Source organism: Ruminococcus sp. RTP21484sp1_RTP21277st1_D2_RTP21277_210401 (assembly GCF_040924225.1).
GTDB classification, from domain to species: domain Bacteria; phylum Bacillota; class Clostridia; order Lachnospirales; family Lachnospiraceae; genus Blautia_A; species Blautia_A faecis.
Genome location: NZ_JBCOMJ010000034.1, coordinates 1 through 57,671, shown reverse-complemented (window position 1 = coordinate 57,671; position 57,671 = coordinate 1). Strand labels below are relative to the sequence as shown.

At 46.1% G+C, this 57,671-nt stretch carries 48 protein-coding genes (1 of these 48 running past the window's edge); 10 read left to right on the top strand and 38 right to left on the bottom strand.

Translation table 11 applies throughout. The features are described 5' to 3' along the window. On the bottom strand, positions 1–123 hold the 5' portion of the coding sequence (locus tag AB5706_RS19005) for a cysteine-rich KTR domain-containing protein (protein WP_002588768.1). The gene continues 57 nt to the left of window position 1, outside the view; only the first 123 of its 180 coding nucleotides appear in the window; its start codon is at positions 121–123; its stop codon lies off the left edge, out of view. A 384-nt stretch (positions 124–507) separates the two neighbouring features. On the opposite strand from AB5706_RS19005, the gene AB5706_RS19000 reads away from it, so the two are divergent. The 4 genes from AB5706_RS19000 (at position 508) to AB5706_RS18985 (ending at position 3,080) form a co-directional block, all read left to right on the top strand. Continuing rightward, entirely contained in the window at positions 508–861 is a 354-nt protein-coding gene (locus tag AB5706_RS19000) for a helix-turn-helix transcriptional regulator (protein ID WP_002569186.1), read from the top strand. A gap of 267 nt (positions 862–1,128) precedes the next feature. Further along, positions 1,129–1,458 carry a plasmid mobilization protein gene (locus AB5706_RS18995; RefSeq protein ID WP_002585086.1) on the top strand — a complete coding sequence of 110 codons (330 nt, stop codon included), beginning with the start codon at positions 1,129–1,131 and terminating at the stop codon, positions 1,456–1,458. After that, positions 1,419–2,765: a relaxase/mobilization nuclease domain-containing protein gene (locus AB5706_RS18990; protein WP_002585087.1), complete on the top strand. Its 1,347-nt coding sequence runs from the start codon at positions 1,419–1,421 to the stop codon at positions 2,763–2,765. Before AB5706_RS18995 ends, AB5706_RS18990 begins: the two co-directional genes overlap by 40 nt. A gap of 63 nt (positions 2,766–2,828) precedes the next feature. Next, positions 2,829–3,080 (top strand): helix-turn-helix domain-containing protein, encoded by a 252-nt coding sequence (locus AB5706_RS18985; protein WP_002585088.1) that lies wholly within the window; start codon positions 2,829–2,831, stop codon positions 3,078–3,080. A gap of 177 nt (positions 3,081–3,257) precedes the next feature. On the opposite strand, the gene AB5706_RS18980 is transcribed toward AB5706_RS18985, so the two are convergent. The 7 genes from AB5706_RS18980 to AB5706_RS18950 form a co-directional block, all read right to left on the bottom strand. Continuing rightward, positions 3,258–3,623, bottom strand: coding sequence for a cysteine-rich VLP domain-containing protein (locus AB5706_RS18980; RefSeq protein WP_002585089.1), 366 nt, complete (start codon positions 3,621–3,623; stop codon positions 3,258–3,260). Further along, positions 3,620–3,832: a transposon-transfer assisting family protein gene (locus AB5706_RS18975; RefSeq protein WP_004607965.1), complete on the bottom strand. Its 213-nt coding sequence runs from the start codon at positions 3,830–3,832 to the stop codon at positions 3,620–3,622. The genes AB5706_RS18980 and AB5706_RS18975 overlap by 4 nt, the downstream gene beginning before the upstream one ends. Continuing rightward, the gene (locus AB5706_RS18970) at positions 3,829–4,782 is read right to left on the bottom strand and encodes a hypothetical protein (RefSeq protein ID WP_004607964.1); all 954 of its coding nucleotides are present in this window, start codon (positions 4,780–4,782) and stop codon (positions 3,829–3,831) included. The genes AB5706_RS18975 and AB5706_RS18970 overlap by 4 nt, the downstream gene beginning before the upstream one ends. Before the next feature lie 3 nt (positions 4,783–4,785). After that, complete coding sequence (locus AB5706_RS18965) at positions 4,786–8,112, bottom strand: antirestriction protein ArdA (RefSeq protein WP_002585091.1); 3,327 nt, start codon at positions 8,110–8,112, stop codon at positions 4,786–4,788. Between the two features lie 239 nt (positions 8,113–8,351). Then, entirely contained in the window at positions 8,352–10,442 is a 2,091-nt protein-coding gene (locus AB5706_RS18960; RefSeq protein WP_074033657.1) for a DNA topoisomerase 3, read from the bottom strand. Between the two features lie 15 nt (positions 10,443–10,457). Next, positions 10,458–10,646: a hypothetical protein gene (locus AB5706_RS18955; RefSeq protein ID WP_002585093.1), complete on the bottom strand. Its 189-nt coding sequence runs from the start codon at positions 10,644–10,646 to the stop codon at positions 10,458–10,460. Continuing rightward, positions 10,643–10,909 (bottom strand): CD1107 family mobile element protein, encoded by a 267-nt coding sequence (locus AB5706_RS18950; RefSeq protein WP_472515492.1) that lies wholly within the window; start codon positions 10,907–10,909, stop codon positions 10,643–10,645. The genes AB5706_RS18955 and AB5706_RS18950 overlap by 4 nt, the downstream gene beginning before the upstream one ends. Before the next feature lie 3 nt (positions 10,910–10,912). Here AB5706_RS18950 and AB5706_RS18945 point away from each other — a divergent pair, with 3 nt between their 5' ends. The 4 genes from AB5706_RS18945 to AB5706_RS18930 all read left to right on the top strand — a co-directional run bounded on the left by AB5706_RS18945 (position 10,913) and on the right by AB5706_RS18930 (position 15,711). Next, positions 10,913–11,518: an ABC transporter substrate-binding protein gene (locus AB5706_RS18945; RefSeq protein ID WP_173772137.1), complete on the top strand. Its 606-nt coding sequence runs from the start codon at positions 10,913–10,915 to the stop codon at positions 11,516–11,518. A gap of 94 nt (positions 11,519–11,612) precedes the next feature. Next, complete coding sequence (locus AB5706_RS18940) at positions 11,613–12,035, top strand: ABC transporter permease (RefSeq protein ID WP_173772135.1); 423 nt, start codon at positions 11,613–11,615, stop codon at positions 12,033–12,035. A 414-nt stretch (positions 12,036–12,449) separates the two neighbouring features. Continuing rightward, entirely contained in the window at positions 12,450–13,661 is a 1,212-nt protein-coding gene (locus AB5706_RS18935) for an ROK family transcriptional regulator (protein ID WP_173717216.1), read from the top strand. A gap of 247 nt (positions 13,662–13,908) precedes the next feature. Continuing rightward, positions 13,909–15,711, top strand: coding sequence for an alpha-amylase family glycosyl hydrolase (locus AB5706_RS18930; RefSeq protein ID WP_118583744.1), 1,803 nt, complete (start codon positions 13,909–13,911; stop codon positions 15,709–15,711). Positions 15,712–15,843: 132 nt separating this feature from the next. On the opposite strand, the gene AB5706_RS18925 is transcribed toward AB5706_RS18930, so the two are convergent. From AB5706_RS18925 to AB5706_RS18790, 28 genes are all read right to left on the bottom strand, one after another. Then, positions 15,844–16,527 carry a DNA alkylation repair protein gene (locus AB5706_RS18925; protein ID WP_173717215.1) on the bottom strand — a complete coding sequence of 228 codons (684 nt, stop codon included), beginning with the start codon at positions 16,525–16,527 and terminating at the stop codon, positions 15,844–15,846. Positions 16,528–16,683: 156 nt separating this feature from the next. Beyond that, on the bottom strand, positions 16,684–16,983 hold the full coding sequence (locus AB5706_RS18920) for a hypothetical protein (RefSeq protein WP_368366267.1): 300 nt from the start codon (positions 16,981–16,983) through the stop codon (positions 16,684–16,686). Positions 16,984–17,133: 150 nt separating this feature from the next. Further along, positions 17,134–20,469 carry an ATP-binding protein gene (locus AB5706_RS18915; RefSeq protein WP_173717213.1) on the bottom strand — a complete coding sequence of 1,112 codons (3,336 nt, stop codon included), beginning with the start codon at positions 20,467–20,469 and terminating at the stop codon, positions 17,134–17,136. Next, the gene (locus tag AB5706_RS18910) at positions 20,438–21,055 is read right to left on the bottom strand and encodes a DUF4194 domain-containing protein (protein WP_118583732.1); all 618 of its coding nucleotides are present in this window, start codon (positions 21,053–21,055) and stop codon (positions 20,438–20,440) included. Before AB5706_RS18910 ends, AB5706_RS18915 begins: the two co-directional genes overlap by 32 nt. After that, positions 21,015–22,433: a Wadjet anti-phage system protein JetA family protein gene (locus tag AB5706_RS18905; protein ID WP_173717212.1), complete on the bottom strand. Its 1,419-nt coding sequence runs from the start codon at positions 22,431–22,433 to the stop codon at positions 21,015–21,017. Before AB5706_RS18905 ends, AB5706_RS18910 begins: the two co-directional genes overlap by 41 nt. Before the next feature lie 240 nt (positions 22,434–22,673). Then, positions 22,674–23,474 (bottom strand): TraX family protein, encoded by an 801-nt coding sequence (locus tag AB5706_RS18900; RefSeq protein WP_173717211.1) that lies wholly within the window; start codon positions 23,472–23,474, stop codon positions 22,674–22,676. Then, on the bottom strand, positions 23,471–25,948 hold the full coding sequence (locus AB5706_RS18895) for a transglutaminase domain-containing protein (protein ID WP_173772133.1): 2,478 nt from the start codon (positions 25,946–25,948) through the stop codon (positions 23,471–23,473). Before AB5706_RS18895 ends, AB5706_RS18900 begins: the two co-directional genes overlap by 4 nt. A 183-nt stretch (positions 25,949–26,131) precedes the next feature. After that, positions 26,132–26,524: a DUF6483 family protein gene (locus tag AB5706_RS18890; RefSeq protein ID WP_368366266.1), complete on the bottom strand. Its 393-nt coding sequence runs from the start codon at positions 26,522–26,524 to the stop codon at positions 26,132–26,134. A 163-nt stretch (positions 26,525–26,687) separates the two neighbouring features. Beyond that, on the bottom strand, positions 26,688–27,296 hold the full coding sequence (locus AB5706_RS18885; RefSeq protein WP_148461578.1) for a cytidylate kinase-like family protein: 609 nt from the start codon (positions 27,294–27,296) through the stop codon (positions 26,688–26,690). A 168-nt stretch (positions 27,297–27,464) separates the two neighbouring features. Next, the gene (locus tag AB5706_RS18880; protein WP_148461577.1) at positions 27,465–28,817 is read right to left on the bottom strand and encodes an ArsB/NhaD family transporter; all 1,353 of its coding nucleotides are present in this window, start codon (positions 28,815–28,817) and stop codon (positions 27,465–27,467) included. Positions 28,818–29,034: 217 nt separating this feature from the next. Then, positions 29,035–29,436, bottom strand: coding sequence for a hypothetical protein (locus AB5706_RS18875; protein ID WP_173717209.1), 402 nt, complete (start codon positions 29,434–29,436; stop codon positions 29,035–29,037). A 236-nt stretch (positions 29,437–29,672) separates the two neighbouring features. Next, positions 29,673–30,599 carry a MetQ/NlpA family ABC transporter substrate-binding protein gene (locus AB5706_RS18870; RefSeq protein ID WP_148461575.1) on the bottom strand — a complete coding sequence of 309 codons (927 nt, stop codon included), beginning with the start codon at positions 30,597–30,599 and terminating at the stop codon, positions 29,673–29,675. A 150-nt stretch (positions 30,600–30,749) separates the two neighbouring features. Continuing rightward, the gene (locus tag AB5706_RS18865) at positions 30,750–31,409 is read right to left on the bottom strand and encodes a methionine ABC transporter permease (RefSeq protein ID WP_117849363.1); all 660 of its coding nucleotides are present in this window, start codon (positions 31,407–31,409) and stop codon (positions 30,750–30,752) included. Between the two features lie 2 nt (positions 31,410–31,411). Next, positions 31,412–32,431 (bottom strand): methionine ABC transporter ATP-binding protein, encoded by a 1,020-nt coding sequence (locus AB5706_RS18860; protein WP_173719240.1) that lies wholly within the window; start codon positions 32,429–32,431, stop codon positions 31,412–31,414. 454 nt (positions 32,432–32,885) lie between these two features. Next, a complete protein-coding gene (locus tag AB5706_RS18855; protein ID WP_118583712.1) occupies positions 32,886–33,797 on the bottom strand; it encodes a LysR family transcriptional regulator in 912 nt (303 codons plus the stop codon). Positions 33,798–34,122: 325 nt separating this feature from the next. Then, complete coding sequence (locus AB5706_RS18850; RefSeq protein ID WP_173772131.1) at positions 34,123–35,310, bottom strand: DUF4317 domain-containing protein; 1,188 nt, start codon at positions 35,308–35,310, stop codon at positions 34,123–34,125. A 178-nt stretch (positions 35,311–35,488) separates the two neighbouring features. Continuing rightward, positions 35,489–36,490, bottom strand: coding sequence for an asparaginase (locus tag AB5706_RS18845; RefSeq protein WP_118583704.1), 1,002 nt, complete (start codon positions 36,488–36,490; stop codon positions 35,489–35,491). A 240-nt stretch (positions 36,491–36,730) separates the two neighbouring features. Next, a complete protein-coding gene (locus tag AB5706_RS18840; protein WP_368366265.1) occupies positions 36,731–38,065 on the bottom strand; it encodes an FKBP-type peptidylprolyl isomerase in 1,335 nt (444 codons plus the stop codon). 236 nt (positions 38,066–38,301) lie between these two features. Further along, positions 38,302–41,640: a transcription-repair coupling factor gene (mfd, locus tag AB5706_RS18835; RefSeq protein ID WP_368366264.1), complete on the bottom strand. Its 3,339-nt coding sequence runs from the start codon at positions 41,638–41,640 to the stop codon at positions 38,302–38,304. A 152-nt stretch (positions 41,641–41,792) separates the two neighbouring features. Next, the gene (pth, locus tag AB5706_RS18830) at positions 41,793–42,371 is read right to left on the bottom strand and encodes an aminoacyl-tRNA hydrolase (protein WP_118583700.1); all 579 of its coding nucleotides are present in this window, start codon (positions 42,369–42,371) and stop codon (positions 41,793–41,795) included. Between the two features lie 113 nt (positions 42,372–42,484). Next, the gene (locus AB5706_RS18825; RefSeq protein ID WP_148461569.1) at positions 42,485–43,435 is read right to left on the bottom strand and encodes a TIGR03943 family putative permease subunit; all 951 of its coding nucleotides are present in this window, start codon (positions 43,433–43,435) and stop codon (positions 42,485–42,487) included. A gap of 113 nt (positions 43,436–43,548) precedes the next feature. Further along, positions 43,549–44,811, bottom strand: a complete 1,263-nt coding sequence (locus tag AB5706_RS18820) for a CobW family GTP-binding protein (protein ID WP_148461568.1) — start codon at positions 44,809–44,811, stop codon at positions 43,549–43,551. A gap of 93 nt (positions 44,812–44,904) precedes the next feature. Further along, positions 44,905–45,138 (bottom strand): polya polymerase, encoded by a 234-nt coding sequence (locus AB5706_RS18815; protein WP_118577545.1) that lies wholly within the window; start codon positions 45,136–45,138, stop codon positions 44,905–44,907. Between the two features lie 232 nt (positions 45,139–45,370). Continuing rightward, positions 45,371–47,254: a 1,4-alpha-glucan branching protein GlgB gene (gene glgB / locus AB5706_RS18810; RefSeq protein WP_368366263.1), complete on the bottom strand. Its 1,884-nt coding sequence runs from the start codon at positions 47,252–47,254 to the stop codon at positions 45,371–45,373. A gap of 266 nt (positions 47,255–47,520) precedes the next feature. Continuing rightward, on the bottom strand, positions 47,521–48,837 hold the full coding sequence (locus AB5706_RS18805) for a polysaccharide deacetylase family protein (protein ID WP_148461566.1): 1,317 nt from the start codon (positions 48,835–48,837) through the stop codon (positions 47,521–47,523). 60 nt (positions 48,838–48,897) lie between these two features. Next, positions 48,898–50,001, bottom strand: coding sequence for an N-acetylglucosamine-6-phosphate deacetylase (gene nagA, locus AB5706_RS18800; RefSeq protein ID WP_173772124.1), 1,104 nt, complete (start codon positions 49,999–50,001; stop codon positions 48,898–48,900). A 56-nt stretch (positions 50,002–50,057) separates the two neighbouring features. Next, positions 50,058–51,413 carry a trigger factor gene (gene tig, locus AB5706_RS18795; RefSeq protein WP_173772122.1) on the bottom strand — a complete coding sequence of 452 codons (1,356 nt, stop codon included), beginning with the start codon at positions 51,411–51,413 and terminating at the stop codon, positions 50,058–50,060. Positions 51,414–51,625: 212 nt separating this feature from the next. Then, the gene (locus tag AB5706_RS18790) at positions 51,626–53,527 is read right to left on the bottom strand and encodes a polysaccharide deacetylase family protein (RefSeq protein ID WP_330602703.1); all 1,902 of its coding nucleotides are present in this window, start codon (positions 53,525–53,527) and stop codon (positions 51,626–51,628) included. Positions 53,528–53,862: 335 nt separating this feature from the next. Here AB5706_RS18790 and AB5706_RS18785 point away from each other — a divergent pair, with 335 nt between their 5' ends. Together AB5706_RS18785 and AB5706_RS18780 are read left to right on the top strand one after the other, a co-directional pair. Next, positions 53,863–54,267, top strand: coding sequence for a hypothetical protein (locus AB5706_RS18785; RefSeq protein WP_118577550.1), 405 nt, complete (start codon positions 53,863–53,865; stop codon positions 54,265–54,267). 125 nt (positions 54,268–54,392) lie between these two features. Then, positions 54,393–54,896: a hypothetical protein gene (locus AB5706_RS18780; protein WP_173772120.1), complete on the top strand. Its 504-nt coding sequence runs from the start codon at positions 54,393–54,395 to the stop codon at positions 54,894–54,896. Positions 54,897–55,054: 158 nt separating this feature from the next. Here AB5706_RS18780 and AB5706_RS18775 read toward each other — a convergent pair whose 3' ends face one another. Together AB5706_RS18775 and AB5706_RS18770 are read right to left on the bottom strand one after the other, a co-directional pair. Then, the gene (locus AB5706_RS18775) at positions 55,055–56,638 is read right to left on the bottom strand and encodes an alpha-L-rhamnosidase-related protein (RefSeq protein ID WP_173772118.1); all 1,584 of its coding nucleotides are present in this window, start codon (positions 56,636–56,638) and stop codon (positions 55,055–55,057) included. Between the two features lie 22 nt (positions 56,639–56,660). Continuing rightward, on the bottom strand, positions 56,661–57,671 hold a 1,011-nt coding region (locus AB5706_RS18770; RefSeq protein WP_368366262.1), incomplete at its 5' end, for an ATP-binding protein.

Below are 57,671 nucleotides of genomic sequence, written 5' to 3'. Positions count from 1 at the left end.
GATATGCGTTAATTTACATTTAGGGCAGAAAAGAGGAAAATTTCTTAATACCGTATTATAAAATACTTGAACCCTCGTCTTTCCGTTACAAATTGGACATTTTATCCAATATTTTTCAAGCATAATATTTCTCCTTTTGCGCAAAAAAATGCAGGTCAATTCTCAACATGAGCATTGACCTGCATTTATACATATAATACTACAACAAAATTAAGGCATAGTTTTTATACTATGTCTATACGTCGTTAGTTTTGTTGTATAGCATACGCAAAATAAGCATGACAAAAAAGCCCATATTGAAAATGGGAAAAATCTTTTTTGATTTCAATGCTTATCGAATACGCATGCTATGTAACATAAACATTCCCCCCCTTTTATATAATATTATATACAAAAGCAGCTTGTTGTCAACATATATATATATGAATTATTTTGGCTAACTGATAGAACTACGTAGACATATCCAAGAAGAAAGGGGAACAGTAAAATGTAATAGGGTGAATAACTATGGCAAAAAGACCAGTACCACGATACGACTTTAAGGCTTTTGGGGCAGCGATAAAGGCAGCGCGTGAGGGATGCAAGGAGAGCCGCAAGAAAGTAGGCGACGAAATGTTTATCTCGCCGCGCTACCTTGCGAACATTGAGAACAAGGGGCAGCACCCAAGTTTACAGATATTCTTTGAGCTGATACAGCGTTACCATATATCCGTAGACCAATTCCTTTTAGAAACGCCGCCGGAGAAGAACACGCAGCGGCGGCAGCTTGACGCGCTTCTTGACGGTATGAGCGATACAGGCATACGGATTGTAACCGCAACGGCAAAGGAGATTTCCGAAGTCGAAAAAGAGGGCGAATAGGAATGTCCGACTTAAAACTGAACAGGATTTAGAAAGCGTTGTAATCTTTTTTGAGGTTGCAGCGTTTTTCTTTTGCGTAAGTTTGGCAAAATCGCTTTTTCTCCGTAGTAGGTGATAAGAGCCTAAAGGATAAAAACATTCGTAGCAAGCATAGGAAGCGGGTACCCACTTCCGTATTTTCCCCTCCCGCGCTGCGGCGCGTCGGTTGAAAATTGCTTGTTGGGAAGTGTCCCAAACCCTCGGAACGGAAAGGAAAGGAGCGAATACATGAACGGACGCAAAAGAACGGTGCAAATCAAATTCAGAGTGACGGAAGCGGAACGGGATTTAATACTGGAAAAAATGAAGCTCGTACCCACCCGGAACATGGCGGCATATCTGCGGAAGATTGCCATTGACGGGTATATCATTCAGATAGACCATGCCGATATAAAGGCAATGACCGCAGAGATACAGAAAATCGGTGTCAACGTCAACCAGATAGCACGCCGCGTAAACGCGACGGGGAACGCATACCAAGAGGACATAGAGGAAATAAAGGGGGTGCTTGCGGAGATATGGCGGTTACAAAGATTAAGCCTATTAAAAGCACTCTAAGCAAAGCCCTTGACTATATCGAAAACCCGGACAAGACGGACGGAAAAATGCTTGTGTCCTCTTTCGGCTGCTCCTATGAAACGGCAGATATTGAATTTGAATATACCTTGTCCCAAGCACTCCAAAAGGGGAACAATTTAGCCTTTCATCTGATACAGTCCTTTGAGCCGGGGGAAGTCGATTATCAGAAAGCCCATGAAATCGGAAAGCAGCTTGCCGACGCGGTAACAAAGGGGCAGCATGAATATGTACTCACGACGCACATTGACAAAGGACACGTCCACAATCACATTATTTTCTGCGCCGTAAATTTCGTAGACCACCGCAAATATAATTCCAACAAAAGGAGCTATTACGGCATACGGAACATGAGCGACAAGCTGTGTCGGGAAAATGGCTTGTCCGTCGTCGTTCCCGGCAAGGGCAGCAAGGGAAAGAGCTATGCGGAGTACCAGGCAGAAAAGACGGGTACAAGTTGGAAAGGCAAGCTAAAGATTGCCGTTGACGCGCTTATCCCCCAAGTTTCCAGTTTTGAGGAATTGTTGCAGCGGTTACAGGCGGCGGGCTATGAGATAAAGCCGGGGAAATATGTGTCATGCCGCGCCCCCGGACAGGAACGCTTCACCCGTCTTAAAACCCTCGGCGCGGATTATACAGAGGAAGCCATAAGGGAACGGATAGCGGGCAGACGGGCAAAGGCGGCGAAAGCCCCCAGAGAGCAGCGCGGCGTTTCGCTGCTTATCGACATTGAGAACAGTATCAAGGCGGCGCAGAGTAAGGGCTATGAACAGTGGGCGAAAATCCACAATCTGAAACAGGCAGCAAAGACCATGAATTTCTTGACGGAACATAAGATTGAACAGTACGCGGATTTAGTCAGCCGGATTGAAGAAATGGCAGCGGAAAGCGGACAGGCGGCAGACGCATTGAAGGACGCGGAAAAGCGGCTTGCGGACATGGCGGTGCTTATCAAGAATGTTTCCACCTACCAAAAGACAAAGCCCGTCTATGACGCATACCGCAAGGCAAGGAACAGGGAGAAGTACCGCGCCGGACAGGAACAGGCGATTATCCTACATGAAGCCGCCGCAAGGTCGCTGAAAGCGGCGGGCATTGCAAAGCTCCCGAACCTTGCCGCGCTGCAATCGGAATATGAAGCCCTCCAAGCGCAGAAAGAAGCCCTTTATGCCGACTATGGGAAGCTGAAAAAGAAAGTCCGGGAATACGATATTATCAAGCAGAACATTGACAGCATTTTACAGGCAGACAGGCAGCCGGAACGGGAAAAGGGAACAGAGCGCGGATAAGGATAGCAAAATCCCCGCCGCTGTGCTATGATAGGGCTATCAAAAAGCAGAGGAGCGTTGAGCATGGAAAACCAGAAAATGCCGGAATATGAAACCATACGCGCCGCCGTTGCCGGGGAAAAATGGGCGGTGGAGAAAGTCGTGGAGTGCTACAAGGACGAAATCGACAGGCTATCGACGGTAGCGGTCAGACAGCCGGACGGAAGCACGAAACAGGAAATCAACGAAGATATGCGCCAGTCCATCACAAAGAAGCTGATAGAAGCCCTCCCGCAGTTCCCGCTTGAAGAAATGGAAAAGGGAAATGTCAGATAGGCAAAAAAAGAACAGGGCGCGGAAGCCAGTATATGACTTCCGCGCCCTGTCTTTTTATGGGTGCTGTTTTCGTGAATGTTACGCAGTAGAACGCCATTTTTGGGGGTAAAGGTATAAAGTATCGCCTATCCGATTTTCACGCCCGGAAAGCCCTGTAAATCAAGGGATTTTCCGCGCCTACTGCGTAACAGGGGCGCGTCTTTTCCTCATGCGCTCGGCGGCTTGTCTGCGGGTGATACGTTTCCGGCAGACGGGGCAGTATTTGACACTGTTAGAGGTTGACGCAAAGAACGCGCCGCACTCGGTACATTTCTTCTTATCCCCTGTCTGGTAAAGCTCCGCATAAAGCAGCCTGTCGGCGGGAAGCACCGCAACCCGGAACCACTTGCAGAGAAGCGAATAGGAAATGAGCTGCGGACATACGCACTCGTCCCCGTCGTCCAGTAAGATACAGTTCCCGTTATCATAATTGCAGCACGTCCGGCGCACAAGGGCGTTGACTTTCCGGCTCTGGGGCGGCGTCAGCCGCTTAACCCCGTTCATACTTCATCAGCGGCGTAAATGGGAAGCTCTGCAAATTCCGCTTCGGTCAAAGCGTCCACTTTGGAAAGGGTGCGCTTTGCAAGCTCCCGCATATCCGCGTCCATGTAGGGCAGCGCGGCGTTGACATTCTCAATCAAAGCCCGCTTGCCGCCCTCGTTGTAAATGCTCAAAAGGTTTGTTTCTTCAACAGTCAGTCTAATCATGCTCATACCTCCATATCGTGATTTTTTGTTTTTGCCGCCGCCTTTTTCGGGGCGGTCTTTGCCTTGTCTGCTTTAAGCTGCGCCCGGATAGAGGGGCGGGGCTTCCTTATCTCCCTGTCCCGGTTCTCCCCCTTGTCAATCAGCGCATACGTCCCATGTCTGCCCTCGATTTTGGAAAAGGAAAGGGTCTTGTAGGGCAGCATGGAGAAAAGGCGGTCAGTGTCCTTTGTGGCTGCAAGCCGCATGAACGCCGGGGAAAGCTCTGCCATGAAATGGGTCTTGTTCGGGCTGTTCGGCTCGTAATGCCGCTTCATTTCCCGCACAATGCGCCGCGCTTCCGTTTCAATCAGCCCGTCCCGCAAAGCTGCGATATGCATTTTGAAATCCCCCGGCGAAAGCTGCTCCCGGCTGCGCCGTTCTTCCTGTAAGAGCGATTGCAGCGCGTCCGGGTCGTTGGGTACGGCTTCAAAGCGTTCAAATTTCCCAAGCTGCGGGTCTGGGGTTCCGTCAAAATATCTCCCGGCTTCCTGTACCCTTTCCCCATGCTCATAAATCAGCTTCACCGTATCGGCGGGCAGCTCCTTTTCCTTGACGCGCTCATAATGTTTAGAGTAGTCCAGTTCGTACAGATTGCCCTTGATTTTCCCGCGCTCCTTTCCCGTCAGCTCGATTGCATAGGCAAGAACGCGGTCGCTTGTCTGCTCCATGTAGAAACGCCATGTGTTGTGGGGCGCGGTGTCTTTGAGGAAAACGTCGCGCTCCCGGAAACAGTGCGTCCCGGACGGGCGGCAGAACCACAAAAGTGTTTTGTCCTCCCTGTGGGGGCTTGCCGCCGCCTTTGCGATAATCTCTTTGTCAATGTCTAAGTCGCTCTGGTAAAAGCCTGTGTTCTGCTTCATAATCGCTTCAAGGGAAGCAAACAAATCCATGTTTTCAAATTTGCTCTGTTCCGGCATGGGTCAGCTCCTTTCCAAGTCCTGTGACTTCTGCTTTGCGTTTTTCTTCTGTGCCTTTTCCTTGTCGGCTCTAAGCTGCGCCCGGATAGAGGGTTTCTTTTCCGGCTTCGCTCCCTTGCCGCGCTCCTTGTCGGCTTTGACAGCGTTAGCCAGGTCAACAAGGGAAATCTGCTCGCCCGCCTTTACCTTTGCTTCCAGTTCGTCAACGGTGGGGGTGTTGTTGATGATACCGTCAATCATGTTCCCGTTCTGCTCTGTGGTCTGCTCGGCGGTTTTCAAGGGATTGTCCCGCTGCGCCTGTTCTGCGGCAACGGCAAACGCCCGCGTCCCATTCCCCATAATCAGATACTTTCCGTCGTCCGACTGGTGGTGAAAGCCATATCCGGCGGCTTCTATCTGCTCCCGGCTCATGGCGGTCACATGGAAAGTCCCCCTCGGTGTCTTGACAGTTTCGCCCGTTTCCAAGTCGTCCGGGGTAAGCTGCTTTTGCTCCTGTAAAAACTCCGGCACTTCCCGAAAACCTACACTGTCAACGAAATGCGCCGCGTCCTGTCCGTCCTGATGAAGCACTACCACGTCGGAAACGGAAAGGCTGTGTCCCTTAAAATCTTTGGGGTGGTCGATATTGAAACAGGTGTAAATATCTTCAAGGGAAGTTTCCGGCGCAAGGGGCGCGGAATAGACAAGCTCATAGTTCGCCCTGTCAACCACATTTCCCGCCGCCTGCAGGCGGTCGTAAGGCTCAAAGCGGAAATCCCTTGTTTCGTCCCCGCCCTTTATCTGGTAAATGGAAAAGGTGTCTTTGTCCTGTCCGGCGGTCTGCGCCGTTTCCTGTGCCTTTGCGTAAAGCTGCTTCACGTCGCCCTCGGTCAGCTCGCCGCTTTTGAGCTGCCCCATAAGCTCGCGGCATTTCTCCGGCGTTCCCGTATAAAGCACGTCGCCCATTTTCGCCCGCCCGTTCTCCTGTGTCACATAGGCTTGCAAGAGGTAGCTGTTTTCCCGGCTGTCGCTGTAAAGGTTCCGGCGCACTCTGTAAATCGTTTCCGGGGTAAAGGCTTCTTTCGGGGCTGCGCCCGCTTTTTCCTGTGCGCCGGATTTTCCCGGTGCGGCTGCTTCCGGCTCCGGCTTCTCCGGCGCGGCTTCCTGTCCCTCTCTGGTGGGCTGCTCCTGTCCGGCGGTCTGCTCCTTGTCCTGTGCCTTTTGCAGCTCCGCTAAGTTCTCGTCTATGGAATTGATAATCTCGGCGGCTGCGCTGCGTATCGTTTCAAGGGAGCTTTTCAGCTCGGACAGCTCCCGCCCGCTGCTCCACCCGGCGACATAGCCGAAAGAGTAGTCCGACGTGTCAAGCCCGTAATGTTGGCAGACAGTATAGGCGACGCTTTCCGCTTCGACTTCGCGGGTGCGGCGGTCAACGTGGGGCTGCTGCTCGTCCTTTGGCGCGTTGAGGTCAATGTCGTGCAGCTTCGCATGGGCGATTTCGTGAATAGCGGTCTTTAAGGTCTGTAATTCGCTCATGCCCTCGTTGATAGCAATGCGCTTGTCCTCCAAGTGGTAGTAGCCATGAGAGCCGCCCTCGATATTCTCAAAGGCGATAGGAACGGGGGAAGTCTTTTCAAGGGCTGCGAAAAAATCCTTGTAGCGGTCAACGTCGCCTGTCAGCTCGTCAACCGCAATGTCCGGCAGCTCCTTTCCCTCGGTCTGGGAAACGTCAAAGACGGATACCACCTTGTAGGCGGGTATGGTGACTTCCTTTTCCTCGGTGACGGGCTTCCCGTCCTTGCCGATAACGGGCTTCTGCGTGTGCGGGTCGATTTTCTGCATTTCCTGTTTGATTTTATAGGGTGACGGAGCAATGATTTTAATTCCCTTTTGCCCTTTCATCACGTTTCGTTCAAAGTTGTTCTTCCAAGCGGAAAAGCCCGCCACAAGGGAAGCGTCCGGCTTCTGCATGGCGATAAGGACGGTGTTTCGGAAGCTGTAATTATGGAATTTTGACATGACTTTCAGATATTCCCGGTAACGCTCGCTGTCAAAGAGTTCCGCAATACCCTGTTCCAGACGGTCGGTAATCTCTTTGAGCTTTTCGGCGGGCTTCTCGCTCGTCAGCACGATAGGGATAACCGGGCGCGGCTCCTGTGGCTGCTCTGCGGTCTGCGCCGTTCTCTGCCCCGGCGCGGCTGCGTCCATTTCTACCTTTGACGGGTCGGGTCTTTCCGGCTGCGGGGGCTGCGGCGTTACCCGGTATTCCTCCGGCACGTCGCGCCCGTCGTACCATTCTGTAAAGGTGTTGCGGTTGTTGTAGATATAGCCCTTTTCGGTAAACATACCGTCGTCGTTAATGGAAGCGTCCCGCCCGTATTCCTCATACATGAAATACTTTTTCGCTTCTTCGGGAAGTTCCGGTTCTTCCAGTTCATCAACCAGATAACGCCCGTATTCTTCTTCATTGTGGACGGACGGATAAATCCAGTAGCAGTCAAGGTTCTGTGCAAGGTTGATAATGTCCTGTAAGCTGTCGGCATGGTCGCCGTATTCAATGGCTGCAATGAATTTCTCCCGGTCGTCGTCAAACTGCATTTCCAAGAGCTTCCCTAAATAGTTCAGCTCGTCGGGGTGGGAATACTCGCTTAAATGCTCCGTCAAGCCGGGGATAGTGGATTGAAATTCTGTGAAATGCCATTCCTCATAGTGCTTGAAGTCAATCCCGATACGGTCAAAGACTTCTTTCAGATGTTCGGCAGTCGTGGGGAATGTCACCCATTCGCCCGCGGGTCTGCCCTCGGTGTACTTCCCAAGATTGGAAAGATAGCCGCTTAAAATCGGTTCTGCCATTTGTTCGCTCCTTTCTTTTTCAATCATGCGGTGCATAAGCTCAAAATCCTCAATGCTCATGCTCCCGTCAAATACATAGGGGTTAAAATCCTCCCCGTCCCGGTAGGGCTTTTCGGAAAAGGGAAGCCCCGCTTCATGGGCGGCTGCCCTCGCTTCCTCGATAACCTCCGGGGGAAGCCTGTCGTCATGCGCTCCGATAAAACCGTCAATGTCGTTCATGCTGTTTTCGTAGTGGTAACGCACTCCGGCGGTCAGCTCGTCAAGGCTCATGTCCTCGCCTAAATGCCCGCAATAGTAGCCGTTTAAGATAACGGCGGCGGGGTCAATGCTTTTTATTTCCTCTAACCGGCTCCTGTCCTCCGGGTAGAGCGTATCGTCCATATCAAGATGAAAATATTCCGCGTTCCATGAACGCCCCTGTTTCCAGAACGCCACCCATGCGATACCGTCCCTAAGCTCGTCTTGATAGTCCTTTACGGTGTCCCGTAAACTTGCCATAGTGAAAAACCTCCTTTCTCTGCGGCAGCGTCATAAGCTGCATTTTTTGGCTGCATGGTCTACTACGGGTACGCCCGCATTTCTGCCAAATATTTTTGAAAATTTTTAGAGGGTGAAGCCCTCCGCAAAAGAGGGTTTGGGAAACTTCCCAACAAGCAAAATCCCCGTCCGGCGCGTCAGCGTCGCAACGGGGATTTACGGAAGTGGGTACCCGCTTCCTATGCTTGCTATTCAAGTTTTTAGTTCTTCTGTACTTCGATACGGTAGTTGACGTATTTTCCGCCAGTGTCAGCCAGAACGATAGTTCCGTCGTAGGTCTTGCCTGTTTTCGGGGAGTAGAGCTTCTTTACATTTGCCTTGCCGGATTTAAGGAGCGCGGCGGCAATCTTCGCGGAAAAAGCGGTCTTGCGTTCCTCGAAAAAGCGGTCGTTCTTCCACATGACAAAGGCACATTCTTTGTTGCTGCAATAATAGTTTTTCTTCCCCTCATGGACGGGGGAACCGCAACGGGGGCATTTGCCGACAGAGGGCTTTTCCTCCCGGAACAAATCCTTTTTCCCGTCAAGTGCTGCGGCGTGTGTCCGCACAAGCTCCCGCGCCATAGCTTCAATGCCGGACAGAAATTCGCCGGGGTCTGCGGCTCCCTTTGCTATCTGCGTCAGATTGTTTTCCCATTCTGCGGTAAGCTGCGGGGAAGTGAGCATATCCGGCAAGATTGATACAAGGGCGGCTCCATTCTGCGTGGGGATAAGCTGCTTGCCTTTGCGCTCTGCAAAGCCGCCCTTTACCAGTTTTTCAATGACGGCGGCGCGGGTGGCGGGAGTGCCAAGCCCCCGGCGTTCCGCGTCCGGGTCGGTGTCCCCGTTCCCGGCGCGTTCCATAGCCGACAAAAGGCTTGCTTCGCTGTGGGGCTTCGGCGGCGTTGTGATATGCTCCGTTACTTTTGCGGCGGGGTTAGGAAAGCCCTGTCCCTCGGAAAGCTCCGGCAGCGTCACGTCTGCATTTTCCCCGTCCTCCGCTTCGGGCTTATCTTTCAGCGTCGCCCGGTATCTGCGTTCCATCTCTTTCCAACCGTCAGAAATAACAGTCTTTCCCCGCACCGTAAACTCCGTATCGGCGCATGAGAAAACCGCCGTAACCGCTTCAAAGATATGCGGCTCGGCGGTGGCAAGGAGCAGACGCGCCCCCGCAAGGGTGAGGATATTTCTCTCGCTTTCCGGCAGCGCGTCCGGGTCAGCCTTTGCAAGCTCCATAGTGGGAATGATTGCGTGGTGGTCTGATACTTTTTTACTGTCTGTTACCTTTGCAACCTCCGGCGTGAAGTCCGCGCCCGCCATAAAGGGGAGCTTTTCGCAAAGCAGCGCGATAATGCCCGCTGCGGTGCCGCCCATGTCGTCAGTAAGAAAGCTGCTGTCCGTCCTCGGATAGGTAAGCAGTCTTTTTTCATAAAGGGCTTGTGCAAGGTCAAGGGTCTGTTTCGCGGTGTAGCCGAAAATGCGGTTCGCTTCCCGCTGCAAAGAGGTAAGGTCAAAGAGCTTCGGCGGGGCTGCGGTTTTCTTCTCTCTGGTAAGGGAAACGCATACCGCCGTTTCTGTTTCGCAAGCCCCTTTCAGCGCGTCGGCTTCTGCCTTGTCTGAAATCCTTTCGCTTGCCGCTTCCGCGCCGGATAAATCAAGGCGAACATGATAATATTTTTCTTTCTGGAAATGGGAGATAGCCGCGTCCCGGTCGGTGAGCATTTTTAAGGTCGGGGTCTGGACGCGCCCCACGTTCAAGGTCTTTCCATACAGGCAGGAGAAAAGCCGGGTGGCGTTAATGCCGATAAGCCAGTCAGCCTTTGCGCGGCAGAGGGCAGACGCAAAGAGCGCGTCGTAGTCCCGCCCGTCTTTGAGGGAAGCAAAGCCCGCCTTAATCGCCCCGTCCTCCATTGAGGAAATCCACAAGCGGCGCATGGGCTTCTTGCAGCCCGCCGCTTCGTAGACAAAGCGGAAAATCAATTCTCCCTCGCGCCCCGCGTCGCAGGCGTTCACCACTTCGGAAACGTCGGCGCGGTGCATAAGCTCTTTTAAGGTCTTGAATTGCTTCCCCTTGTCCGGGTCAACGGCGTACTGCCATTCCTCCGGCAGAATGGGTAAGCTGTCAAAACTCCATTTTTTATATTGCTCCCCGTAGGCGGCAGCTTCCGCAAGCTGTACCAAATGCCCGACGCACCATGAAATGAGGTAGCCGACGCCCTCGATATATCCGTCTTTCTTTTCCTTAACGCCAAGCGCGGCGGCGATAGTCTGCGCCACGCTCGGCTTTTCTGCAATCACAAGTCTAAGTGCCATGAAAAAATCCTCCTTTCAGCGTTCCGGCGCGGTGTGCTTCTTCTCCTGTGCCTGTTTCAGACAATAGCCGATACAGGGGGATTGCGCCTTATAAGGGCAGCGCACACACGCCGGGGATTTTGGAACGGGCGGCGCACTGTCACGCCGCCCGGTGGGTCTTTGTACCATCATTTTTTCCAAAGGATTTTCGGTGAAAAGCCTCATGCTTCCTCGTCCTCCTGTTCTTCATCAGAAAGCCCGTCCCCCTCGTCCTCGTCGTAATCGTCAAAATCGAAATCTTCAAGGTCGGTGTCGCCCTTGACGTTCTGCTTTGGCTTCATAAACTTAAAATAATAGAACGCGCCCCCGCCGCCAAGAAGTGCCACGACAAGGAAAAGCACAAGCCCGCCTGTATTGCCTTTCTCTTTGGGCTGCTCTGTTGGTTTCTCGGTTTCCGGCTCCGCTTCCTTGCCACTGCAAGTGCTCACTATATGCTGATCGCAACCTTAAGTGCTATGGGACTTACCCAGAACGATGTAAGTATCGTACACATGGATGTTCCATCCGCATACACCGCATTCAAAGCTGGCCAGGGCGACATCGTAGCTCTTTGGGATCCACAGTCCTATCAGGCTGAGGAAGAAGGCTGGGTAAAAGCTTCCAGCGGTGAGGCTTCCGGCGAGACAATGCCAACCGTTCTCGTTGCTTCCGAGCAGGCAATCGAAGAGAACTGGGATGCAGTTTATGCATGGGTTAAGAATTATTACGAAATTTCCGAAAAATACAAAGACGATATCGATACCCAGAGTGAATATCTGCTTCAGATGCAGCTGGATAACGGAATTGACACAGATGAGGAACTAGCAAGACGTTTCGTAGAGGACAGACCACTTCCTACTCTGGAAGAGAATGTTGAATACTTCAAAGGCGAAGCTGGAAATACAAAAGCTGATGAAGTTGTTAATAAGATCGTTCAGTTCTTTATCGATCAGGGAACCTACACAGACGATGACATGACTACATTAAAAGAAAACGGTTTTGTTGATGGCGAATTCATTCGTGCAATAGCAGTGGAAAAAGGTATTTCTATGGAGTAATTTCTGTAAACGTGTATTGCCGGTATGAGAACAGAAACTGTTTTTATGCCGGCATTACTTATAAACATCGGAAAGGTGATTGGGATATAAACATATGAATAAACGTTCTAATGGAAAGATGAAATACAGAATGCTCAGTATTCTGGGACTTGTTATATTTTTTGGAGTCTGGGAAGCCGCTGTGCGGCTTGGCTGGGTTTCACACAGATCATTGAATGCTCCGTCAGAAGTTGTGGAGACGTTTATATATAAACTGACAAATGCAAATCCAGATGGTTCCACACTTCCACAGCATTTCTTCCAGAGCTTAAAGCTTGCTCTTACAAGTTTTATTATCGCAACTATAATCGGTGTTCCACTGGGATGGATCATGGGATATTACAAAGTGGCAGATTTCCTGCTGAACCCATTATTTGAAATTATCCGACCAATCCCTCCGATCGCATGGATCCCGATTGTAATCCTTCCCCAATGTAAGATGGTAGTGCGTGGCTGTAGGGCTGATGGCTTAATGTAATGGAAAGATCATCAGCGGATACAACGGTGGCAGCCCCCACTGTCATGACCGTTGTTAAAATTGTTGCTACAACCTTCTTTGCTGTTTTGTTCATAAAATACCTCCTTCATTTTGTTTACTGAATATGTGTACGTTTTATTAATCAACTTTGTTAATTAATATGGTTGTATCATACTATATCGTTATTCATTTGTCAACCTGTACAATTATACATATATTTTGATTTGTTTTTGTGCATTTTGTCATTCAATAATATGACCAATTTGGATTTTCCCATTTTTTCCCTTGCATTATATAGATATATCTCGTATAATTACAGTAAGCATTTTTATTTAATTAAGAATCTTAACTATTCAAATAATTAAGATTCTTTATAAATGCATTCCATAAGACAGGAAGGAGCATTCGTACCGTATGAATAATATCAATTCTGCGTTCCTTGAGACAAAAGCAAATAACCGCCTGAATGCGCTGCGGCTGCTTTTCGCCAACGAATCCCTTTCCCGCACGGAAATAGCCAGTTTTCTCGGAATATCAACAGCGGCAGTGACATCTATAGTAAACGAGTTTTTAGAAAGTGGTCTTATCATACAGTGTGAAGAAAGTGTAGATTCTCCTAATAAGAAGGCGGGACGCAAACAAAGCCCATTAAAGATTAATTATAACTGGAAGTACATCGTCTGCTTTGACATACATCCGGCATCTGTTAATATCGCCATTACCAACCTTCACGGAAAGCTCATTGTGGAAGAGCCTTTTACATTTTCTTCTAATTGGAATAAGAAGGAGTTCTGCTCAGAGCTTGCCAAGGAGTGTATCAAGATTTTGTGGAATCATTCTATCCATTTGAATCAGATCCTGGGTGCCGGTGTTTCTGTGATCGGACCGGTAAACCACCTGGAGGGAATTGCCCTTCACCCTTATCGTGTTTTTGAGGGGCCGGTTCCTTTTAAGGAACTGCTGGAGAATGAACTTCCATTTCCTATTACTGTGGAGAGCAATGTTTGTGCCTTTCTCCAGAGTGAGCTTCTTTATAGAACGAATATTGAGAACGCACAGAATATCCTGATGCTGAAGTGGGGACCTGGAGTGGGTTCTGCTACTGCGATCAACGGACATATTTACAAGGGATATAATTATCAGTCTTCTGAGATTGGGCATAATCACTTTGCCAAGGGAAAAGGAGCGAAATGTATCTGTGGACGGAATGGATGTCTGGAGACTTTGATTTCTGAGGCGGCGATTATTGATCACATTAAAGAGCTGATGCACTCTGAGAATGGGAAGGATATTCTGGAATTTTCCAAAACTGTGGGAGAGCCTTGCTCTGCCAATCTGGAGAGTTATCTGAATCATCCCAATCAGGAGCTTCGGGAGTATGTTTCCAAGTGCTCTTTTGATCTTGCAGAAGTGACCAACAATGCCATTCTTATCCTGGCACCGGATAAGCTGGTGCTTTTTGGGGATATTTTCGAGCACGATTCTATTGTGTCTCTTTTTACCGAACAGTTAGTTGAAATAAACTCCACCCTGCCGGAACAGTTCTGCGTGAAGAGCACCTTCCGGAAAAAGAAAAAATATATCGGGTCTACGGCCATTGCTGTAGAGAACTTTTTGCTTTCCTAAAAGTGTGGAAATGGGAATCCACCGAACCGGCAGTGTTTCCGGGACGGTGGATTTTTTGCGTGGTGCCCCATGTGCCGAGGGCTCCGCCCGCTCTTACTCCTTGGGGCGGTGGGGCTTCGCCCCACGGGATTAGCGCAGCGTCGGGTTTTGGGTGGATTTCAATTTTATATGGAATAAGCTCCTAAAATCTGCTATTATAGAAAACGTTGAATGTACAAATTTATTTTAAACGACAGAGGTGTTAGACATGAGTTGGTATAACGAGGCAGTTTTTTATCACATTTATCCATTGGGTTTGGCTGGGGCGCCGAAGCAGAATGAGTATGGGGAGCCTGTGCATAGGTTGAATACGCTTCTTCCGTGGATCGATCATATTAAAGAAATCGGGTGCACCGCTTTATATATAGGTCCTTTATTTGAAAGTGTGGGACATGGTTATGAGACTACTGATTACAGGAAGCTTGACTCCCGTCTGGGTGACAACGAGGATCTGAAGAATTTCGTTGCAACCTGCCATGAAAAAGGGATCAAGGTTATCTTCGATGGCGTATTCAACCACACCGGACGTGACTTTTTCGCATTTAAAGATATTCAGGAGAAGCGACAGAATTCACCTTATGTAAACTGGTACTGTAATGTGAACTTCTCTGGAAATACCGAATACAACGATGGTTTTTCCTATGAAAACTGGGGCGGATATAATCTTCTGGTAAAATTAAACCAGCGCAATCCTGATGTGCAGAACTACATCTGCGATGTGATCCGTTTCTGGGTTTCTGAATTTGATGTGGATGGTATCCGTCTTGACGCTGCGGACGTTCTGGACTTTGATTTTATGAAACAGTTGCGCCGCACCGCTGAGGAAGTGAAACCGGATTTTTGGCTGATGGGCGAAGTCATCCACGGCGATTACAGCCGCTGGGTAAATGGCAGCACCCTTCACAGTGTTACAAATTATGCACTTCACAAGGCTCTTTACAGCGGACACAATGACCATAACTATTTTGAGATCGCGCACACTGTAAAATATCTGCAGAACATGGGCGACCTTGATCTTTATAATTTCGTGGACAACCATGATGTAGAACGAATTTACACCAAACTTTCCAATAAGGCGCATTTTGCTCCAGTTCATGTGCTTCTCTACACCCTTCCGGGAGTTCCAAGTATTTATTATGGTTCTGAATTTGGAATTGAGGGACGTAAGGAAAGAACCTCAGATGACAGCTTAAGACCAGCCTTAAATCTTGCTGATTATGCTGACGCAGTGGAGAAAAATCCTTGCACAGCTCTTATTGCTGCCCTTGGAAAAGTCCGCCAGAATACACCGGCTCTTAATTATGGAAGCTATGCAGAGCTTATGCTCACCAACCGCCAGTATGCTTTTGCCCGTGACCTGGATGGGGTGCGTGTGATCGTCACTGTAAATAATGATGACAATGCCGCTTCTATGGATCTGGCTGCTGGAAATGCAGCTGAGTATGTAGGTACTCTGACCGGTGAAAAAGTTTCTGTAGAAAATGGACGCATTCATGTAACCGTTGCCGGAAACAGCGGCAATATCTGGGTTCCGGCTGGGGATATGCCAGAGTATAAGCCGGTAGAGATGAATGCAAAGACACCGGAAACTACTAATACAACAGTTAAGGCTGACAACGCAGACCAGACAAAAGAGGAAGCTGCTGCCACTGTCGCAGAGCAAAATACAACTCCGATCTCTCAGGCACTGAAAAATGCTGCGAATACGGACAGCATAAAGGAAACGGTTGCGACTACTGTAGGTAACTCTGATTGCACCGCAAATGCTTCTGAAAAAGCAGCTGATGGTACAACATCTAATACTACTACCGCATCCGAACCAGCCTCCGAAAAATCTCAGATAACCGTAGACTGGTCCAAGTCCCCAGAGGACATGACCGTAGAAGAGCTTCAAGCCGGAATCCTTGCGAAAATGGCAAACAATGGTCCGGTAACCGACCAGATGAAGAAAACCGTTTATGACAATATCTGGCATGATTCCCTGGTGAACTGGCTGAAGAGCTTCCGCTGATTTGCGGCAGCCACCAGGATCTTATGCCTGCATAAATACAAAACGCCAGAATGAAATTCGCTTTACCGCTTGATAAAGCTTTTCATTCTGGCGTTTTTCATTTCTCAGGCTCTAAACCATAAAATCCTATTTTTAACGGTAGCCTTTCAAATATTCCTTCTGTTCAGACGTAATCCGATAGCTTTCTACCGCCTTCTGGATAGTCTTTTTATGTACCCATTCCGACAGTCTGTGCTGCTCAATATAAGGGACTGCAGCATCCCATTGTTTGGCCAGCGCGGTGGCAAAATACCAGGCGATCATCATGTTTACATAATATTCCTGTGATTGTACGCCAGCTGCCATTTCAAGATACTCCGGGGAAAAATCCTCGTCCAGAAAAAGGCGCATAAGCATACCGATCCCGTAGCGAATAGTGTAGGTTTCAGTGGAGGCGATCCACTTCCGGACCTCTTCTAATACTGCTTTTTTGTTCTTGCGGAAACACTTTGGCTCTGGGAAATCACAGGTGGCCCAGTTGTCGATATAGGGCAGGAATCGCTGTACTTCTTCCATACATTTCGGATAGTCCTTTATCCCAGTGATCAGCATCATATGAAGGTTATTTTCCTCATAAAACTGGTGAGGAAGCTGCTGCAAAAAGTCCTCTGATTCCGGAGTACCGGCGAATACTTTTGCAAAATTCCGAAGCACAGGAGTACGGATTCCAATAATCTTTTCCTTGGCTGTTTCGGGCATTAATTTGCTGTGGAAATCCCGATATTTTATATCCTGTAATTCGAATAACTGCTTCTGCAATTCCGTTAATTCTGCCATACACACTCCCTGTTTTTCAATCTATAACAGACATTTCACTCTAATTTTCAACGAAATTTAGGTTTTCAACTGTCGTCCTTTTAGTTTACATAACGTTTTGCACAATGCTTTTGGCTTACCTAAAGCACTCATAGTTGATGTCAATTTGAGCCAATTCTATTCTGCTTTCTCTGCTGCCTCCAGGCTTGCCATCAAAAGCTCATAGAAGTCATCTTCCCCCTCCAGCTTCGGGGAGTTTTCTCCGCCGCCATTGGTACTGCGGCGCATGGTAGCATAGAAGTCTTCTCCGGCAGATACCAGGTCCATTTCATACAATTCATAGCCAAGTTCCCTGCATAATCTGCAAAAAACAGTGAGAGGATCCTTTTCCAAACGGGTTTCCAAAAGCTTTTTTCGAAGTTCACCATCTTTCAGTGCATCCCCTTGCAGACGGTCCAGAATTTCCAATGTTGTCATATGCGATACCTCCTCTGCGTTATTTTCGTTTATTTTACCGCTTAATCTGCCACTGTGCAACTGTGAATTGTGGAATCATCTCAAAAAAACACAACAACTGTCAACCATACTGGTGCGTGCAGATTATGGGAATGATTTTTCAAACAGGGCCTACACCGCGTTATGATATTCCTCCACATAACTCTGCTTCTGATCTGTCATTACCAGCATCACTTCATCCATAGCCGGGCCGATATACTGGATCTTATCTGGAGGAGCGGCGATAATAAGCTGTAATGGAAGGCGTCTCAGGAATTCCAAAACGCCGCCGATTCTTTCATCATCCATGTTATTAAAGGCCTCATCAAAAAGTACCAGCCCAGCTGCCTCGCCACCAATATTATTGCTGTAAAGCTGCACAAAAGAAGCCGCAACTGTCACGTAGAATGGGGTCTGTGTCTCACCGCCGCTCTTCTCTTCACATACCTTGGAATAGTAAGAATAGGTGCCGTCATTATGAATGATCTTAATGTCATAATCCATGTAAGTACGGTAATCCGTAAACTCGTCAAGAGCCTGTGCACTGTTATCTCCACTTACCGAAAGCTGTTCAAACAGCTCCTCGATTACATCCTTATGAGCCTCATGGAAAATTCCCGAAAACAGGGATTCGCCTTGTGTCACATTGAAATCATCCATGATCATTTCATAATAATTGCGGTATTTCTTACTTGGCATAAACTGGAATTCATAGCGTTCACTGCTAAAATCAATGCCCTTTAACGCCTTGTTCAGTTCCTTAAATTCCCCCTGTGCAAGCTTCATATTCTCCTGTAATTTCGCCAGAAACTGCTCATGAAATTCTGTTTCTGCCGCTTTATGGGCAGACTGTACTTTCTCCTCATAATCAAGAAGTTCAGAGTTTTTCAAACGTTCATACACCGCCTCAAATTCAGGAAAACCTTCCAGACTGGCAGCTGCACCAAAATCATGCTCGGTCTTATATTCCACCATGGCATTTATCATATTGTCTTTGGCAATCTGACATCTCTCACTGTTATATTTTCTCTTATTAGAAGGCAGTTTATAAAAATATTCACTTTGAAACTGCTCAATTGATCTTACTCCCAGAGCCTCCTTATATTCCCGATTCCAGCTATTTAAACGTTCTCCCGCATCTGCTGCAAGAGCGGTTACCTCACTCTTTCCGGTAACCTGTTTTTCCAGAAGTGTCTGTTTTCTGGCAACCAAATCCTGGATTCGGGCACGCATTCCACCGATTTTTTCCGTGTCGGAGCTGATGGTGTAATCCAATCCCCTAAGCACTTTTTCCAGCTCATCCAGCTGCAGCTGCTTCTGGATCAGGGTGGAATTTTCTTTCAGTTTTCGTATATTTTCCTCACATTTATCAATGGATTTATTTAACATACGAAGGGTAGCGATCACATCCAGACGGTACTTAATATCCACGTCACTTTCTGTAGAAAGAAGTCCCAGAATCTCTTTTGTGTCAGACAGCTTTTTCTCCTGATTTTCCATTGTTTCACTAAGCTTCTGAAATTCTTCTTCAGCCTGTGCCAGCTGTACGGTAAAAGCATTTTTGCCGATAAACGGCACACGAAATACCTCTGGTTTGATGGCACTTGCCACACGGTTCTGATATCTCATACAGCCCTTTGTGATAGAAACAGAATACTTTTTCAGGTCTTCGTAACGCTCGCACATCTGTACTTTTCCAAGGATCATGTTGCTGTACTGACGGGCATATTTGTTCTGGGAGGTGACTACTTCTGCCAGAGTTCCAGCAGGCGCAGTGTCGTATTTTTCCAGATCTTTCGTGTTGATCAGACCTACTCCGTAAACCTTTTTCTCTCTTCGAAGACGGTCATAAATACCAAGTGCAATATCGAAGTTCTCCGGTTCTACAAGCACGTAAAAACGCTGCGTATTCAGATACCCCTCCACTGCGTTTCGCCATTCCTCATCCTTAATTTCCAGCATTTCGCAGAGCACTCCAGGCTGGATTTCTCTTCCAATGCCCGCAAATTCTTCCTGTACAGACTCCACAAGAAGTTCTACACCAGATGGATAAGTCAGCTTTTTGCGTTTCAGTTTATTGATCTTTTTGCTTAATTTCTCCCATTCTGTCTGGTTCTGATTCAGCCGGATCTTCAGCTGCGCCTGCTCTTCCTGCTGTTCTCCATAGCGCATCTGTTTGAAATGGATCACATCATCTGTAAGGCTCTTTATTTCTGTTACATTGATATCACCATCCAGAGTTTGAAGTTTTTTCCGGTATTCACGGATACAGGAAGCGAAATCTGCGCCAGTTCCATTTTCTGCATTTGCAGACTGACTCATTTCGGCAGAAACTGCTGCAGAATATCCGGAAGTGTCCCCTGCCCCCATAGTCCGCAATAAACTCTCGCAGTCCCTGGCCGCCTGAGCCACGCTCTTCTTCAATTCCGTCCCCTCATTCATAGCTTCCTGTCTCTTATCCTGAAGCCTTTTTAGCTCTTTTTTCTCCTCTTCCAAAGCTACAAATTCCTGGTTATGACGCAGTTCTACACGAATATTTGTGGCAATTTCCTGCTTTTCAGAGCGCTCTTTCTGAAGCATTTCCAACTGGGCTTTCGCCTGGGAAAGACGGATTTCTTCGTTCTTTCTGGCAGTTTCCAGACTGGAAAGCTGTCCTTCCACAAGCTCCAGATCACTACGTTTCAGGAAATACTCGTACATCCTGTCCTTTTCAATACGCTCCTGTACACGCTGGTACAATTCCTGTATTTTTTTCAGTTTTTTCATGCGTTTTTTCACGTTATCAAGGGTACGTTCCATATCCTGATAAGTACGCACATTCTCCCGAAGTACATCAATATTGACTTCTTTTTCATCCAGCACGTAAGAGTAAACAAAGTCCTTAATATCGTCGATTGGCTTAAATGCAAGCGCTTTTGGAATCAGACGAAAGAACTTATCTTCAATCCTTCCAAGTCTTGCTGTGACCATTCTACGGGCTTCCACATTGGTCTTGCACCACTGGCGGATATCAATGTTGGAACCACGGAATTCTGCAATGGATTTCACCTGGTTTCCGTACAGGAAAAGATCATCTGAGATCCTGGTATTCTCCATCAGATACCGCACTGTAGTCTCCTGGCCCTCAGAAGCAGAATCCACAACAGCACCGATAATGAAATATTTATCCTTGCTTTCCTCATAAAATTCCAGGGCAACATGAGCGCTGATCTCGCCGGTACGCTCATAAGGCTGGTTTTCTTTTCCTGTTTTACAGCGGATATATCCGGTAAGCCTTCGCTTACCATTCTCGTGGGCCGCCTTGTTAAAATAACCGGTGGAACAGATGATCACAAACTGGATTGCGTCCAGAAGAGTGGATTTTCCAGCACCGTTTTCACCAGATAAAAGAGTAGAATCTCCAAACTCTATGGTACAGTTATTAAACCTGTGCCAGTTAATCAGCTTCATCCTCGTCAGTTTCTTCATCGCTTTCGTTTCTTCCCTTTCTGTATGTCTCCAGTTTCTCATATGCTGCCTTAATGTCTTCTGCACGTACCACCATCAGAATGGAGTCGTAAATCAGAACACGAGATTCTTCATCTCCCATATCCTTATCCAGAAGCTCCACGATCTGATATCTTCGGAACAGGCTCAGGGCATTTCGCATGGTGGTTTTGTCGATTAATCTGTCACGGATATTAAGACTCACAAACTTATCCTGAATGTCTCCAAGGTTCACGATTACCTCCTCTATTGCGGAAAGCTCACGCTTCTTTTCATCGTAAAGGATTCGCAGGATCAGAAGTACAATGGAATCATAAAGCTTCAGATTCATCCGGTTATACCCTCTCGGACTGGTCAGCTGAATCACTCCATATTCCTCGTTTATCTCAAGGCGATAGCCAAGAACGCCCAGATATTCTTTAAATTCTTTCCTGTATTTCAGCACAAAATAATAATCTGCTTTGGTATTCTGGTTTCCTTTGCACAAAAAGCAGGTTCCCAGAAGACGGTTGCAAACCCTGCTGAAATTATCCTTTTCTTTTTGCAGCATTCCTTCCAGATATTCCATTTTCTCTCCTCCGTATCCGAAAATCTTTGAAACGGTAGCCGTTTACTTCCCGTTCTTCCAGAGTTTCTATTACATATCCCATATTTTTGCGCTGACCGTAAAGGCGCACATAGATCAGTTTGATAAAATCCTCTTCATTATTGAGAGGAAGCTGGCTTGCTTCCAGCTCATCTTTTTCCGCCAGATAACGGTTTACGTAGTTCTGAATTTTCTCTACACTGATCACTTTCCGGATCTTTTCTGCCATCTTTCTCATTTTCTCACGGCGAAGCTCTTCGTCTGGTTCCTCATTCTCCAGACTGGAGGGAATGAATTCCTTTTTCCCTTCTACTGCCAGATACAGAGAACTTTGTTCCAGAATAGAACACTGGCAAATACGCACCAGATCATCCAGAAAATCAATGCGGTAGATTCCCCCAAGATCCATATTTTCCCGGTTGATTTCTTCATTAATTCCCATGAGTATTTCTTTCAACTGCCCCCGCACATCTTCATTTCCTGCCAGGAGAAATTTAGCACGGTTGATGGCAGCTCGCTGGTACTGGGTATTTTTCTGGTTGATTTCCTGAAGAATCTCGTCCATATTGCGGAAAGCCTCAATAATTTCGTGAAGATAACGGTAGGTCAGTTCCCGCCCCTCTTCCTCGGAAACCTCCCGGATAGCTGCAATCTCTGCAGATGCCTTTTCCAGAAATTCCTCATTGTGGCTTTTTTTCTCCAGGCACTGCATAATTTCCGGACGAAACTTGGAAACATTGTCAGAAGTCAACAGGCGGTGGTAGGCTTTGTCTACAATATTGGTAATGTAGTCGTTAAACAGTGCATCCATAATCTGGGCAACCGTGCTGTGTCTGGTAAGGTCATCAATGTAGTGTTTGATGTTGGAATTGAGGTTTTTCAGACCAGTGATCAGGTAGTCAGTGTTTTCCCAGATCTGCATGAGCACGATACCCGGCTTATCCATGGTGCCTTTTACCAGACTGTAGATGGTATAAATGTACCCCTGGTATTCAATTTGTTTCCCATCTGCGATATCCAGGAGTGTTTTGATTATTTTCACAGCGTATTCCTTGAAGTTTACACGCTGTACGTAGCTTTTGTCTGTTTCCACTTCGATCCAGCCGTAGTATTCCAGGCGGCGCAAAATGCCGTTAGCCCGGCTTCGGCTGTCATCAGCCTGGAATTCTTCTTCCACCAGCTGGGCCGCATTTTCCTGTCCAAAATAAAATTCCAGCTCGTCTACCAGCACTTCTCTTTCCACGCCAAAGGAGAACTGGTGTTCCATAATGGCAAAAAGGCGGCTGATACATTCCCAGTACACAATTCGGTTTGGCGAGGATAGCGGAACAAAAAAATTGTTGGGGATTATGTGAAACATAGGGTGTCCTTTCTTCAAACGTAAAACAAGGGACAAACTGCTTTGTCCCTGAAATCTTTCTTTATTTTAGCATAGCCGGTTTTATTGTACAAGGTTTTCTAAGTTGCTATTTAGTTGATTAAAAGTTCTTTAATGCGGACGCATTTGGACAATGTGTATTACTCACTCGCCGGCGCAACGCGCCGGCGAGTGAGTAATACCATTGTCCGAATGCGTCCGCCTTGAACAACTTTCAACACACTAAATAGCAATTCTCAATATACCTAATATTAGCAAATGTGCCGGATAAAAAATGTAGAAGAACCACTTAGAAAAGGTTCGATGTTTTTCGGAGCGCTTTCCGTTGTAGAGATAGATGATGCAAAGTGCTGAGAGCGGAATTCCGGCGGTGGCGCCGAGGGACTGGATAACAGCCCTGGCAGGAGTGGTCTGCTCCATATTTTCTACAAGGTTTAACAGACCAAAGAACAGCATTGCCTTTCTGAAAACCTTCCATAAAAGTTTTTTTCGTTCAAGATTCTGGCCGCCAGCCAGATGGCTTTTCTGATCAGCATTCCGGCCGCCGGCTGGCAGCATTTTCCCCTGTGCATCCCGGAGGCCACAGCTTGCGAACCAATAGGTGAAGATAGGGGCAAGAAAGGCCCAGTCGCTGTAGGCGGAGGCAAATACCAGGCCCAAGATGCAGAGTGTCTGCCGGGTTCCTGAAGGGATTTTTTCCATTGCATAGAGAATCAGGAAGCACAGGAAAAGAGTGAATAGCATGTTCATGCTTACGAAACTTATGGTTCCTTCTTCTGTAAATGCAAGACAGAAGGGGATTTCGGAAATCAGGGCAAACAGCAGAAGCCGTTTGCCGTATTTCTCTTTGGAGCGGGTGTAGCAGTAGCCTTCTACCAGGAAGTAGCACATGGTGATAGCGGTAAAATAACCCACGTCCACCATCACCTCAAAAAGAAAGGTACCTGGTTCCAGGAAAACGTTTGCAATATGGTTTAATAGCATGGTAAACATGGCTACGTATTTGATCTGATCCCGGTTCATGCCTCAAAAATCCTCACCAACATATCTGCCATACCCACGGAGTATCCAGCTGCTGCAAAGATACCCTGGCATTTGCCCTCGGTAATGGTCATAAGCGGCAGCTTCCCGGAATCTACGTACATGCGGCGGGCGGTCATTTCCTTGTCCTTGCCGAAATCGTGGAAGTACACCTGAATTTCAGGGAACAGTTCCAGACATTTCACCAGAGTAGCATTTTTTAAAGATTCTTCGCTGCGAAGGATAAATATAATCTGTTTTTGTATTTTTTCATATTTTTCTTTCAAATCCATCATTTCATTAAGAATGTGCACAGTAGGCTCACGGTCTTCTTCCAGCCAGAAGAGGATGCCTCGTTCAGCCATGCCATTCTCACATTTGGCAGCATCTCCGCTTATTTTTCCCGTCAATTTGGACACCAGCACCTGATTTCCAGCCCGATCGGTCAGCTTGGAATCCGGAATGGAATGACGGTTGAACATTTCCTCCAGACAATACTCCCGAAGCTCCAGTTCCACCCGCTTCGTCTCATCTTTTTCAATATGAAAATCGTATCTTTTTCCCAGAATGTTTCCGTTTGGCAGACGGTTTCCAGTCAGAATCCGGTAATCTCCCGGCATGATATCCAATTCCAGTTTTCCAGCTTCCCACTTGCGGTCGCTGAAATCCAGGGTAAGGTATCCTCTTCCGTCTGTCACCGCAATGGTCCAGTTCTGGAAATAATTCCAGTCCCCTTTTTCCCCGGCGAAGACTGTAAGATGGGATTCCTTCCGGCTCTCTTCCAATACTGCTACAAACCTCATTCCATCCCAATATTCAATAGCTCCATCAGCAGGATTCAGACGTGCCGGGATTCCCAGGGTTCTGGCGATTGCCACGAAAAGCACCTTGTGGGATTTCTCTCCGGCAATTCCAAGCTCCAGTGCTGCACCAGGAGTGGTGTATGCAGTCAGGCGCTCTTTGTCATTGCGGACTGAAATGTTCTCTTCGATCCAGGTCCAGATGCTCTTGGGATCCGCTTCAAAAGCATCCCTCTGCCCCTTGTCAAAATAGCCCAGGATCTTCTTCCTCCACCTGGTAAGGACCTCATTTTCCACGCGGGGATTCCATACATATGGAATGTAAATCTCATCTGGATTAAATTCGCGATAAACCGAGGCCTCCTGATAATGGCCCTCCAGCACTTCTGGAAAAGCATCCCTTCTGTCTTTCTCAGACAAAACAGCCATCATAGGCTCCACTTCCTTCATGGTATGTCCAAAAAGGCAGCGCTTCCACAGCGGCTGGAATTTCTCAATCTTACGGCGGCAGTGTTCTGCCTCAGCGGCAATCCGGTGATTATTCTCTTCTTCCTGTTCTTGGGTAATATTCCATCTTATTCTGCCGGTATCCTCCGGTGCATTCATGTCAAAATCCACCCAAAGCTCATCCTCATATTCCTCACCAAGAGTACAGGTAAAATGGTCGTCCTCTCTTGTGTCGATTACCTTTTCCCCGTAAGCACCATCATAAACAGCACAGATCAGCAGGCTTCCAAAACCGGTTTCAAAGGAAATACAGCCATTTTTGTCTGCTTCCATTATTGCAATCGGGGAAAATTCCCCATAGTTCATTACCTCAGCCCGTACTTTTGCCCCAGCAGCCGGAGTTCCATCCAGATCTTCCACTGTAATAGTGATCCACCTGGTTTTGGCATATTTACCAAGAAGATTGATGATCCGGTTCATTCCGTCTTTTCCGATCACTTTTTCGTCTGGCATAGCGCGGTCATACCATCTGGAGCCGATCATCATGGCCCTGGATGCTGCATTGGTAAACCAGCCCTTGTCCAGAACAGCTTCTGGCTCGCAAGCTCCCAGATAATGCCAGTCGCCATCGCACCAGACCTCTACCCAGGCGTGGTTGTCATCACAGTGGGACCATCTCGGCACATACACTGGTCTTGCAGGGATTCCGGCACTTCGCATTACATTTACCACAAAGACGGCTTCCTCACCACAGCGGCCTACACCGCTTCTGTAAATTTCCAGTGCGGAGCCGGTACGCATGTCCGTTCCCTGGTACATCACTTCTCCCGCACACCAGTGATTGATTTCCAGTGCAGCTTCCACCATGGCCTTCCCCTGGACCTTATCCTTTATTTTTTTCCAGAAATAGGTACGGCATGGTTTGATTTCTTCATCATTTGTCCGATGAAAAAGCACGTAATTCAGGAAATAAAACTCTGGATAATTCTTTACATAAGGGGAATTTTCCCAGAGATAGATTCCCTGCTGCACATAATCCAGATAAGTGTCAAAGGTATAGTTTCCCACATCGCTGTAGGGCATATTGCTGTACAGATATTTCATTCCGATCACAATATCAGGACTTAGTGCTTCCATTCTCTTCTTTATCTCTTCCGCTTTTCCTGGCAGTTCCCTGGAAAAATCTTCAAAGTCTTTTTCTATCCGGTCTCTGTTTTTTTCAAGAAACATCTTATAATCTCCTCATCATTTTAAGCGTGATCACAATTTCACTCTAAACGGACATGCCGCCTGTCGGCGACATCTCCATATAGGAAAGTCAGCTGTTCCACGCCTATGGCGCTCCCACTTGGCAAAAATACTTTTGGGCGCAGACTTAATAAAATCGCAGTATTTCATATATCACAAGAGATTCTATTTTATATCAAGCATATTTATAATATTTCCATATCCAGCATCTTCTGCCAGCTGCTGGATCCCATCCCTTATTTCCTCCAGGGAATAGTTGTGCGCTTCCAGAAATTCATCCCCTTTGGATGCAGCATATTCGTAGAAAAACATAGCTTCTGCCAGAGCTTCTTTGTCAACGTAATCGATCCGGTCAAGAAGTTCGTTCTCTGCCTCGTTGATCTCGCCTCTGTCCACCATGGTTTTCATATGGTGAAGCTTGTCTCCGGAAATCTGATATTTGGATTCTACCGGCAATTCCACCTGAACATATTTTTTCCCAAGCATGACGCTGGCAAGGACACGGGCAATCTCTTTGATCATACGCATAATGTAGTCTTTTTCGTCATCAGTGAACATAAATTTTCCTCCTGGATAAATGAGAGTTCGTGGCTTTAGGGTAGCACCTTCCCAACATCAGAACTATTTCTGACTACTCTTACTGACTGCGGTCACAAAAACCACAAAGGTTCCGCCCTGACACTTGTATGCGTCCTGGCAGAACCTTTTGTCATTAAACTTATTATTTCATTTTTGATATCCTTTTGTCAATATAAGATGAAAGAAATTCAACGCTTCCCTCCACACCAAGAGTGCTGCTGTTCAGACTCAGATCATAGGTATGGGAATCTGACCATTTGGAATTGCAATGACTGTCGTGGTATTTCTTTCTCTTTCTGTCTTTCTCTTTGATGAAACGCTCAGCTTCTTTATCGGTTTTTCCATAAAGACGGGCTACACGGGCAATTTTCTGATCCATGTCTCCAATAATGAAGATGGAAATCAGGCCCTCATAATCCTTCAGGATTGTCTCAGAGCAACGTCCTACAACTACAAAGGATTCTCCTTTTTCAGCCTTTTCCCGAAGAAAATTGAACTGCATCATAGCAACGTTGTCTGCCGGAGAACTGCTCATTCCTTTCACTGTGCGGTAAAGAAATTTGTTGTGCTTCATCTCGTCAAAGATTTCCAGCTCTTCTGGATTTACGTTATGGCTGTCTGCCACCTCGCGTAAAAGATTGTGATCGTATAACGAAAGTCCATAGCGCTTGGCGATTCGCTCTGCAATTTCATGGCCTGCGCTTCCGAACTCTCGTCCGATGGAAATGATCACCTGTTTTTGTGTTTTCATGGTATCCTCCCTTCTAACCAGAGAAATCCGCTCTTGTTTCACGGATTTTTCCGGATAAAATGCCGTTAAAAGCGGGCAAGACCAACTGTCAGTTATTCATGGCATGCCAGATCTTTGGCACTGCTTTTTCTCTGATAATTGACAGTTCTACACTTCCCCCTTATGGCATTATAAATATCTAGCATAAATCATCAGCATGGAAACGAGGACAACCAGGATCGTGGCAGGTGCCATTGCCTTGCAGTATTTTCCCCATTTGATCATGTGACCGCTCTTGGCTGCTGTTGCGATACCGACTACGTTTGCAGAAGCTCCGATCGGGGTTGCACTTCCGCCGATGTCAGTACCCATTGCAAGAGCCCATGCCAGAATGGAAATATCAACTCCCTGTGCGGCTGCCAGACTGTCAATAACCGGGATCATGGTAGCTGCAAACGGAATGTTATCAATAAATGCACTTGCGATAGCAGATACCCAGATAATGATGGCGATCATTACCATCAGGTTTCCGCCGCTGACTTTTCCAATAAATCCAGCCAGGATCGTAAGGATACCGGTCTGCTCCAGACCGCCAACAACTACGAAAAGTCCTACGAAGAACAGCAGTGTCTTGTAATCAACCTTTTTCAGAAGGTCCAAAGCATCTTTTCCGGAAGTGATCAGTGTCACTGCTGCGATAAATACACCGATACAGGATACGGTAAGCCCTGTCTGGGAATGTGTTACCAGAAGGACAACAGCGCAGAGGAAGATCACACAGCTGATGGTGAAACCCTTCTTGCTTACAATCGCTTCTTCCGGATCCGGTAACGTAGACGGATCAATTTTTCCCGCATTTTCGGTAAGCTCTTTGCGGAAAATAAAGTAAAAATAGATTACAACCAGCACCAGTGCGATCACCGCGATAAGACCTGTGTTTGTCACGAAATCTGCAAAGGAAAATCCAAGTGATGTTCCAATGATAATGTTCGGCGGATCTCCGCACATGGTAGCGGATCCACCAAGGTTGGCGCAGAAGATCTCTGCAAGGATCATTGGTACCGGATTAAATTTCAGCAGCTGTGACAGTTCTACGGTAACCGCTGCAAGGAACAGGATTACGGTGATACTATCGATAAACATAGCAAGTACAAAGGACAGGAGCATAAATGTGATAAAGATCGGGATAATCTGGTATTTAACCAGTTTCGCGATCTTCATGCATAACCAGCGGAAAAATCCGGAGTTTGCCATGCCTTCTACCATGATCATCATACCAGCGATGAACACGATAGTTTCCCAGTTGATTCCAGCAGAAGCTTCGCTTGCTTCACCTGCTGTGTGCCAGAATCCCGGTGAAAAAATACTATGTATGTTCAGTGTTTCAATAATTGCTGAGGGGCTGTGCATACAGATTCCAAATACAAGAATCAATGTAAGGAGCGCACATCCCAGCGTAACAATATGTCTTTCCCATACTTCTGTGATGATCAGAATGAACATCGCCAGGAAAATTACTACTGCAAAAATCTGTGCTATCATTTCTTTCCTCCATGACTGTCAAACCATGCCATCCAGATGCCGACAGCAATGGCTGCAACAATCATTACTCCTATAAAAATATTAAGTAACATATAGTGTCATACCTCCAATCATATACGTTTGTTTACATGGAAAATAATTGCTCTCCACTGCAATGCTTTACTCATAATGAAAACACTTGCAGCAATCAGCAATATTAAACAATGGTATATGATCTTCAGTGTTTCTGTCCATCCTGATGATGGATGTAACAGATAATAAACCGTCTGCCGTCAGCATCATTTCTGGTCAGCAGACGTTTCTTTGCTTTATAAAATACGGTATTCGCCAGCAGAACTGCCAACATGATGAGCACCACAATTTCCACGCCTGACCTGTGGCGAAGGCGCTGGTCCGCCTCCAGCCTTACAGACACCTGCCGAAGTCCTGTCAGTTCTTCTGCACTTGTCCGGGTGCTTCTGGAAAGCTCTGGTGAAATCAAAGAAGCTGAGGCCGGTTTCAGATCGTAAACATGCATAATGCTCTTCGCTTCCATGCCTGCAAAAAGCACACACAAAACCGCAACTGCCACACTGAAAAACAGGCAGACAAGCCGGTTCGCACATTCGTTTTTTTTCACTTGGCCTCACCTCGATACCTACAAAAATTCGTTTTTATAATAGCAGATTTTATAAGGTTTTTCAACTGTTTTTGCAGAGGGCTGAAGGTCACCCTATTCCATAATTATGTACTGTTCCATATATTGGACACTGCTTTTTTTACAGGCAAAAATCGGACTGAAATGTATCTTTTCCAATGCATTTCAATCCGATTTATAATCACTCTCTTAATAAAACCCTGTTTAATTTTTACAGATTATTCAGCGTCTGTCTCCTCGGCTGTCTCGTCTGCTGTGTCAGCTTCTGCAGCTGCAGTCTCGTCAGCGTCATCTGCTGCTTCAGCATCTCCTGTCTCAGCGTCATCGCTGTCCTCGAACGGGATAACTGCTCCGTCATATTTCTCGTTGATAAAATCTTTGATCTCGTCAGATTTTAATACGTCTACAAGAGCTTTGATCTTGTCGCTGTTCTCATTTCCTTCTTTTACTGCGATTACGTTTACATATGTTTTTGCAGCTTCGGAATCAGAGGTCTCATATGCAAGTGCATCTTTGGATACAGAGTAACCAGCCTGAAGTGCATAGTTTCCGTTAAGGACAATGTAAGAAGTCTCTTCTGCAACACGCGCTACCTGCTCAGCTGCAAGCTCAACAATTTCTACGTTGTATGGGTTCTCCTCAATATCGTTTACAGTTGCCTCAAGACCTGCACCGTCTTTCAGTTTGATAATTCCGTTGTCCTGGAGAAGAAGAAGTGCTCTTGCCTCGTTTGTGGTATCGTTCGGTACTGCGATTGTGTCGCCATCTGCGATATCGTCAAGGCTGGATTTTGTTCCAGGATAAATTCCAAATGGCTCGTAGTGGATTCCGCCTGCATTTACAAGGTGGGTTCCTTTTTCCTCGTTGAAGCTGTTCAGATATGGAATGTGCTGGAAGTAGTTTGCATCGAAATCGCCGCTCTCTACAACTTCGTTTGGCTGTACATAATCATCAAATACCGTTACCTCAAGGTCGTATCCCTCTTCCTCAAGGATCGGTTTTGCTGCTTCAAGGATCTCGGAATGTGGTGTCTCGGATGCTGCTACTGTGATGGTTTTGTCATCATCTGCTGCGAAAACAACGGATGTTCCAACGGTTCCAAGTACTAATGCTCCTGTGAGTGCTGCTGCGATTAATTTTTTCATAATAAAGTTCCTCCTTATTTTTTGAAAAATATATTTAGTTTCTACATTACAATCATTTTTTATAATAAACAGGGGCTACTAAAAACTCCTGTCAATTATCGATTTTGGTTACTGCTCACAGATACCATTTCTTATAAAATAATCTGTGGCTTATTTTCTTTTATCCAGCTTGTTGGCTATGAACATACCAATTGTCTGGAAAATCTGTACCAGTACTACCAGAAGGATAACTGTCACCAGCATGATGTCCGTCTGCCAGCGGTTGTATCCGTAACGGACTGCAATGTCTCCAAGTCCGCCTCCTCCTACGGTTCCTGCCATTGCGGAGTAACCAAGGATAGTTCCTGTTACAATGGTAGCTCCTGAGATCAGGGATGTTCTTGCTTCTACCAGCATTACCCTAAATACGATCTGAAGGTTGCTTGCTCCCATGGATCTTGCAGCCTCGATAACTCCCGGGTCTACCTCATTTAAGGAAGACTCTACCATTCGTCCGATAAAAGGGATTGCCGCAATGGTAAGGGGTACGATAGTGGCTGTGGTTCCATAGCTTTTTCCTACCAGAAATCTGGTGAATGGAATGAGCAGGATCAACAGGATCAGGAATGGGATGCTTCGGAAAATATTTGCGATCACATCCAGGATCTTATATAGTACTGCGTTTGGCCGCAGACCCTCTTTGTCGGATACTTTCAGCAGGATTCCAAGGGGCATTCCAAATACATATCCGAAGAAGGTGGAAAACAGGGTCATATATAATGTTTCCCCTACACCTGCGATTATCATATCGGTTACTTGTTTCGTCCACATAATCAGTTCGCCTCCCCTATCTCAAGTCCACGTTCTGTAAGGAATTTCTTCATCTCCGGTACATTGGTACTGTCACTCATGAACTGGAGGATCATTTCTCCTTTGGCTACACCGCCTACGTTTTTGGTGTTTGCCTTCAGAATGTTTACAGGTTCGTGGAAGGTTAATATAAGGTTTGCGATTACTGGTTCGAATGCGGAGTTCTCAGAGAATACGATTCGAACGATTTCGCCGTCCTGGATTTCTGACTGGGTAAGCTTTTTGCTTTCTACGTCGTTTCCAGAATCCTTGCTAATCAGTTCTTTGGCTACCTGTGATTTCGGGTGGCTGAAGATTTCTTCTACAAGGCCTTGTTCTTTTACTTCACCGTCTTTCATAATTGCCACATGAGTACAAATCTCACGGACAACTGACATCTGGTGGGTAATGATCACAATGGTGATTCCGAATTTCTGATTGATGTCCTGCAAAAGTTCAAGTATGGAGGATGTGGTCTGGGGATCCAGAGCGCTTGTGGCTTCGTCACAGAGCAGTATCTGTGGATCGGAGGCCAGGGCTCTGGCGATTGCCACTCTTTGTTTCTGTCCACCGGAGAGCTGTGCGGGATATGCTTTCGCTCTGTCTGCCAGTCCTACGATTTCCAGAAGCTCCAGGGCTTTTGCTCTTGCTTCGGCTTTTTTCTTCCCCTGGATGTACAGTGGGAAGCAGACGTTTTCCAGTACGTTTTTCTGCATGAGCAGGTTAAAATGCTGGAAAATCATTCCTATTTTCTCTCGCTCTTTGCGGAGTTCTTTTGGGGAAAATTCGCTGAGGGATTTTCCGTCTATTAATACTTTTCCTTCGGATGGTACTTCCAGAAAGTTCATACATCGTACCAGGGTACTTTTTCCTGCACCGGACATTCCGATGATTCCGTAGATGTCTCCGGTTTCAATGGAGAGGCTTACGTGTTTCAGGGCTTGTACGGAACCGTCTTTGGTTTCGAAGGTTTTGCTCACATCTTGGATTAATATTGAAGACATGTCTTTCCTCTTTCCTTTAAGTGGTGTTTCATCGTCGATATGGTTACTATAACACAATTGGAGTAAAAGTGTTAATTCTTAAAAGTTTTGGCTAGTTATAGGGTAAGGCTATAGCTAAAGTGGACGCCAGCGGGGGAGGGATAAATCACGCTCGCCGTCGCAACGTTCTGGTGAGCTAATGACTAACTGCGACTAATGCGCTCGGGAGAGCCCTCTCGCATAAGTCTCCGTAAGTCATGGATCTCACCGCCACTAAGGGCGCTCCTTAAATGGCTCGCTTAGATTTATCCCTCCCCCACTGGCTGTGTACTGGTTGGTGAACAGTTGAGCGAAGCGGACGTTTGGGCGGGAAGGCGCTGCGCTGTTTCCGCCCAAACTGAAAGTGGGGGGGGTGGGTGTAGTGGGGGGTAGGTTCAGCTTTAGTTCCAAATGGAAGTTTATGTAAGTGTGTGGATTATCGTAATGCTTTGTCTTTGTATTTGGCAATTTCTTCCAGGTACTTCTGTCCTAACTTGCTAATCGTGGTTCCTTTTCTTGCAAGGTAGCCGATGGTCATGACCTCGTCGGAGTCTAGCTTCACGGCGCAGTAGTCGGAGCCGTTTAGTTCTTCGCAGATGATTCCGGAGCAGAGAGTGTAGCCGTTGAGACCCACCATTAGGTTCAGGAGAGTGGCTCGGTCATTGGCTTTGATGAGGCGTTTGTATTCGTAGGTGCTCAGGACTTCTTCGGCGAAGTAGAAGGAGTTGTAGGTGCCTTGCTCGAAGGAGAGGCAAGGGTATTCGCGGAGGTCTTCCAGGGTGATCAGGTCGCGGTCAGCAAGGGGATGGCCTTTCCACATGTAGACATAGATGCTGCACTCCAGGATTGGGTGGAATTCCAGGTTGAATTCGTGAAAAAGTTTCTCCAGGACTTTGTGGTTGAAGTCGTTCAGGTAAAGGATGCCGATCTCGCTTTTGAAATCTTTTACGTCGGTGATGATGTCGTAGGTGCGGGTTTCGTGGACAGCGAATTCGTATTCGTCCATTCCGAACTGCTTCACCATTTCCACGAAGGCATTTACTGCGAAGGTGTAGTGCTGCATGGAAACACTGAATTTCTTCTTGGTATGTTCTTTGGAAACGTATTTGGATTCGATCAGTTCGTATTGCTCTACCACCTGGCGGGCATAGCCCAGGAATTCCTCTCCCTCAGGGGTTACGGAAATTCCACGGTTTGTCCTGCGAAAAAGCTCTACTCCGATTTCCTCCTCCAGTTCACGGATTGCCGAAGATAAACTTGGCTGTGATATAAAAAGATTCCGGGCAGCTTCATTCATAGAATTGGAATTCGCCACCGTAATCGCATAACGAAGTTGTGCCAGGGTCATATGGGTTCCTCTTTTCTGCAATTTTCTTCTATATTAACACAGTGGCACAATTTATTCCACAGAGGATTTTTCCAGTCTTATATTCGAAAAAAATGGATTACTGTTCAATCCGTGACCAGAAACAAAAATGGTGCCTGACTAAAAAGCCAAACACCAAATTTCCACAGTCCGGGGATGGTACACGACCTGCCGTTTTTTGAAAAATTCTTTCAGCCACCCCCTTTTATTCTGTGTAATTATTCCCATTCTCATCTGTCCAGGTTCCGTCTCCATTGTCGGTGTAGCCTACGCCATTTTCATCTGAATAGGTTCCATCACCATTATCCTAAAGGACTCCTGCGGACTCTTCATCCTCACCGGGTGCTACAATGGATGAATCGTCACCGTTCTCCCCGCCCATCCGCACACGGATTCCGTTGATCTCTACGTCTTCCATAGGAATCACCAGACATTTGCGGCCGTCAATGATCCGGGTCTCCACCAGTTCCACTTTATCTGGCTCTACGTGGATCACAACGTCCGGGGTTTTGATCTCGAACTTGCGGGTATTGGTAATATTAGAGGCTACCATGGTGGCTTTTTCACCGGCTACAGCCTCATACTGGTTATCAAAAGTTTCCAGTTTCTCGTCTTCTACACCGCAGTCCTCAAAGAGACGTTTCACCTCAGACTGAGTGAGCACAACCGGGTCTGGGGAATCTTTCTGTGCTTCAATGATCTCGTTCAATTTCTCATGGATTCCAATAACGGTGTCATACTGGCAGTCGTCACCAAGGGTTTCCTCCACCAGCATGTTGAAAGAATCACGCTGTCCGCCTGCGGAAAGCGGAGCAGTACAGCCAAACACTTCATCCACAAAAATATCGTGAAGCTGCTCTGCATTCTTAGAATAGTAGAGCATGCCGTGGATGTCTGTGCTTCTGTCATTAAATAACGGGAAAAGGAAGCCGTTCTCTGGCATTTCCACGATCCAGTCACGGATACGGTCCTGGATCAGATTTGCCTCCGCATTGTAGCAAAGACCTGCCTTAGACAGCTTCACCGGACAGATACTGCAAAGAAGGTGCTCATAAATCTCTTCAGAAGCATCATCCATATCGATTCCATCTGAAGTTCTTCCCGGGATATCGTACACAGCGTGTACCAGGATTATGTAGTAATTTTCCGGATAATCGTAATTTTCGATAATTTTGTCATAAAAGCTCTCAATTAAAGCGTCATCCTTCAGTTTACTGGCGCGGAGCTTCATGAGGAATTCGTGTTTGCCACCCTCTTTTTCCTCTGCCAGAGGGAATTCCATATTCATCAGGTTCTTTCCAAGAGTACCAGAAAGGGTTTTCTTGAATATTTCAAAATATTTGAACATTTCTTCCTCGGAGAGGGAAAGGAACGCTTCTTTCAGTTCTGTTTTTTTATTCTTTTCAGCATCCACATAGCATCCACAAATTCTGGTAATGTTGCAATTTGCCGGTGTCAGCTGTTTTTTTATTTCGGAAATTTCTTTTTTATTCATTTATATATGTCCTCCAGTATTCCAGAAAATATGTTTTCAAAACCGATATCCCATCTCTGATATAAATTGAGTCTGTTGCCTTGCGCTCCATCCATAAAGATTCTCTGAAAGTATTATCAGCTCCATAATTTCAGCTTTTTTATTTTAGCTTAACACTCCAGAAAATTTCAAGACTTACTTACAGAAACAATAAATCATGATTAATGGTCGTATAAAATAACTCCTTAAACTTCTCCATATCCCGTGTCTGTCCCAGCGCCCACATCATTTTCGTCACAGACGCCTCCAGCGTCATATCATACGACTCCAGCACCGGGAACCGTTCCTTGATGACCTTTCCAACCTGATAAACTTCCATGTCGCTTCCCTCATGGGTAACCTGGGTCGCCATGCACACAGGCTTGCCAGCTTCAATCCAATGCGCGATCGCATCTATAAAATTATCATTTTCGTAATGAGGCAGACCGCCTACGCCGAAGGATTCAATGATCAGTCCGGAATAAGAGGGAAAAAGAGCATCCAATACTTTCCCGTCAATCCCCGGAATCAATTTGAGCAGAAAAATCTTCTGATTCATCTCATGATAAAACACCAGTGGCTTGGTGGACTGGTCTTTGTCATCAATATAAAAAATAATCTTCTGATCGTGAATGGATGCAATATCCGGATAATTAATACTGGAAAAGGCATTGTAACTTTTGGAAAATTCCTTCTTTGCTCTGGTTCCTGCGATCACTTTTCCCCCAAACACAATGGAAATTCCATGAGCGCGGTCGTGAGAGGCAAAGCGGAGACTGTCCAGAAGATTGGAACGTGCATCTGTAATTGCCAGGTCAATAGGTTTCTGGGCACCGGTAATCACGATAGGTCTGCGGTTATTCTGGATCAGATAAGACAAAGCAGCAGCTGTATATGCCATAGTGTCCGTTCCATGGCAAAGCACAAAGCCATCATAAAATTCATATTTGGATTCGATCAGTCTGGCCAGCTTCAGCCAATGGTCTGCACACACATTGGTACTGTCCAGGGCAAAAGGCTGAACGGTATCAATGGTGCAGAATTCCCGGGCTTCAGGAATATATTCCAACAGCTCATCTGCGGAAATCTGCGGTGCCAGCCCCTCTGCTGTATATTTGGAAGCAATGGTTCCCCCGGTTGCAATAAGAAGTATCTTTTTCATGTTGTCCCCCTGTGTAATTGTTATCCACATGTTCAATCTGCTGTACCTGCATTTTCTGAAACCTTACTTTGTAGCGAAAAGCTTTTTTCATAAGTATTTTACTTTGTATAGACAAAGGGCCCGCCCGAATCACCCCAGGCAGGCTCTTTTATCATTTTCTCCACTTTATATAATCTCAATTCTTTCAGAAAACATTTTGCAATACATACGATACAACAAGTTTCGATCTTTATCTCACTTTTAGTTCTCCTCAGTTGTCTCTTCTGCAGTATCCTCTGCGTTCTCCTCAGAATCAGCGCTCTCGCTGCTGTCCTCGGCCTTGCTGTCTGCACTGTCCTCTTCTGCAGTCTCGTCTGTACTGTCAGCGCTGTCTGTGGTATCAGCTTCCTCTGCGCTGTCGCTCTTTGCAGCATCTGTCTCAGCAGTATCAGCATCCTCGTCCTCATCTGCTGCCTCGGCATCCTCAGAAGTAGTATCCTCGGTAGCATCTGTTGTATCAGCTGCTGCATCTTCACTTGTATCCGCTGTAGTCTCCTTAATTGTAAAGCTGTGCTCATCTGTAATTGTCAAAGTAGAAAGCACCTTATCATTTACAGTAATATCAGCATCATCCAGCCATTTCTGAGTTGTCTCGGAATAGTATTCGCTGCGCTTGGTGTTCTCAAGGGACTCTTTCTTGGAAGCGGTTGCATCCTCGTCTTTTACTTTGTCCATCCGAAGTACATATACGCTGCTATCAGTCTCAACCAGCTCGTCGTAAACCTCTCCATCCTTCAGAGTTCTCAGCGCTTCTACAACAGCGTCATCATAAGAATTGGAAATATCCTCATCATCACTGTCATTTGTGAAAATAGTTCCGGTCAGTCCGCTGTAAGTATCATCAACAGCCTTGGCTGTCTCGCCCATGTCTGCTGTCGGATCCTCTTTCATCTTATCCAGGATCTCCTGTGCCTGCTCCTTGCGGGTAGCAATATCATCATCGGTAAGGTCATCTCCACTGATGGAAATACTTACATAGCTGAAAGAAGACTGCTGTGCCTCCTCATCCGTTATGTTAACCTCAGCCTCGTTGCGGATCGTATCGTAAATTCTCTGACGATAAGTCTCAAGCTCCAGAAGAGTCTTAACCTGATCTTCGGAAACAGCAAGCTCCTTCAGAGTGTCCTCGTCATTGTCCTGCATAAACTGTGCTGCTGCATCTGCAATAGCAGTCTCATCATCAGAAGTAACCTCAACGCCATAGTCTGCTGCCTTCTCCTTCATGATGTACATCAGCTCAACCTGCTCCAGGAACTGTCCTACAGCCTGCTCACCGTACGTAGTACCAGCATCCTCATCTACTACCTGGCTCCAGATATTTCCTGCACTTCCCATAAAGCTCTTATACATGGCAACGGTCTGTGCCTGTGACTCACGTGCATACAGACTTACAACACCCATAGGAATGTCTGTGCCATCTACAGTCGCAACGGTTTTCTCTCCATCTATAGACTTACTTCCACATCCGGAAAGCATTCCAATTGCCATTACGCCACTTAATGCCACTACGGTTGTGTTCTTCACGATTTTCTTCATATTGATCACCAATTACCCTTTCACTGATGTGCCGCTTAGTCACCACGCACAGCCGGCATGATTTCCCAATGCGGACACGCTAATAAGAGTATAAAACTTTTTTCCCATGAGGGCAAGTAGAAAGGGGAAAATCTGATAGAATTCACACAATTTTCGCGAATTTCCATCGGATCTTCCCCACCCAAAACCTACTTTAAATCAAAATATCCGAAAGCATTCAACAGCCCAGCCGTCTACTACTTTTCGCTCTTTCCTTCCTCTTCCACCAATTCCATCAGTTCCTTTGCAAACACCGTCAGCGCCTGCACAATATCCCCCACCGGTGCAAACAGGAACTTCGGCTCTTTATCCGGTTTAAACTGCAGCTGTCTGCGGTACTTGGCAACCAGCGGCGGAATTCCTTCCGGGTTCAGATGTGCATTTTCGTAAAGGGTGATCCTGATCTCACGCTGCATCTGCTTGATTTCCGTAATGTAGCCCTGATGTGCCAGTGCTTTCAGTCTTGCAATAGCCAGCAGATTCAGCACTGCTTTCGGCGGCTCCCCAAACCGGTCGATCAGTTCTTCCAGCATATCATCATACTCCTGCTGGGACTCAATCCCTGCAATGCGCTTATAAATATCCAGCTTCTGGAATTCATTGCTGATGTAGGTATCCGGAATAAAAGCATCCATATTCAGATCAATGGTAGTCTCGAAGTCTTCCATAGTATGAATACCCTTTGCCTCTTTGACCGCCTCGCTAAGCATTTTACAGTAAAGATCATAGCCCACTGCGTTCATATGCCCATGCTGCTGTGCTCCCAGCAGATTTCCAGCCCCCCGAAGCTCCAGGTCACGCATGGCGATCTTGAATCCACTTCCCAGATCTGTAAACTCACGGATAGCAGAAAGTCGTTTTTCCGCCACCTCCCGAAGCATGGTGTTCCTTCGGTACATCAGAAACGCATACGCCGTCCTGTTGGAACGTCCGATCCTGCCTCGCAGCTGATAAAGCTGGGAAAGTCCGTACTTGTCAGAATCATGGATGATCATGGTATTTACATTGGAAATATCCAGTCCTGTCTCGATAATAGTAGTGGAAACCAGCACATCAATGTCCCCATTGATAAAATCGTACATAACCCGTTCCAGTTCTCTCTCGCTCATCTGTCCATGGGCAAAATCCACCCTTGCGTCCGGCACCAGTTTGGAAATCCGCAGGGCAACCTCATCAATATCTGTAACCCGGTTATAAACATAATAAACCTGGCCGCCTCTTCGCAGCTCTCTTCCGATAGCTTCTCTGACAGTCTCCTCATCATACTCCATTACATAAGTCTGGATCGGCATACGATCCATAGGCGGCTCCTCCAGCACACTCATGTCACGGATTCCGATCATACTCATATGAAGGGTTCGTGGAATGGGAGTCGCAGTCAGAGTCAGAACATCAATATCCTTTTTCAGCTGCTTGATTTTCTCCTTATGGGTAACACCGAAACGCTGTTCCTCGTCAACGATCAGAAGCCCCAGATTCTTATACTCCACATCCTTAGAAAGAACTCTGTGAGTACCGATCACAACGTCTACCTGTCCTTTTTTCAGATCCTGCAAAGTCTTTTTCTGCTGGGCAGGTGTACGGAATCGGCAAAGCAGATCCACGCGCACCGGAAACTCCTTCATTCTCTGGACAAAGGTGTTGTACACCTGCTGCGCCAGAATGGTAGTTGGTGCAAGGTAAACAACCTGCCGGCTCTCCTGCACCTCTTTAAACGCTGCGCGAAGAGCAACCTCCGTCTTACCATATCCAACATCTCCGCACACCAGACGATCCATGATCTTGGTGCTCTCCATATCCCGCTTGGTATCCTCAATGGCGTTCAGCTGATCCTCTGTCTCCTCATATGGGAACATTTCCTCAAATTCCTTTTGCCACACTGTATCCGGGCCACACACATACCCCTCTTTTTCCTGACGCACAGCGTAAAGCTCCACCAGCTCTTTGGCGATATTTTTGACAGCGCCCTTTACCTTGGACTTCGTGCGATTCCACTCCTGGGTTCCCAGCTTGTTCAGCTTCGGTGCCCTGGCTGTATCTGCGCCGGAATATTTCTGCAGCGCATCCAGCTGCGTCGCCAGAATATACAGATTGCTTCCGTCACGGTATTCAATCTTGATATAGTCTTTTAAGACCTTATCTACTTCAACTTTTTCAATTCCACGGTAAATTCCCAGTCCATGCTTTTCATGGACCACATAATCCCCGATAGACAGCTCTGCAAAATCCTGGATCCGCTTGCCGTTATAGACTTTTTTCTTTTTCTTTTTTTTCTGCTCCTGGCCGAAAATATCGGACTCTGTGATCACCGCAAATTTGATCAGCGGATACTCAAAGCCTTTCCGGGCGTGTCCATAGAGAACCATAATTTCCCCTGGATTGATCACGCGGTCATAATCTGAACCGTAAAAAGCATTCAGCTCATGCTCCTGCAAATCCTTTGCCAGACGCTCCGCCCTTGTCCTGGAACCGGAAAGCAAGGCAATCTGGTAGCCTTTTTTCTTATACTTTCTCAGATCCTCCACCAGAAGCTCAAAGCTGCTGTTATAAGAAGTTACGCTCTGCACCGTCAGATTATATTTCTCCGGGGCAAAATTCCACTCCACGCCTCTTGGCTCCAATGCCGACAACGACACTGCACGAAGTTTATTCAGCTCTTTCTGAACCTTGGAAAATTCACAAAGCCACTGAACCGGAAGGTTCTTTTCTCCTTTTTCTTCACGATGTGTGCGGCTGGCGGCATACTCTTCCTCCACGCCCAGTCCGTTTTCCAAAATACGGTTGGGTTCATCCAGAAACAGAAGCATTTTTTCCCTGGGAAAATAATCCACAAAAGATACCATCTTTTTGCCGTTATTCCACTCCACAGCCGGATAAATGGCAATCTCATCCAGATTTTCAAGAGAGCGCTGGCTCTCTGCGTCAAAGCTTCGGATAGAATCCACTTCATCTCCCCACAGCTCAATTCTCCATGGATTCTCTTCTGTAAGGGAATAAATATCTACAATACCACCGCGCACAGAAAACTGTCCCGGCATTTCCACCTGTCCTACGCGTTCATATCCAAGCTGTACAAGGGTATTTTTCAGTACATCCATGTTGATCACGCTGTCAGAATAGAAATGAAGCACCTTTTTCCCGATTTCTTCCAGGGGCATCAGATAGTCCATACAGCCGTCAATGCTGGTAACCACAGTCAGTTCCTTCTGCTCCAGAAGTGCCTTTACCACACACATTCTCTGGCGGATCAACAGATTTCCCTGAATATCTGCCTGGAAAAAGAGAAGATCCTTTGCCGGGTAAAACATGGTATTTTTGTCATAAAAGCGCAAGTCCTCGAAGATTTCCTTAGCCTGGCGCTCATCTCCTGCGATCACAAGGCGCATAGGTGTTTTGCCGGAAAGCCCATGGATCAGATGTGCCTTCTGGGATTCCAGGCAGCCTGTGATCTGCACAATGCCCTGATTTTTCTCAAGGCTTTTCTCTATTTCTTCAAATTCTGCCATCCCCTTCAGGGGCTGGGTAAATGAAAGCATGGCTTTCCTCCTTTTCTCAAAAGCCTCACCTCAGAGCCCACCCAAAACATGAAACCATTCCTGCAAGTTATCTGCACGTCATAATTTTCACAAAGCTTTTGGGGGACGCTCCAGGGGCAAAAGAAGCCCAGCTTGTTGCTGGACTTCCTTTGTTACTCAGTAACCCTCTTTCGGTTGTATTCATTCATCGCCGCATCCGGACCATCTGTTATGATTTTTTCTACAGCGTCTGCTGCAAACTCAATTGCTTCATCCACGAGCTTGCGGTCCCCGGATGAAAAACGGCCAAGCACATGGTCTGCCAGATCCCATCCTTTTGGTTTGGCTCCTACACCAATTTTTACACGCATAAATTTCTGTGTGCCAAGTCTGCCAATAATGTCCTTCAGACCATTATGGCCGCCTGCACTGCCCTGCTTCCGGATACGAAGCTGTCCCGGCTCCAGATCAATATCGTCCTGAATAATGATCAGCTCACTCTCCGGATCGATTTTGAAATAAGCAGCCATCTCCTGTACCGGACCACCGCTTAAATTCATAAAGGACAAAGGTTTCATAAAGATTACCTTCTCTCCTCCGATGAATCCGGAACCGTACATAGCATTAAATTTTACGCCGCCCTGCGGAATCTTATGACGTTCCACAAGCACATCGATCGTATCAAAACCCATATTGTGGCGGGTCGCCTCATACTGCTTCCCGGGGTTTCCCAGTCCAACAACTAAATACATAATCTTATTTTCCTTATTCTACTACGAAAGTCCTCCACAGCAATTCCAAAGCTCTAGAGCCGCAGCCTGCTTAACCAATAGCATAAAGCAGATGACTTTCATTTATTATCAAATTAGTTGAAATAAACCATCTCATCAGCCAGAGGTTCGCACGGGGTCACATTCTCTGCATAAAGAACAATTCCCTCGCCCTGGTACTCAGAACGGTTTTCAAAGGCAACCTTGGCAGTCACCTCAACCCACTCGCCGGGCTTCAGCTTCGGTGCATATGCACTCTTACAGATATATCCCAGGAATGAAGTATCATCTGCACAGCAGGTCATGGCAGTACGTCCCGGAATGAAGAACTTGCTGCCCATACCTCTCGGACGTCTTGCACGAGCCTTAAAGCGAAGAGTTTTTCCCACATAACGATCCGGATGATCCATAGCATCTACAAACCAGATTCCGTAATCTTCAGGCGGAATATCTACAATCTCTGCATCCAGGTCAAATGGCATCTGATCTGCGAAAATATCCGTCATCTCGCCTTCTTCGTCCTCAAAAATAACCTCTGCACTTGGGTTTACAACCTTAATGCTTCTGCGGAAGTTTGCAAGAGGATATTCTTTCTTGCTGCGGTTAAACACAACCATATCCGCATTACGAACCATATCCATAAAAATGGATTTCATATTCTGCATATATACCTGGAATGTGCTTGCATCTACACAGGTAATGTGCTGTTCAATTCCCCAGCCTGCCGGGAGCTTCATCTCCTCGAATTTGCTTACCAGCCACATTCCATTATATTCCATAACCACACGCTCCGGCTGGTGGATAATATCCAGTGCCTGAAGGCGCTCCGGTGTAAAATCTTCTTCTTTCTCAATAACCTCGACTACAACATTATCTTTTGCAAGAGCCTCTTCATCGTACTCTTCCTCTCCCTCCTCGCAGAGAATGAGAAGTGTCTTTCCCTCTGTACGGAAGTAATCCTGCTGGAGGGTAAAGCTGAGGAAAGAGGTCTTGCCGCTTTCCAGAAAGCCGGTTATGAGATAAATCGGTACTGTAATTTCATCCATTTACAGAAACCTCCCTGTATTTTTCTTAAAAGCAGTGCATTCACGTAATACCGCTTATAAACAGCAACAAATAAGCTTACAAAAAGCCTTTTATCCCGTTTATATGTCAATCATTAAGCTACGCCGAACAGCTTGGCCAGTTTCTCTTCATTTAACTTGGAACCAATTACGCAAAGACGTCCGGTGTACTCTGGTGAACCTTCACGGATCTCAGTTTCTTCCGGAACCATGTCGAAGTAGATCCAGGTTCCGTCCTCTGCCGGAAGCATTCCCTTAGCACGAAGGATCACGCCATACTCTTCAGAAGCGGAAAGGCTCTCCAGCATTTTCTCAAGCCCTTCTCTTGTAAACTTCTTAATAGTCTCACGTCCCCAGCTGGTAAATACTTCGTCTGCGTGATGATGGTGATGATCATGATGATGTCCGCAGCCACATTCTTCATCATGGTCGTGATGATGCTCATGATCGTGGTCATGTCCGCAGCCACATTCTTCATCATGGTCGTGATGATGCTCATGATCGTGGTCATGTCCGCAGCCGCACTCGTCATCATGGTCGTGATGATGATGCTCGTGATCGTGGTCATGTCCGCAGCTGCACTCCTCATCATGGTCGTGATGATGATGCTCATGATCGTGGTCATGTCCGCAGTCACACTCCTCATCATGGTCGTGATGATGATGCTCATGATCGTGGTCATGTCCGCAGCCACACTCGTCATCATGGTCGTGATGGTGATGATGTTCATGCTCCTCTTTCAGCAGCTCATCTGCCAGAGATACCGGATGCTCCATAACCTCCAGGATTTTCTTTCCATCCAGCTTCTCAATCGGAGTGGTAATAATAGCTGCCTTCTCATTGATAGAACGAAGAAGCTCCATAGACTCCATTGCTTTCTTCTCGTCTACAATATCGGTACGGCTCATGATAATCGCGCCTGCATACTGAACCTGATTGTCAAAGAACTCGCCGAAGTTTCTCATATACATTTTGCATTTCTTGGCATCAACAACTGTAGTGTAGCTGTTCAGCTGAATATCAACATCCTCTTCCACACCCTGTACAGCCTTGATAACGTCGGAAAGCTTACCAACACCTGATGGCTCGATCAGGATACGGTCCGGATGATACTTCTCTACAACTTCCTTCAGGGAAGCACCAAAATCTCCAACCAGAGAACAGCAGATACATCCGGAGTTCATCTCACGGATCTCGATTCCGGCATCTTTCAGGAATCCCCCGTCAATACCAATCTCACCGAACTCATTCTCGATCAAAACTACCTGCTCACCTTCAAATGCTTCTTTCAGCAGTTTCTTAATAAGAGTTGTCTTACCAGCTCCAAGGAAACCGGAGATAATGTCAATCTTTACCATTTTGTATTCCCCTTTCTATTATGCCAGAAAAAGGGGACATGACCAAGTCACATCCCCTAATATATTTATCCCAATTTCACAGTTTTATGCAAATCAACCGTTGATCATGAAGTGCATAAGCTTATCAATGTCTTCTTTCTCATATGCAACGATCTCAAGCTCCGGAATCTCACCGTTAGAGAAGATGTTTGCAAGAGATACATACTGTGATAATTTAGATTTCAGGTTCAGTCTGTCACCTTCGCCAGTTACAAGCTCTACTTTACCAGCGCAGCTGTCTACTACATCAAAAAATTTCTGAATGTCTTTAATATTAGATACCTTCATGTCAATATTCTCCTTTCAACATGTACAACTTTTTCCATTTCTTTTTGTTCGGGCTCATTATATCTCAACTTTTTCCAAATAGCAACAGGTTTTTCGCCTTCTGGAAAAAAATCCCCAACAGTCACAAACAAAACCCAAATTTGCCCCATTCTTTGGGTATTTTTAATACTAAATTATCACAGCAATCTGAAACTTGTCTGTGAGAATTGTTCCTTGCGGAATTTGGAAGCTTTTAATACTGGAACACAGCAACTCCGTAAGCTGGCAGCGGATAAGCAAAGGAGAACGGACGATTGTCACAATCCTGCTTTTCTGCCTTAAATACCTTTTTCGTAGTCTGTCCGTTTTCATCCAGAATCAGTGTGTATTGTTTCTTCTTTGGCACACCAACACGGTAATCCGGACGTTCTACAGGAGTGAAATTGCATACTACCAGAAGGTTGTTTCTTTTTGTAGGGGATTTCCTTACGAAGCTGTAAATACTTCTGTCCCCGTCATCCGCATTGATCCACTCAAAACCAGACGGATCCGTGTCCGTTCCATAAAGCGCAGGATATTTGCGATACATCTTCAGCAATGTCTGCACAAAATCCTTCAAATCCCGATGCTTCTCTTCCCCAAGAAGGAACCAGTCAAGTTCTCTCTCCTCGCTCCACTCTCGAAGTTGACCGAATTCCTGCCCCATAAATAAAAGCTTCTTGCCCGGATGGCAGAACATAAATGTATAAGCAGCCTTCAGATTCTTAAACTTATCATCTAGCTCACCTGGCATTTTCTCCAGCATAGACTTCTTCAGATGAACCACCTCATCATGGGAGATTACTAACACATATTTCTCACTGTAAGCATATGTCATGGAGAAAGTCATCTTATTATGGTTAAACTTACGGAAATAGGGGTCCAGCTTCATATATTCCAGGAAGTCATTCATCCAGCCCATGTTCCATTTCAGGGAAAATCCAAGGCCGTCATCCTCTGCCTTACCTGTAACCTTCGGCCATGCGGTAGACTCCTCTGCAATCATCACAGTACCATGGTTTCTTCCAAGAACCACTGTATTCAGATGCTTAAAAAACTCAATTGCTTCCAGATTCTGATTTCCGCCATATTTATTGGCTACCCACTGACCATCATTCTTTCCATAATCCAGATACAGCATGGATGCAACGGCATCCACACGAAGACCGTCCACATGACACTCCTCGATCCAGAACAGAGCATTTGCGATCAGGAAGTTCTTTACCTCCGGTCTGCCATAATTGTAGATCTTGGTTCCCCAGTCCGGATGCTCTCCCTGTCTGGGATCTGCATGCTCATAAACTGCAGTTCCATCAAAATTCGCCAGTCCATGGGCATCCTTGGGAAAATGTGCCGGCACCCAGTCCAGAATAACCCCGATTTTCTGTCTGTGAAGATAATCTACCAGATATTTGAAATCCTGGGGTGTTCCATAGCGGGAAGTAGGCGCATAATAACCGGTGACCTGATATCCCCAGGAACCGTCAAAGGGATGCTCTGCAATCCCCATCAGCTCCACATGTGTATAGCCCATATCCTTCACATACTGGGCAAGCTTCACCGCCAGTTCCCTGTAATTGAAAAAGCCTTTCTCATTCTCCTCTGTAGCCGGATGCTTCATCCAGGAGCCAGGATGTACCTCATAGATCGCCATGGCATCCTTAGTCTCGTCAAATTTCTGACGATTCTTCATCCAGGTGGTATCTTTCCATTTGTAATCCCCGATATCCGTGATTCTGGATGCCGTTCCCGGTCTTAATTCTGCCTCATTTGCATAAGGGTCAGCTTTATAAATATGCTCCCCGTTCATTCCTACAATAAAAAACTTATACAGCTGTCCAATCTTCGCTCCAGGGACAAATGTCTCAAATACACCGATCGGACCTGCCTTTTTCATTGGAGCAGCCTGTTCATTCCAGTCATTAAACTCTCCAATTACAGAAACAGCTTGCGCATTAGGTGCCCATACTGCAAAATAAACACCTTCTTTTTTCCCTTGTTTCACAGGATGTGCGCCAAGCTTTCTGTAAACATCATAATGGGTTCCCTGACCAAAGAGATACTGGTCAAGCTCTGTAAACTGTAATTTCTCTCCCATCAGAAAGTTACCTCCCTAAACTTTCAAATTCTTATGCACATTATAGCATACTCTTTTCCTCCATGCCACCAAAAACTTGTCTATTATTCATAAAAAATCTACATCAAAATTCATTTTTACTGTAAAAAAATACGCCTGTACTTTGACATTTTTCTCATAAGTACAAGCGTATACTATCATTCACACTATACAGCATCTGCGATTTCCGGAAGTCCCGAAGCTTAACACATATGCCAGACAGGCTCTAGAGCCTCTTATTTTCTCCGTTATTCGCCTGAGTCGCTGCTAAAATCCCCTTCGCTATTCTCACTGCCGTCTGTGTATCCGTCACTTTCACTGCCGTCGCTTCCATCACCGGAGCCATCACTGAAGTCGCTCTCATCTCCATTACTGCTGTCATCTGAACTGCCATCAGAAGTTCCATCTGTGGAAGAGTCCTCAGAAGAGCCATTTCCATTATATCCAGGCACATAACCTGCATCAAGGGCGCTCTGCCAGAACTCTGCATATTTTGCTGGCTGAAGGGTAACATTCTTCGCCGCTGCCATCTCACTTACCGTTACCAGTTTATATCCCTGTGCAATAAGATCTGGAATCAGTCTGAGTGCCGCATCAACTGAAGGACCATGAATATCATGCATCAGAATAACGGCTCCGTCTCCCAGATTGCTGTCATTCATAATGCCATTGTAATCCAGATCTGCATCCAGATATTTCCAGTCCAGACTGTCAATAGACCACAAAATAAAAGGTTTCCCAACTGCCGAAATAATTTCATCATTGCAGTCTCCATAAGGCGGACGAATTACCGTGGACTCCTGTCCACAGGCATCAATCAATGCCTGATCGGTATCGCCGAATTCCTTTATAACATCATCAATACTCAGATTCAGCATATCCTGATGATCCCAGGAATGGTTTCCGATCTCACAGCCAAGTTCCACCATTCTCTTCACTTCGTCCGGATACTGTCCAACCAGCTGTCCCAACATAAAGAAGGTAGCATGTGCATTGTTCTCCTCCAGACAGTCCAGAAGCTTGTCTGTATACTGTCCCGGACCATCATCAAAGGTAAGTGCGATCAAAGGGCGTTTCTTCTCAGCATTGTAAGAACCATCCTCATTAAAATAATAATCGTTTACCCCCTTGGTCACCCAGCCGGTCTGCATGTATCCATTGGAATCAAATGCATATTTCACTCCGTCAATCTCTGCAAAACCATTGGTATAATATGTACCATCTGCATTCTGATACCAGCGTCCGCTGGAATCCTCATGCCAGCCTGGAGTCAGTGAAGAAACCTTGGTCACATCGCTCTGTCCTTTCAGAGGCTGTCTCAGAGCATCTGTAGAATTGGAATCCGCATTCGAAGCAGCTCCGTCACCTGCATCCGCCTGCACGCTCTGTGATTTTCCAGTACTCTTTCCTCCCACACGACTTACGATTGGAAAAATCACTCCTCTTATTACAAAAATCACAGCCAGCACCATTGCCACAACATAGGTAACCAGCTTAATGATCTTCCTTCGTCTTATCTGGCGCTGTTTCCTGCGCATTCTTTCGCGCAAAACCCTTCTATCCATTCATATTCCCTCTTTATCTCTCGTTACATAGTGGAAAAAATTTTCCGCAAAAAAGTTCTGTCATAGCACTTCTCTCAGCTCCAGATCATCTGTTACAAGAAGAATATCCGCTTTCTTTCCAACAGAAAGGGAACCAACTTCATCATAAATACCAATACTCTTTGCCGGATTTCGTGTTGCTGCAAAAATCGCTTCTTCAAGGGGAACACCAAAAGAAACAGCCTTGCGCATACAATCATACAGGTTCGTAGCAGAACCGGCAATCGTACCGTCCTTCAAAGTTGCCTTACAGTCCTTCATCGTTACTTCCTGTCCACCCAGCTGGTAGGTTCCGTTCTCCATTCCAGTAGCCATCATAGAGTCACTGATCAGTACAATCCTCTCTGGTCCAAACATCTTAAATGTAGCGCGGATCACAGCGGGATGAATGTGAATGCCATCACAGATCATCTCTGCCATACACTGCCCATCATCACAGGCAGCTCCGATCAGTCCTGGTTCTCTGTGCGCCAGTGGCTGCATGGCATTATAAAGATGTGTCACATGGTGTGCACCTCTTCTCATGGCCTCCGCTGCTGTATCGTAATCAGCTGCTGTATGACCAAGGGAAATGCACACCTCATTATGTACCTCATCAATGAATTCCATAGCACCATCCACATTCGGTGCCAGAGTTACCAGCTTCACCATATTTCCGGAATATTCATTCAGTTCACGGAAAAATCCGGCATCTGGTTTGCGGATATAGCCCTCCACATGGGCACCTTTTTTCTTCGCATCCAGAAACGGTCCTTCCATATTGATTCCCCGGACAGTGGCTCCGGCTTTCATTTCTCCCACAGTCTTAATAGTGGCAAAAATTTCCTTCAGTTCTTCTGCCGGCAATGTCATGGAAGTAGGACAATAGGAAGTAATTCCGTGGCTCTTTTCGTATTTCAGAATAATCTTAAGTCCCTCCGGATCAGCATCAGAAAAATCATGTCCAAATGCACCGTGACTGTGAATATCCACCAGTCCCGGGATTACCCTGAGCCCAGCCGCGTCTACAATCGTCTTGTCCGTAACCTCATCCTCAGAAGCCACGATTCTATGATTCTCCACATACAGATCCTGTAATCTGAAGCTTCCATCCTCCTGAAAAACTTCTCCGTTTTTAATAATCATAACTCCATTCCCTCCTGAGATTCATTGGCTGCTGTTTCTATTATAAACAGCAACCGTCAATTCTCTGTACTGTCATCCTGTGTATCTGTTGAAGCATCCGCTGCTGTGCCTGTATCTGCGGTTGCACCAGTTTCCTGATCTTCTGCTGTATCCCCGCCATCCGTGCTCTGTCCGTCAGTTGTACTGCCATCTGCATGATCTGCTGCTTCTGTTCCCTCAGCAGCCTGTGCGGCCTCACCTTCAGCAGATGTATCCGCTGCTGTCTGATCATAATTTGCATTTGCAATAATGAAATCCTGAACTCTCATAAGTCCGATACTCTCATCCACTGCAACCTGACCGTAAGTATCGATAAGAACTGCAAGATCGCCAGAAGCATACTGCTCTACCAGCTGATTCTGGATTGCAAGGCTTTCCTCATCCTCCAGAGTCATTCCCTCTGCGTCCATGATTCCCTGAATAAGCAGATTCTGTTTTACCTTGGCCTGGGCATACTGCTGGCACTGGGCTTCGAAATCATCCATGGAAACGCCCTGAGACTCTACGAAGTCTTCAAGCTCCATATTTCCCTGCTTCGCGTATGCTTCTGCCTGTTTCTTAAATGTCTTCACTGCCTCTTCTACGTCTTTCTCCGGATATTCCACAACCTCAGAATTGGTGTAAACAGTATTCCATGCAGTGCTGCGCAGACTGCTGTCGGCCTGATCCTGTGCCTCCTGCTCCAGCTGTGCGCGAACAGAAGCCTTATATTCATCAATTGTCTTGTAATCGGTATTCGCTGCAACCCAGTCATCGGTCAGTTCCGGTGGTCTCTTAAAGCTCTGCACGGTAATCTGGAATACTGCATCCTGTCCAGCCAGTTCACTGTTGCGGTAGCTCTCCGGGAAGGTTACCGATACGTCTTTAGTCTCACCCTTCTTCATTCCCACGATTCCTTCTTCAAATCCGGGAATCATTGTGCCGCTTCCGATCACAAGGTCATAATTATTACCAGTTCCACCTTCAAAAGCTTCCCCGTCTTTTGTACCTACGAAATTAATAGTAGCGGTATCACCATTCTGGATGACAGCGTTCTCATCTGTCACTTCCACTGAATTGTCTTTCAAATTCTCTGCGATACGATTCTCAATATCCTCATCTGTCACTTCTGGTACAGAATTATCAAGAGTTATCCCCTTATAGTCTGCAATTGTAACATATTTCTCCACATTATCCACTGAAACCAGGCGTGTCGCACCGGTAGAATCTGTATAAGGTTCCTGTACCTCTTCTTCCTCTGCCGAATCCTCTGCCTGCTGCTCTGTGGCAGTGCTCTCACTCTCTGTACTGGTAGTTTCTTTATCACTTCCGCAGCCATTTACAGCAAGTGCCATACACATTACTAACGCTGCCAAATATAGTTTTCTTTTCATTTCATACTCCCTTCAGTTACTCTTTTATAAAATTATCACATTTTCTATTAAAAAGGAAGCCCACTGAGGCAATCATTTTTATTTTATCTCCGCCGCGTTACTGTTCACTGGTAACGTTCCGCGAGGTGTTTTATGTGAACAAAGTTCACATAAAACCCGAGAATCTCAGCGCAAAATCATGCGAATCCATGCCCTCTTTGCAGCTGGTCTTATCAGCCCCCATTCATAGGCGGTACAGGAGTGGGTCTGGATGGGTCAAATACCTGGCTTACGTCAAACAGATCTGCCAGCATGTCCGGATTGTAATACATTCGATATCCATCCACATTTCTTCTTCCCATTCGGAAATATTCATCCGTCATCTGTACAAAATATTTGTTAGAGTCCACATTGCAATAATAATCATAGCCCTGGGATTTCAGATATTCAAATTTCTCATTGCCAGTGTACTCCCCGCCGTTATTAATATCTGCTCCGAAAGCAAAGATAATAATATCTGTTCCGCCAATAAGCGGGTCAATGTTCTCTTTGAAGTTCTGTGTATCTGTTTCAAGGCGTTCCATGGAAACTGTAGACATGTTTTTATGTCCCCATGTATGGCTGGCAAAAGTCCAGCCCTCCGCCTTCATGGCATCTGCGACCTTTTTCGCTTCTGCCCGCTCTGTATCCAGATCAAAATCAGGATGCGCGTCAAGCCACGCCTTTTTATCATCATTCAGATCATCTGGTCTTGTCTGATAGCTGATATCTGTGCGGTAACCCAGGATTCCATTGTAGCCTGTAAGCGCTACAATTCCCTTATGTCCATGATATGCAAAATCAGGATGTTCCTCCACAAACCGGTCGATCAGCGGTACAACATCATAGTCACCTACAACTGTGCTTCCATCATCCTGTACATATTCGTTGCGAACCTTCCCCTCTTCGTCTATAACAAGCTTGGTGGCAATTCCATCTCCATCCTGGGAGTGATAATAACATACATCGTCCTGCGAAAGGACAAACGGTGTTTTTCCCTTAGGAAGATAAATCTGCTTTGCCTGCATTTTCCCATTTTCATCAACGTCTGCCAGATCATAAAGGTTTACCATTACATATCCCTCGTCATACATGATCTGGGTTATCTTATTAAACTCATCCATAGTGGTCATAACCTGATTATAACCATCTGTCTTGTAATCTCCATCAAACGCCTTGGAAGTATCCACGATCAGGGAATGGTAAAAAATGTGAGTTACCTGTTCTGGAGACCAGGCTACACATTTATCCTTTTTCTTCTGGAATTTCTCTGCAGCATTCTGAAAATGGACATTTCTCACATATGCATTGTCCTTCTGCAAAAGGCTGATTGCACCGTCATAATCATACTGGGCTGCTTTCTCCTTAGCTGTGGTCAGTACTTTCTTCTCGTGACGGATCTGCCTCCTGATGATACCTGTGCCGGCAGCTGCTGCCTGTGGCATAACCCCATTTAAATTTATGGCTGCTGTCTGGGCTGCTTCCTGCTCTGGCTGATTTGCAGAATCTGAAGAATTATCTTCTGTTTTCTCTTTATCGGACATATTCCCGGATTTATCCTGTGCAGTATCCTCTGAATTGTCATCTGTATTTCCAGTTGTCTCATCACTGTCATCTGCCGTGCCTTCACCAGATTCCGGTTGTATATCTGTACTGTCTGAGCTGTCAGCAGCTTCCTCTGTATTAATATCGGGGTTTTCGATGCTTTCGGTGCTTTGGTCAGCCTTTGCCAGTTCTTCTGCTGCCTTGCTCTCTTTACCGGAATTCTTATCAGGAACCAAATCCCTTACCTTGGCTACCAGCGTTTCCATGCCGTCTTTTAACCCTGTCTGCTCTCTATAAAAGTATCCCACACCGCCCAACACTGCCAGAGCAGTAATAATAAGAGCCAGATTACGATTCCGTATCTGCCTCTTCTTTCTCTTCAGATTGCGCTCATGTCTCTCGCGCCGTCGTTCTTCGTAATATATCTCTTCCTGGTGTTCCTTCTCTGCCAGTTCCTGTAATTCTCTGTCAAGCTCCCGCTTGGACTGGCTGTCGGGAACTTTATTCTCTTCCAGACCAGGCTGTTCCTGTTCTGTATCCGATTTCTTCATAATGTATAACTCCTAACTATACTGTAAGCCCCCCTCAAAACACCTTCTTCCCGCAAGACCAGTTAATAAAGAAAACCTACAAAGCTTCCTATTAATCCTGAACGGAATCTGTAATCTGGCATTTATTATAACCATACCAGATAAATCTATCCATTCTGTAACCAGTAGATTTCTATTATACATGATATTCAAAATAATTACCACCTCTTCTCAGTAAATATCCTTGCATTCTATTGCCATATATTGTTAAAATAAAAAACACATGATAAAATATGTTTTAACCTCAAATATCAAAAATATTAAGCTCTATATCAGTCACTCTAAAGGAGGAAAATATGAACAGATCAGATATTATGCGCATCAGCGCACTATTTGAAATAGCCCTGGGTTCTGCTTCTTTGATCGCAGCCCGCTTCTGGATCGGAACCACTAATATTGTGGGCAGACATGTAACCCATGGTGATACTACAGAGGCTTTTGCACTTACTTATGCATTTACACTTCTTCAGATTGCAATTGGAATTATAGGCGTGATGAATGCAGAAAAAGGAAGAATGAGCACCGTTATCTTTGGAATTTTGGCCTTTATTCCCCAGATCGCCCACTTCTTTCATATTAAGGGAAGTATTATACTGGTTCTTATGAATCTTGCAGCATTTGCGGTACCGGTTTTATATGCGTTCACAGCTTATAAGCTTTTTAAAGGAGATAACAAAACAATTGCCTTTTCCAAAAAATGATGTTAAAATGTAGTTTATGTGAAACAAGAATGTAACTGTTCAGTTTCTTCACGGTCACACGTTTTGCGGAACCGTGCAGGCTGAATAGTTATTAAGAAACTTTATAATATAGTAGGAGGATAAGTATGCATCCAGTAACAATCGTCCTTCTGGTGATTCTCGTAATCCTCATCGGATTACTGGTTGGTTTATATTTCTTTGGCAAGAAGACCCAGAAGAAGCAGGAAGAACAGCAGGCACAGATCGAGGCAAGTAAACAGACCGTTTCCATGCTCGTTATTGATAAGAAGAGAATGCCACTTAAGGAATCAGGTCTCCCACAGATGGTCATCGACCAGACGCCGAAGCTTCTCCGCCGCTGCAAGATGCCGATCGTTAAGGCTAAAGTCGGACCGAAGATTTCCATTCTTATCGCAGACGAGAAGGTATTCGACCTTATCCCTGTGAAGAAAGAGATCAAAGCTGAAGTAAGTGGACTTTACATAGTAGGTGTAAAAGGCATCCGCGGTAACCTGGACGCTCCGGTTAAGAAGAAAAAAGGATTTTTCGCACGTTTTAAGAAATCTGCTGAGGAAGCTCAGGCAGCCCAGAATGAGACTAAGAAATCTAAAAAGAATAAAAAGAAATGATTATTTTAGCCCTGCCATTATGATGGCAGGGCTATTTTAATGCTCCTTTCCCCATATTGTAATGCCAGACATTATTTCCTGCGTGTTGCATTTTATCAAGAATCTTTCTCTCATTTCAAAAAGGATCCTGCATTTCTGCAAGATCCTCATTCTCAATCTTATTTCCCATTATCCATATAAAATTTTCTAAGAAAATACGTCGGCGTACAGCTCCATGCGTGACAGTAGCTGTTAACCATGCTGGAGCCATAAGGGGATTCTTCCCGGTTGTATGGATTGTACAGTTCCCAGAAGGTGTCGGCGCCGTCGCGGATCATCTCGCCCCAGTAACGCTTCATTTCTTCCAGTGCAAGCTCTTTCTCATCACAGCGGATAAGCGCATCAATATAGTGATGATACATATATGGAGTTACCATGCGGATTCTTGGATTCACTTCCATTACATGATGGATCAATTTACAGTTTGTCTCTTTGTCAAAGACACGTGCCAGGATCATCCAGATCTGGGTTGCCCAGGAAGCCTGACAGTCCGGACCGCTTACGAACATTCCAAGCGCTTCATCCCAGAACTCTTTCACTGCTGCCTCTTTCAGCATGGCCTGCTTCTCTTCCAGCCAGCTGATATCCTCCTGTTTATCCAGAATCTTTGCAAGGCGGATTCCATAACGGATACAGTAAATCAGAACTGCTGTAGCTCCGGCCTGCTTATTCAGACCATCTCCCCAGTCCAGGAAGCACCAGAATGCATCACCTAAATCCTCCACAACATTTTTCTCATTTAACTGCGTCATAGCAATGCGGATCTGATCAATTGCCACATCATAAAGATCCCTGAGTGTTTCCAGATCACCGGTTGCCTCATAATAATCCAGAAGCACAGATGAGAAAAACAATGCATAGTCCAGAAGGTAAGTATCATCTGGCTCCATCTCCGGTTCTGTGAATACACAGGCGCTTAGCTTTCCCTCATTAAAAAGCAGTCCTGCAAAAATATACATACAGCGTTTGGCAAGATCATAATTCTTAAAGGTGTAATAATTGGCTCTCGCCTGAAGTCTCAGATCTCCCAGCCACATTCTGCGGTCACGCTTTGGTCCATCCTCAAAAACATCCTGCATACATTCTTTCAGGGTTTTTCGGCTTACCAGATCAATCTGATTCAGAAGCGGATCTCCGAAATCCACAGGCTTTACAGACTCCATATCTACAGCAGAAACCGTATCACAGGAAATACCATCGATTTTCAGCTGGAACTTGGCAGAAGTATCAATTACACGAAGCTCCATATAACGGAAAGAATATCTTCTTGGCAGCTTCACCTTCGCCGGAAGTACATCCACATGAATATACTCCTCCTGAATCCAGCCACGGCTGAGCCAGCCGTCATAATCAGCAGTTTTGTCCGTCATTTCCTCCAGACGCTCACCGAATTTCAGGTAAAAATAAACCGGTGCATCCTGATGGCTTCCTGTTTTACTAAGCTCCAGAGTCACATAACCTACAGCATGATCCCCGAAATCCACAAATACTGTATCATCTCTTTTTAAAGATTTTGCATACAGATTTTCAATCGGGTGCTCTTCTGTAATAACCGTTCTCATCTGGCGGTCTTTTCCCACCACAATTTCCTTTGCAGCCTTGATTTCCTTATGCAGGAGCTCTGGTTTTAAGGATTCTGCAATTTCCAGAAAACGATTATTTTTATGTACTTCAAAATTATCAATTATACTATATGATGGCATTGTCATTCCTCCTAAAAATCACCTAATGTTTCATCGGAATCAGTATCTTCAGCTCAAACCAGTTGTCTGTCTTGCCCGCCATAACGGAACCGCCATACTTCTCTATAATTTTTTTCATACTCTTCATTCCATATCCATGGAATCGTTTGTCTTTCTTTGTTGTGATCGGGATTCCGTCCTGGAACTGAACGTTCTCCTCGCAGTAATTCTCTGTGCGAATACGAATAAACTGTTTATCCTGAATCACATGCAGGGAAATCAGACGTTTCTGACGGTCTTTGATCTTCACCACACTTTCAATAGCGTTATCCAGCATATTTCCGAAAAGAGCACTGATATCCATATCCTCCATAAAATTCAGAAGCTGTCCCTCACCCATAAATTTCAGCTCAATACCATGTCTCTGACAATGCATGCTTTTACTGGTAAGAATAGTGTCAAGAACATTATTTCCCGTCTTATTCTGCGTTTCATAAATCTTGATCTCGCGCTCCATCTGTTCCAGGTATTCCCCTGCTTTCTCAGAATCTGCACCGCTTTTTAAAAGATTAATCTGATGCTTCAGATCATGGTATTTCTGATTGACAATATCAATACTCTCTTTGGAAAGCTTGTAATTTTTGTACTGCATATCCATAATATTCCGAAGAGTATCCTTCTCAAAACGCATCTGGATTTCTTTTACCTGAATGTGATAAGCATAAAGAACTGCCATACCGCTAAGATCTGCCAATGTGCGGATAATAAACACATCCATAGCTGTTCCCGCACTGAAAATACTTTTTACATCTACATAGCTTACATTGCTGATGCAATACACCACGACCAACACAAAATATACAACCAGAAGTTCTCTGCGGGTAATCTGCAGCTCCTCAATATCCTTCTTCAGATAACGTTCAATCAAATAAATCAGAATGTATAGTACTGCATAAATAACTACCATATGCAGCACTCTCCATAGCATCTGCTCTGGTGTCCCCTTCTCCTGACCGCTGAAATCACCTGTATAAAAATAATGGATCTGCCAGCA

What these genes read in the sequence shown, in the direction of transcription:
- AB5706_RS18805 (WP_148461566.1), bottom strand. Translation starts at nt 48,837, where the DNA reads ATGGATAGAAGGGTTTTGCGCGAAAGAATGCGCAGGAAACAGCGCCAG.
- AB5706_RS18845 (WP_118583704.1), bottom strand. Translation starts at nt 36,490, where the DNA reads ATGAAAAAGATACTTCTTATTGCAACCGGGGGAACCATTGCTTCCAAA.
- AB5706_RS18910 (WP_118583732.1), bottom strand. Translation starts at nt 21,055, where the DNA reads ATGGAATATCTGGAAGGAATGCTGCAAAAAGAAAAGGATAATTTCAGC.
- AB5706_RS18920 (WP_368366267.1), bottom strand. Translation starts at nt 16,983, where the DNA reads ATGACAACATTGGAAATTCTGGACCGTCTGCAAGGGGATGCACTGAAA.
- AB5706_RS18980 (WP_002585089.1), bottom strand. Translation starts at nt 3,623, where the DNA reads ATGAACGGGGTTAAGCGGCTGACGCCGCCCCAGAGCCGGAAAGTCAAC.
- AB5706_RS18860 (WP_173719240.1), bottom strand. Translation starts at nt 32,431, where the DNA reads ATGTCTTCAATATTAATCCAAGATGTGAGCAAAACCTTCGAAACCAAA.
- AB5706_RS18855 (WP_118583712.1), bottom strand. Translation starts at nt 33,797, where the DNA reads ATGACCCTGGCACAACTTCGTTATGCGATTACGGTGGCGAATTCCAAT.
- AB5706_RS18775 (WP_173772118.1), bottom strand. Translation starts at nt 56,638, where the DNA reads ATGCCATCATATAGTATAATTGATAATTTTGAAGTACATAAAAATAAT.
- AB5706_RS18925 (WP_173717215.1), bottom strand. Translation starts at nt 16,527, where the DNA reads ATGGCAGAATTAACGGAATTGCAGAAGCAGTTATTCGAATTACAGGAT.
- AB5706_RS18850 (WP_173772131.1), bottom strand. Translation starts at nt 35,310, where the DNA reads ATGAATAAAAAAGAAATTTCCGAAATAAAAAAACAGCTGACACCGGCA.
- tig (WP_173772122.1), bottom strand. Translation starts at nt 51,413, where the DNA reads ATGAAAAGAAAACTATATTTGGCAGCGTTAGTAATGTGTATGGCACTT.
- AB5706_RS18790 (WP_330602703.1), bottom strand. Translation starts at nt 53,527, where the DNA reads ATGAAGAAATCGGATACAGAACAGGAACAGCCTGGTCTGGAAGAGAAT.
- AB5706_RS18945 (WP_173772137.1), top strand. Translation starts at nt 10,913, where the DNA reads ATGCTGATCGCAACCTTAAGTGCTATGGGACTTACCCAGAACGATGTA.
- AB5706_RS18880 (WP_148461577.1), bottom strand. Translation starts at nt 28,817, where the DNA reads ATGATAGCACAGATTTTTGCAGTAGTAATTTTCCTGGCGATGTTCATT.
- AB5706_RS18970 (WP_004607964.1), bottom strand. Translation starts at nt 4,782, where the DNA reads ATGCCGGAACAGAGCAAATTTGAAAACATGGATTTGTTTGCTTCCCTT.
- AB5706_RS18995 (WP_002585086.1), top strand. Translation starts at nt 1,129, where the DNA reads ATGAACGGACGCAAAAGAACGGTGCAAATCAAATTCAGAGTGACGGAA.
- AB5706_RS18870 (WP_148461575.1), bottom strand. Translation starts at nt 30,599, where the DNA reads ATGAAAAAATTAATCGCAGCAGCACTCACAGGAGCATTAGTACTTGGA.
- AB5706_RS18990 (WP_002585087.1), top strand. Translation starts at nt 1,419, where the DNA reads ATGGCGGTTACAAAGATTAAGCCTATTAAAAGCACTCTAAGCAAAGCC.
- AB5706_RS18905 (WP_173717212.1), bottom strand. Translation starts at nt 22,433, where the DNA reads ATGTTTCACATAATCCCCAACAATTTTTTTGTTCCGCTATCCTCGCCA.
- AB5706_RS18900 (WP_173717211.1), bottom strand. Translation starts at nt 23,474, where the DNA reads ATGAACCGGGATCAGATCAAATACGTAGCCATGTTTACCATGCTATTA.
- AB5706_RS18780 (WP_173772120.1), top strand. Translation starts at nt 54,393, where the DNA reads ATGCATCCAGTAACAATCGTCCTTCTGGTGATTCTCGTAATCCTCATC.
- AB5706_RS19000 (WP_002569186.1), top strand. Translation starts at nt 508, where the DNA reads ATGGCAAAAAGACCAGTACCACGATACGACTTTAAGGCTTTTGGGGCA.
- AB5706_RS18915 (WP_173717213.1), bottom strand. Translation starts at nt 20,469, where the DNA reads ATGAAGAAACTGACGAGGATGAAGCTGATTAACTGGCACAGGTTTAAT.
- AB5706_RS18940 (WP_173772135.1), top strand. Translation starts at nt 11,613, where the DNA reads ATGAATAAACGTTCTAATGGAAAGATGAAATACAGAATGCTCAGTATT.
- AB5706_RS18815 (WP_118577545.1), bottom strand. Translation starts at nt 45,138, where the DNA reads ATGAAGGTATCTAATATTAAAGACATTCAGAAATTTTTTGATGTAGTA.
- AB5706_RS18955 (WP_002585093.1), bottom strand. Translation starts at nt 10,646, where the DNA reads ATGAGGCTTTTCACCGAAAATCCTTTGGAAAAAATGATGGTACAAAGA.
- AB5706_RS18885 (WP_148461578.1), bottom strand. Translation starts at nt 27,296, where the DNA reads ATGAAAACACAAAAACAGGTGATCATTTCCATCGGACGAGAGTTCGGA.
- AB5706_RS18930 (WP_118583744.1), top strand. Translation starts at nt 13,909, where the DNA reads ATGAGTTGGTATAACGAGGCAGTTTTTTATCACATTTATCCATTGGGT.
- AB5706_RS18975 (WP_004607965.1), bottom strand. Translation starts at nt 3,832, where the DNA reads ATGAGCATGATTAGACTGACTGTTGAAGAAACAAACCTTTTGAGCATT.
- AB5706_RS18965 (WP_002585091.1), bottom strand. Translation starts at nt 8,112, where the DNA reads ATGGCAAGTTTACGGGACACCGTAAAGGACTATCAAGACGAGCTTAGG.
- AB5706_RS18895 (WP_173772133.1), bottom strand. Translation starts at nt 25,948, where the DNA reads ATGTTTCTTGAAAAAAACAGAGACCGGATAGAAAAAGACTTTGAAGAT.
- glgB (WP_368366263.1), bottom strand. Translation starts at nt 47,254, where the DNA reads ATGGGAGAGAAATTACAGTTTACAGAGCTTGACCAGTATCTCTTTGGT.
- AB5706_RS18820 (WP_148461568.1), bottom strand. Translation starts at nt 44,811, where the DNA reads ATGGTAAAGATTGACATTATCTCCGGTTTCCTTGGAGCTGGTAAGACA.
- AB5706_RS18985 (WP_002585088.1), top strand. Translation starts at nt 2,829, where the DNA reads ATGGAAAACCAGAAAATGCCGGAATATGAAACCATACGCGCCGCCGTT.
- mfd (WP_368366264.1), bottom strand. Translation starts at nt 41,640, where the DNA reads ATGCTTTCATTTACCCAGCCCCTGAAGGGGATGGCAGAATTTGAAGAA.
- AB5706_RS18785 (WP_118577550.1), top strand. Translation starts at nt 53,863, where the DNA reads ATGAACAGATCAGATATTATGCGCATCAGCGCACTATTTGAAATAGCC.
- AB5706_RS18960 (WP_074033657.1), bottom strand. Translation starts at nt 10,442, where the DNA reads ATGGCACTTAGACTTGTGATTGCAGAAAAGCCGAGCGTGGCGCAGACT.
- AB5706_RS18825 (WP_148461569.1), bottom strand. Translation starts at nt 43,435, where the DNA reads ATGGATGAAATTACAGTACCGATTTATCTCATAACCGGCTTTCTGGAA.
- AB5706_RS18890 (WP_368366266.1), bottom strand. Translation starts at nt 26,524, where the DNA reads ATGTTCACTGATGACGAAAAAGACTACATTATGCGTATGATCAAAGAG.
- AB5706_RS18865 (WP_117849363.1), bottom strand. Translation starts at nt 31,409, where the DNA reads ATGTGGACGAAACAAGTAACCGATATGATAATCGCAGGTGTAGGGGAA.
- AB5706_RS18935 (WP_173717216.1), top strand. Translation starts at nt 12,450, where the DNA reads ATGAATAATATCAATTCTGCGTTCCTTGAGACAAAAGCAAATAACCGC.
- pth (WP_118583700.1), bottom strand. Translation starts at nt 42,371, where the DNA reads ATGTATTTAGTTGTTGGACTGGGAAACCCCGGGAAGCAGTATGAGGCG.
- AB5706_RS18840 (WP_368366265.1), bottom strand. Translation starts at nt 38,065, where the DNA reads ATGAAGAAAATCGTGAAGAACACAACCGTAGTGGCATTAAGTGGCGTA.
- nagA (WP_173772124.1), bottom strand. Translation starts at nt 50,001, where the DNA reads ATGATTATTAAAAACGGAGAAGTTTTTCAGGAGGATGGAAGCTTCAGA.